The following is a 55,119-nucleotide window of genomic DNA, read 5'->3' as shown; positions in this document are numbered from 1 at the left end:
GGCGTGCGCCCACCCGTGCTCGCGGTGAAACTGCAGGAACTGTTCGGCCTCGCCGAAACGCCGCGCGTCGAGGGCCGCATACCGCTCACCTTGCACCTGCTCTCGCCCGGCGGTCGGCCGCTGCAGGTCACGCAGGATCTCAAGGGCTTCTGGGAACGCACCTATCCCGACGTGCGCAAGGAAATGAAGGGCCGGTATCCGCGTCATCCGTGGCCCGACGATCCGTGGTCGGCGACCGCGACGCATCGCGCCAAGCCGCGCGGCACCTGAACGCGCCGGCCCGCGATCACATACGCTCAACGCAAGGCGCCGGAGACTGCCGAGCCTACGAACCGTTCCACGGGAGCCCGCACGATGAACACCAAGCTGATCGCACTGCCCGAACGCGCGATGGATCTCGCCGGCAAGCTGGGCGGCGAAGTGATGGAGTTCGTGCCACGCGCGGGCCAATGGCTCGATGCCGGCGTCAAGATCGGTGCGGTGAAGACCGGCGGCAAGGTCGCGATGAAGTTCGTGCGCCGCTATCCCATCGTCACGGTCGCCACCGTCGTCGGTGCCGGTGCGCTGTGGTACCTCGCACGTCGCAAGGCGAAGCAGGCGCAGAACGGCGAAGACCGCGAAGCCATCGAGGGCACCGCGCGCCGCGTGCCGGCCAAGCGCGCGACCAAGCGCACTGCGCGCAAGAGCACGCGCGCCACGCAAACCGCGTCGGAATAATCCTTCAGTCGATCACGAGCGCGGCGGGCAGTTCGATCACGAACACCGCTCCGCCGCCGTCGCGATCTTCGTACCAGAGATCGCCGCCGGCACCGACGATGATCTGCCGCGCGAGCGACAAGCCCAGGCCGCTCGACAAACCGTCTTCGCGCCCGCTCAACCGCATGAACGGTTTGAACAGATCGCGACGCTTGTCCGGCGGCACGCCGCCGCCGCGATCGAGTACGCGCAACTGCCAGTAACCGGCGTTGCTCGACTTGGCCACTTCCAGCGCGAGTTCATTGCCCTCGGCGGCGTACTTCATCGCGTTGGTGATCAGGTTTTCCGCCACCTGGCGCAGCACGCGCCGATCGATCGCGACGGTGCCGCAGGGTTCGGGCACCAACACCTTCAGGTGCATGCCGCGGCTTTCGAGTTGCAACTCGTAGCGCTGCGCCAACCATTCGATCGTTTCCTGCAGCGCCGCCGGATGCGTGTGCGCTTCGCCACCGCTGGCGGCCGCGATGCGTTCCTGGCCTTCGAGATAGCGGCGGATGTAACCGATCGCGTCGTGCGCGCTTTCGTGGATCATCTGCAGGTAGCGCGGGATGCGCTCGGGCCGGCAGCCGTCCTGCATGAGGATGTCGCTGGCGAACAACACGCTGCTCAAGGGATTCTTGAGATCGTGCGCGACGAGATTCACCAGCTCCTGGCGTTCGCGCGCCACGCGTTCCAGTCGGTCGCGCGCCTGCTTCAGCGCCACGTGCGCACTCACGCGCGCAAGCAATTCTTCGGGAATGAAGGGCTTGGTGACGTAATCGACCGCGCCGCTGTCGAAGGCGCGCAGCAACAATTCGCGGTCCTGCGCGGCGGTGAGGAAGATCACCGGCATGTCCTGCAACGACGGGTGGTGCCGCATCTGCGCGAGCAACTGGAACCCGTCCATCCCCGGCATGAGCATGTCGAGGAGCACCAGGTCGGGCGTGGCTTCGAGCGCGTGGTCGAGCGCCTCGGGGCCGGTGCCCGCCGGCACGACGTCATAACCGTTGCGCGACAGCAGCGTGCTGACGACGCGCAGGTTGGCGGGCTGGTCGTCGACGACCAGGATCCGGCCAGCGGTTGGGGGAGTCGTCTCTGGCATGCGCATCCTTCAGCCAGGTTCGAACGAGATCCGTCTCGTTGCGGAACCTGAACGGGACAKGGAACTTATCAGAAAGTCTGTGCGGTCGCTCCCAAAACAGCCGCTTTCGAGCTGAACAGTTCAGCCCGCGACTTCCTTCCACGCGCCCGGCTCGAGCCCCTCGACCCGATGGTTTCCGATCCCCACCCTGACCAGACGTAACGTGGGAAGGCCCACGGCTGCGGTCATCCGGCGGACCTGGCGATTGCGGCCTTCGGTGATCGCCAGCTCGATCCAGGCATCGGGCACGGTCTTGCGGAAGCGCACCGGCGGATCGCGTGGCCAGAGCTCGGGCGGCGCGATCGTGCGCACCTGCGCCGGCAGCGTCATGCCATCGTTCAACGCGACGCCCGCACGCAAGCGCGCGAGCGCCGATTCGTCCGGCACGCCTTCGACCTGCGCCCAGTACGTCTTGGCCTGCTTGTGCCGCGGGTCGCTCAGGCGATGCGCGAGTGCGCCGTCGTCGGTCAGCAACAGCAGGCCTTCGGAGTCTGCATCGAGCCGGCCCGCCGCGTAGACATCGGGCGGCAGGCCGAACCCGGCCAACGTCGGCCGCGGCGGCACGCTGCGATCAGTGAATTGCGACAAGACCCCGAAGGGCTTGTTGAACGCGATCAACATCGTGCAGCGCAACCGACCCGCATCAACCCGCGGGCTTCTTGAACCGCAGCGTCATGCGATCGCTTTCGCCGATCGCCTGGTACTTCGCATCGTCGGCCTTGTCGTGCTGGTTGGTCGGCGGCAGCGTCCACACGCCGTTCGGGTGATCGGTCGTGTCCTTCGGATTCGCGTTGACCGCGCTTTCGCCGTCGAGCACGAAGCCCGCGTCCTGCGCGTACTTCTTCACCAATTCCTCGGTGAGATAGCCGGTCTTGATCTGCTTCTGCAGGTCGGTGCCCGGCTTGGCGCGATGGTCTTCGAAGCCCAGCGTGCCGCCCGGCTTGAGCACGGTGTAGAAGGCGCGGAAGTAATCGGCGGCGTTGCCGTCTTCCACCCAGTTGTGGGCATTGCGGAAGGTGAGCACGACGTCGGCCGAGTTCGACGGACCGAAATCAGGCTTCTTCGCGTCGAACAGGCGCACTTCGGTCTTGTCGTACAACGCGGCGTTGCCCGCGATCTTCGCGCGCAACTGCTTGTTGAGGTCGTAGCGGTAGCCCGGCTGGCCGGTGATCTTGTCGTCCCACACGGCCGCGACGTACTTGCCGTTGTCGCGCAGGTAAGGCGCGAGGAGCTCGGTCCACCAACCACCGCCCGGCGTGATTTCGATGACCGTCTGGTCGGGCTTGAGCAGGAAGAAGGACAGCGTTTCCTTCGGATGGCGGTAGGGGTCGCGCGCGACCCACTTCGGCGTGCGCCAATCGCCGGCGATGACGGTGTCGAGTGCGGCGCCGGTGGCGTTGCTCACCATCGAGGACGACGCACTGGCGGAGGCCGAACCGTTGTCGGCCGATGCACTTGCCGAGGCGGCGGCTGCGTCGGCGGTCGCCGCGGCGTTGTCGCCGCTGTTCGTCGACGCACACGCGGCGAGCAGGGAGAGCATCAGGCAGGCAACAAGGGGGCGAACGGCGAGCTTGCGATCCATCGAGGCGACTCCGTCTGAGGGGGCGTCAGGGTAACGCCGCTTGCCTCACGTTTGCGTGGCGCCGTCCTGGGTGGCGATGTAACGGGCCGCCTCGTCGAGCACCCACGCGCGGAACTGCGCGAGCCCGCCATGCGAGCCCGAGCGCGGCGGGAACACCAGGTAGTGGCTGAAATCGGCCTTGAGCCGTTCGTCGAACAATTGGGTGAGGCGGCCGGCGTCCATCAGCGGCCAGGCCAGCGTCAGCCGCCCGAGCACGATGCCCATGCCTTCGACCGCGGCGCGGTGCAGCGTCTCGGAGTCGTCGAAGTTCGCGACATAGCGCTTGGGCACCTGCCCGCCGAACCGCTTGAACCATTCGGTCCAGCGCCCGCCGGGTGCGCCGAGCAGGGGGAAGTCGCCCAGGGTTTCGAGTGTCGGGCAACCGAGGCGTTCGATCAGCGCCGGGCTCGCCATCGGCGTGAGCCAATCGTCGAACAGGTGCACCGCTTCCAGCCCCGGCCAATGCCCGGGGCCGTAGCGCAGCCCCGCATCGAGTTCGGTGTCGCGTTCGAAATCGACGACGTTGATCGTCGACTGCAGGTGGATCTCCAGTTGCGGATGCGCCGCGACGAAACGCGGCAGGCGCGGCACGAGCCAGCTGGTCGCGAACGACGGCATCAACGTGAGCGTGAGTACGTCGTCGCGCCGCATGCCGAAGGGGCGCAGCGCGTGGTCGATGGCATCCAGGTGGCCGGCGACGCGATCGAAGAGCCGCTGCCCGTCGGCCGTCAGCGTCACCCCGCGCGGATTGCGGACGAACAGGCGCTGCCCGAGACGCTCCTCGAGCCCGCGGATCTGGTGGCTCAGCGCGCTGATGGTGAGGTGCATCGACTCGGCCGCGCGCGACAGATTCCCCATGCGCGCGGTGGCGACGAAGCCCTGGAGGGCGTGCAGCGGCGGCTTGCTCACGGTGGCTCCGACTTGAATTAAATCGAAGGCAAGTTGTCGAAACTTGCGATTTTCAGCGCCCGATCATGCGCCTATCTTTCATTCCACTCAATCACGGAGCACGGTCATGGGTCTGCAAACCACCCGCCTGTACAAGGATCTGCTGTCGCTTCAGGGCCATCTGGTCGATGGCCGTATCGAGGACGAAGTCAGTGGCCTGCGCCCGCGCCAGACCGACGCGCTCCGCTCGCGCTGGTTCGAATCGTTCCTGCTGCTCGGCGGCCACGATCCGATCGATCCGCACCAGGCGAACGACGCCCTGGTCTCGCCGGAAAAGATCGGCATCTCCCACTGCTGATCCCGCAAAGCCCCTCTCCCACCGGGAGAGGGGCATATTCCAGAGCGTCAATCAGCGCAGCTGCGAGAGCGCGGCATCCAAGGTCGCGCTCGGCCGCATGGCCTTGGCGAGCTTCGCGAGGTCGGGGTGGTAGTAACCCCCGATGTCGACGGCCTTCCCCTGCACCGCATTGAGCTCTTCGACGATCTTCGCTTCGTTGTCCGTCAGCGCCTTTGCCACGGGTGCGAACTTGGCCTTCAGGCCCGCATCGACGTCCTGCGCCGCCAGCGCCCGCGCCCAGTACATCGCCAGGTAGAAATGGCTGCCGCGGTTGTCGAGCGTGCCGAGCTTGCGGCCCGGCGATTTGTTTTCGTCGAGGAACTTCGCGTTCGCCGCATCCAATGCATCGGCCAGGACCTGCGCCTGCGGATTGGAGTAACGCTCCGCGAGATGTTCCAGCGAGGCGGCCAGCGCGAGGAATTCGCCCAGCGAATCCCAGCGCAGGTAGTCTTCGGCGACGAACTGCTGCACGTGCTTCGGCGCCGAACCGCCCGCACCGGTCTCGAACAGACCACCGCCCGCCATCAGCGGCACGATCGACAGCATCTTCGCCGACGTGCCCAACTCCATGATCGGGAACAGGTCGGTCAGGTAATCGCGCAACACGTTGCCGGTGACGGAGATCGTGTCTTCGCCGCGGCGGATGCGCGCGAGCGAGAACAGCATCGCGTCGACCGGCGCGAGCACGCGGATGTCCAGGCCATCGGTGTCGTGGTCCCTCAGATACACCGCGACCTTCTTCAGCACCTGCGCATCGTGCGCGCGCTTTTCGTCGAGCCAGAACACCGCCGGCGTATGCGACAGGCGCGCACGCGAAACGGCGAGCTTCACCCAGTCGCGGATCGGCGCGTCCTTGGTCTGGCACATGCGCCAGATGTCGCCGGCTTCGACCTTGTGTTCGAGCACGACCTTGCCGTTGCCATCGGTCACGCGCACGACGCCGTCGTGTTCGAGGTGGAAGGTCTTGTCGTGCGAACCATATTCCTCGGCCTTCTGCGCCATCAGGCCGACGTTGGGCACGCTGCCCATCGTGGCCGGATCGAACGCGCCGTTGGCTTTGCAGTCGTCGATGACCACCTGGTAGATGCCCGCGTAGCAGCGATCGGGAATCAGCGCCTTGGTGTCCTGCAACTCGCCCTTCGCGTTCCACATGCGCCCGGAGTCGCGGATCATCGCCGGCATCGATGCGTCGACGATGACGTCGCTCGGCACGTGCAGGTTGGTGATGCCCTTGTCGGAATTCACCATCGCCACACCCGGGCGCGCGGCGTATTCGGCAGCGATGTCGGCCTCGATCGTGGCGCGCAGGTCCTCGGGCATCGACGCCAGATGCGCATACAGATCGCCGATGCCGTTGTTCGCTTCGAAGCCCGCCTGCAGCAGCGCGTCTTCATGGCGCGCCAGCACGTCGCGATAGAACCGCTCGACGACCACGCCGAACATGATGGGGTCGGAGACCTTCATCATCGTGGCCTTCAGGTGCAGCGAGAACAGCACGCCCTGCGCCTTCGCGTCCTCGATCTGCGCATCGACGAAGCGCGACAGCGCCTTCACGTTCATCACCGCGGCATCGACGATCTCGCCGGCCAGCACCTTCACCGACGGCTTGAGCACCTGCGTCGCGCCGTCGTTGCCGATGAATTCGATCTTGAGCGTCGTGGCTTCGGCCATCGTCGCCGACTGCTCGCTGCCGTAGAAATCGCCGCCGTCCATGTGCGCGACGTGCGTCTTCGAATCCTTCGCCCACGCGCCCATGCGATGCGGATGCTTGCGGGCGTACTGCTTGACCGACAGCGGCGCGCGGCGATCGGAATTGCCTTCGCGCAACACCGGGTTCACCGCGCTGCCCTTGGCGCGGTCGTAGCGCGCCTTGATGTCGGTTTCGCGCGCGTCCTTCGGCTCGTCGGGATAGTTCGGCAGCTTGTAACCCTGCTGCTGCAGTTCCTTGATCGCGGCCTTGAGCTGCGGCACCGATGCGCTGATGTTCGGCAGCTTGATGATGTTGGCTTCGGGGGTGGTGGCGAGCTGGCCGAGTTCGGCGAGGTCGTCGGGCATCCGGTGCGCGGCGTCGAGCATGTCGCCGAATTGCGAAACGATGCGCGCGGCCAGCGAGATGTCGCGCGTTTCCACCGCGATGCCGGCCGGCTTGGTGAACGCCTCGACGATGGGCAGGAACGACTGCGTCGCCAGGAACGGCGCTTCGTCGGTGAGGGTGTAGAGGATCTTCGGCGGAGTCGACATGCGCGCGCTCGGAAAAGGAGGAGGCGGCGCGGACGGACGGCGCCGGGGTCGACCATTTTCGCGGTTCCTGCGCGCGGGGGCTACTGCGGGCAAAAAAGAAGGGCGCGACCGCGAGGCCGCGCCCTTTCTCCAAACGCTGCTGCCGCTTACTTCACGTCGAAGTCGCGCGACTGCACGACCTTACCGTCGAGCATCACTTCCACGCGGTACTTGCCGGCCGGCCACGGGTTGCTGTTGGTGATCTCGAAGTCCCAGGTCTGGTCGCCCTTGAGCTGGACGTCGCGGGCTTCTTCGTTGACGGTCTGGCTGCTGTCGACGTGCGTCCACTTCGCGCCGACCTTCGCCGGCACGGTGGCGGCGGCATCGGCGACGTGCGTGGCGACCGCGGCGATGATCTTGTCCTTCGTGCCGAAGGTGCTCATCGGCGCGGTGATCTTCATGTCGGCGCCGGCGGCCTTGCCGAGATCGACCGAAGTCACGCTCGCGGCGGCGACCGACGGCATCGGCGCGGGGGCCGGCGCCGGCATCGTTGCGGCGGGCGGCGGCGTGGACGTCGTCGGTGTTTCGTAGGCTTCTTTCTTCTTGCAGCCGGCCAGCGCGAGCGTGGCGAGCAGGGCGGCGGCGAGCGGAAGCAGGACGCGATTACGGTTCATGGAGAGCTCCTTGCTGGAATGCGGATTCAATACGGCGCGCTCAGTGCGGCGCGTTGGCCTGGCCGTCGCCGTCGGTGTCGATCGCCGGGATCTGGAGGACCTGGCCTGGCTGGATGCGGTCGGGGTCGTCGAGCTGGTCGCGGTTGGCATCGAAGATCGCCTTCCACTTGCTCGCGCGGCCGTAGTGTTCCTTCGCGATGTGCGAAAGCGTGTCGCCCTTTTGCACGGTGTAAGTCGTGCCTTCGGGCGCGAGGCCTTCGCCGCGCACCTTGCCCTGGACGCCGCTGAAATCGGGCTTTTCCGGCACCACGCCTTCGGTGCCGCGGACAGTGCCCTGCACGCCGCTGAAGTCGGGCTTCTTTTCGTTGGTCATGGACAGTGCTCCCCCCGGCGACGGGGGCGGCCGGGGACCACGGCAGGGAAGCACGGCCGTCGTTAAAGCAGCCTCACGGCTTCATTGGCGCAACGCACGCACCGCCGGCGGAGGCGACAAACCCGGCGTGCCGCGCCACGGATTGATGTCCAGGCCGCCGCGGCGCGTGTAGAGCGCTTCGACCGACAAACGTTCCGGGCGGCAACGCCCGATGAGGTCGGTGAAGATGCGTTCGACGCACTGCTCGTGGAATTCGGCGTGGTCGCGGAAGCTGATCAGGTAACGCAGCAGGCCTTCGTCTTCGATGCGCGGGCCGCGGTAGTCGATGCGCACTTCGGCCCAGTCCGGCTGGCCGGTCACCGGGCAATTGGATTTCAGCAGGGCGCAACGCACGCGCGCATCGACGACTTCGCCCATGCATGCCAGATACGCCGCGTTCGGCGGGCCGTAATCGTCGATGTCGACTTCGAGCGTGTCCAGGTCGATCACGTCGTCTTCGTCGCCCACCATCGGCGGCAAGCCGAAGCGCACGTCGACGGGCGCACCCGCGACTTGCGCCAGGTCGGCCGCGATGCGCGCCCGCACGTCCGCGTCGCTGTCGAAGCGCGTTGCGTTGAAGGAATTCAGGTAGAGCTTCAGCGACTTGGATTCGACGAGGTTCGGTGAGTCGGCGGGCACCGTGAACGTCGCCGTCCGCACGATCGGCTTGCCCCGCGCATCGAGCCACGACAGTTCATAGGCATGCCAGCGGTCGTGCCCGGCGAAGGGCAGCGCGCCCGTCTCGGGCAAAGACAACGCAGTGCGGCCCAGCGCGCGCGCGATGGGGAACAGCAGGCCGGGGTCGTAATGGCGCGGGTAGTCGACCGGGCGGCCGAGCGGCAATTCATGGGACGTCATGCGCGCATTCTACGAGGGGGCTCGCGCTCGGCGCGTGTCCTGTGCGACGCTCGGCCGTCACCAGGGGAGTTCCACGATGGACCAGCGTTCGCAGCAACCCGCGCTCGGCGCCGTCCAGGGCGAGGCCGCACTCATCCGCGCCGTCGGCACCTTTGCGCTCACCGCGGCGGTCATCAACGTGATCATCGGCGGCGGCATCTTCCGCATGCCGGCCGCGTTGTCGACGCAAGTGGGCATCGCCGCGCCCATCGCGCTCATCGCCGGCGCACTCGCCATCATCCCGATCGCCCTGTGTTTCGCGGCCGTCGGCAGCCGCGTGTCCGCCACGGGCGGGCCGTATACCTACCTGACCGCGGCCTTCGGCCAATTCGCCGGCTTCATCGCGGGCGCGTTGATGTGGATCAGCAACATCACCTCGAGCGCGGGCGTGGCCGCGGCGCTGTCCGAACAGGTCGCCAACCTCGTGCCCGCACTTGCCGGCCCCGTGCCGCGCGCGTTGCTGATCACGGGTGTGTATGCCGCACTGTTCGCGTTGAATGCCTTCGGCGTGAAGCTCGGCGCGCGCGCGATCGTCGCGCTGGCGACGCTCAAGCTCACGCCCTTGTTCCTGCTGGCCGCGATCGGCATCTGGTTCGTCGACTGGAGCCAGGTGAGTTTCGCCGTCGGTGCCGTGCCGTCGTGGACCCCGTTGGGTGCATCGATGGCGCTGGTGATGTTCGCGTACTCGGGCATGGAAACCGCGCTCGTGCCTTCGGGCGAATTGCGCGATCCCTCGCGCAACGTGCCGCGCGCGACGGTCGCCGCGATCCTGCTCGTCGTGTTGCTGTATCTCGGCCTGCAGATCGTCGGGCAGGGCGTGCTCGGCACGGCGGCGCTGGGCGCGAGCAAGGTGCCCGTCGCCGATACCGCGGGTGCGTTGTGGACGCCGGCGCGCGTCCTGCTGCTGATCACCGCCTGCATTTCGATGACCGGCTTCATGATGGGCAACCTGCTCGGCACCTCGCGCCTGGTGTACGCGCTGGGCCGCGACGGTTACCTGCCGCGCCTCTTCGGCCGCGTCACCGCGACGCACCGCGTGCCGATGAACGCGCTGATCGCGCATGCGGTGCCCGCCTGGATCCTGGCGATCGCAGGCAGCTTCGACACGCTCGCCCTGATTTCCGGCGGCGCGATCTGCCTGGTGTACGGGCTGGTGAGCATTGCGGCATGGTGGGCGCAGCGCAAGGATCTGCGCGAACGCGGCGATACGCCGTTCGTGTTGCCGGGCGGGCCGGTGATTCCGCTGATCGCCATCGCATCGATGGTGCTGGTGGTGTTTACGCTGACGCAGAAGGAACTCACGGCGATCGGTGTCGCGCTCGCGGTGTTGGTGGCCATCTACGCGGGCCTGCACCTCAACCGTCGACGCACCGCCTAGGAGCGATGTTCCTGGGAGAGGTACTCGGACGACTGCATCTCCACCAGTCGCGAGGCCGTGCGTTCGAATGCGGCGACCAGCCGGTCGCCCGCGTACAGCTCCATCGGCAGCGCATCGGCGGTGCAGACCAGGTTGACGTGGCGGTCGTACAACTCGTCGATCAGGTTGACGAAGCGGCGCGCGGCATCGTCGTTCGTCGCCGAGAATTTCGGGATGCCGCCCAGCAGCAGCGTGTGGCACTCGCGCGCGATTTCGATGTAGTCCGACGTTCCGCGCGGTCCTTCGCACAGTGCGGCGAAATCGAACCACCCCATGCCCTCGACACGCCCGCGCGCGGCGATCGTGCGCCCGTCGACGACGAAGGGATCGTCTTCGCGCGGGCAGGCGTGGCTCAGCGTCTCCCAGCGCTCGTGCAACCAGGCGTCCGACGCCGCATCCAGCGGCGCGCGATAGACCGGTGAGCGCGTCAGCGCGCGCAGGCGGTAATCCTGCGGGCTGTCGAGGAACACGACGGCGCAATTGGCTTCGATCAGTTTGATCGCGGGCAGGAAACGCGCGCGCTGCAGGCCGTCCTTGTACAGGTCGACGGGCGCGGCGTTCGAACTGGTCACGAGCACCACGCCTTCGGCGAACAGGCGTTCGAGCAGCCGCGCGAGCAACATCGCATCGCCGATGTCGCTGACGAAGAATTCATCGAGCACGATCACGCGCAGGGTGGCGCGCCATTGCTTCGCGATCGCGGCCAACGGGTCGCGCTCGCCCGTATGCGCGCGCAGGCCTTCGTGGACTTCACGCATGAAGCGATGGAAATGCGTGCGGCGTTTTTCGGCGATCGGCAGCCCGTCGTAGAACAGGTCGATCAGGAAGGTCTTGCCGCGGCCCACGCCGCCCCAGAGGTAGAGGCCGCGCGGCGCTTCCGGTGCGTCGTTCCCGAACAGGCGCGAGAGCAGGCCACCGTTGTTGACGGGTGCGCGCAATGCATCGTGCAAGCGGTCGAGTTCGCGCAGCGCCGCATGCTGTGCCGCATCGTCCTGCCATTCGCCGCGCGCGACGCCGGCGGCGTAGGCCGCCGACGGATTCGGATGCGTGCTCATCCGTTCGCCGGGTCCGGCAGCCACGGGCGCACGGCGGATTTGATCGCGCCGCGCAGGTCCATGAGCTTGCGGTGGAAGAAGTGGCTGGTGTCGGGCATCGAGACGAATTCGGGCTGCGGTTGCAGCGTCGCGACCCAGGCTTTCACCGCCTGCGCGTCGACGATTTCATCCTCTTCGCCCTGGATCACGATCCACGGGCAGTTGGGATGCGGGATATCGTCGAATCGCCAGCTACGGCCCACCGGCGGCGCGATCGACAACAACAGGCCCGGCTGCAGTGCGTGCGCGCACTTGTAGGAGACGTACGCACCGAAGCTGAAGCCGCCGAGCCACAGCGTGTGCGACGGGAATTTTTCGCGCGCGTACGCAACGACGGCCCGCAGGTCGTCGGCTTCGCCCTGGCCTTCGTCGAAGGTGCCCGCCGACTGGCCGGTGCCGCGGAAGTTGAAGCGGATCGTGTTTGCGCCGCATTCGCGCAGCGCGCGCGCCGCCATCGTCACCACCTTGTTGTGCATCGTGCCGCCCTCGGTGGGCAACGGATGACAGAGCACGGCGATGATGGGCAGCTGCAGGGCGCCTTCTTCGGGGTCGTCGCAGGCGGCTTCGATCGCGCCGGCCGGGCCGTCGATGGTGAAGGCGTGGTCGGCGGGGGCGACGCCGGGGGGAATGGGGGCGGTCATGCGCGAATGATGCCGCAGGGCGGGTTGTCGCCGCGGGAAGCCGGAAAGAAAAACGCCGCCCGGAGGCGGCGTTCTGCAGGGTGCTGCGTTCGCAGGACCCGAATTACTTCACGTTCGCGAGCATCCAGTCGACCGTGGCCTTGACCTGGTCGTCGGACAGCGCCGGGTTGCCGCCCTTCGGGGGCATGTGGCCGGCGGTGCCGGTGAAGCCTTCGATCGCGTGCTTGTAGAGCGTGTCCTTGCCCTTGCCGGCGCGCGCGCCGATGCCGGCCGCCGTCAACGTCGGGGCACCGCCGGCGCCGGAGGTGTGGCAGCCGGTGCAGAGGTTGCCGAAGATCGTCGCGCCGTCCTTCGTGCCGCCGTAGGCGACCTGCGAGGCGGCCTTCGTGGCAGCGGCGGCGACGGCAGCGGCCTGCGCCGCGGCACCGGTCTGCCCGGCGTACACCGCGCCGGCGGGCGCGATGCGGGCCAGCGTGCGCTTGGCGACCGCCGGATCCTGCTCCGGCACCAGCGTGCCCTGCAGGTGGTGCGCGAACAGGATCAGGGAGAGGGTGAGCGCGGCCAGGATGCCGAGCACCATCGAGAATTTCTTGAGGAAATCGAGGTCGTAGTTGCGCACGATCCGTCCAGGGGCGCGTTGCCGCGCAAAAGCCAACAAAGAGCCGGGGATTATTCCAGAAGGGCACGGCGGGCGCGAGCAGGCGGGCGCCGACCACCCAGCGGAACGAAAAATTTGGCGCGCCCGGAGGGATTCGAACCCCCGACCAATGGCTTCGGAAGCCACTACTCTATCCGGCTGAGCTACGGGCGCATCGCGATGGAACACCCCACGGGGGCCGCGGGGCGCGCATTCTCGCACACAGGCGGAGGACCATGAGCTACGAACGCGACTACGTGCCGATCCCGCCGCCGGTTCCGGTGTGGCGCGACCGCCTGGGGCAGTACTGGAAGCTGGTGCGCGGCGACCGGCCGATCGGTTGGCTGCTGCTGTTGTGGCCCACGTGGTGGGGGTTGTGGGTCGCCGCCGAGGGGATTCCGCCGTTGTGGACCCTGGTCGTCTTCACCCTGGGCGTGTGGCTCACGCGCTCGGGTGGCTGCGTCATCAACGACTACGCCGACCGCTGGCTCGACCCGCAGGTCGAACGCACGCGCGACCGCCCGCTCGCATCGGGCAAGGTGCGCGGACGCGAAGCGCTGCTCGTGTTCGCCGCCCTGATGCTGGCCGCTTTCGCGCTGGTGCTGACGATGAATCGCCTCACGATCTGGATGAGCGCCGTCGGTGTCGTGCTCGCCGCCAGCTACCCCTACCTCAAGCGTTACACCTACCTGCCGCAGGTCTACCTGGGCCTGGCCTTCGGATGGGGCATCCCGATGGCCTTCGCGGCGGTGCGCGGCGAAGTGCCGCCGATCGCCTGGGTGCTCTACGGCGCGAACATCCTGTGGGCCACGGCCTACGACACCTGGTACGCGATGGTCGACCGCGACGACGACCTGCGCGCGGGCGCGAAGTCGACCGCCATCCTGTTCGGCGAGATGGACCTGATCGCGCAGGGCGTGTTGTACGCAGCGACCTTCTTCGCGCTGTGGCTGGTGGGCCGGCAGGCGGGCCTGGGGATGGCGTACTGGATCGGCCTCGGTGTCGCCGGCGTGTTGGTCGCATATCAATTCGTGATCGCACGCCATCGCGAACGCAACGCCTGCTTCCGCGCCTTCCTGCACAACCAGTGGGTGGGCATGAGCGTGTTCGCCGGGATCGCCGTCGCTTACTGGCAGGCAGCGCACGCGTAAGGCTTCATGGCACACGCGCGCAGACCCACGCATCAACGCGATGCGCACCTGCGCGCAACAGGGCTTCGGCGGCCGCGTGCAGCGTGGCGCCAGTGGTCATGACATCGTCGACCAGAACGACATGCGCTGGAACGGCCGCATCACTGCGCACCGCGAAGGCGCGCCGCACGTTGCGCCGCCGCGCCGCCGCCGCGCGTTCGGTTTGCGGGGCCGTCGCACGCGTGCGCGCCAGGACCCCGGCGAGCAACGGGACCTGCAGCGCGCGCGACAGCGGCCGCGCGAGTTCCAGCGCCTGGTCGTAGCCACGCGAACGCAGGCGCCCCGTATGCAGCGGAACGGCGAGCAGCGCATCGGGCCGGGGCAGCCCGCCGAAGGCTTCCGCCATCAGTTGCGAGAGCAGCCGGCCGGCGGCGAGATCGTCATGGAATTTGAAGCGCGGCAGCAGCCGGTCGACCGGCGCCGCATAGAGGCAGGCCGCGTGGACCTCCTGGAGCGGCGGTGGCCGCCGGCGGCACGCTCCGCACCTGCCCGACACCGGAAGCGGCAGTGCGCACCGCAGGCAAGCGGGCGGCATCCGCGGCAAGGCGCGCTCGCACGCGGCGCACAGGTCCATGCCCGCGATGCCGGGCGCGCGGCAGGCCAGGCAGCGGCTGGGCCAGAGCAGGCGGCTGGCATCGTTGCGGAGCCAGAACCCGAGGCGGGCACGGAGCCCGTCAACCTGCGGCACCGGGAGTTGGTTGACAGCGACTGACATGGTTTCCAGACTGCCCGGCCTGTATCGCCATTGCTGTCGGGAAACTCCCATGCCTGCTGTCAGCCAAGTGCGCACCGATTGGTCCCGCGACGAAGTCCTCGCGCTGTTCGCGCTGCCCTTCACCGAGCTGCTGCATCGCGCCGGCACGGTCCATCGCGAACATTTCGACCCCACCGAAGTCCAGGTCTCCACGCTGTTGTCCGTGAAGACCGGCGGTTGCCCCGAGGATTGCGGCTATTGCCCGCAGGCCGCGCGCTACCACACGGGCGTGGAAGCCACGAAGCTGATGAGCACCGAAGACGTCGTGGCCAAGGCCCGCCAGGCGCGCGACGCCGGCGCTTCGCGCTTCTGCATGGGCGCCGCCTGGCGTTCGCCGAAGGACCGCGACATCCCGAAGGTCGCCGCGATGATCCGTGAGGTGAAGGCGCTCGGCCTGGAAACCTGCGCGACCCTCGGCATGCTCACCGGCGACCAGGCCAACGCCCTGCGCGACGCCGGCCTGGACTACTACAACCACAACATCGACACCGCGCCGGACTTCTACGGTGAAATCATCCACACGCGCGAGCTTCAGGATCGGCTGGACACGCTGTCGCACGTGCGCGATGCGGGCATGAAGACCTGTTGCGGCGGCATCGTCGGCATGGGCGAGTCGCGCGAACAGCGCGCCGGCCTGCTGCACACGCTGGCCACGCTTCCCGCGCACCCGGATTCGGTGCCGATCAACCGCCTCGTGCAGGTCGAAGGCACGCCGCTGGCAGGGACTGCGCTGCTGGATCCGTTCGAATTCGTCCGCACCATCGCGGTCGCGCGCCTGCTGATGCCGCGCTCGATGGTCCGCCTCTCGGCCGGCCGCGAGACGATGAGCGACGAGCTGCAGGCCCTGTGCTTCGCGGCCGGCGCCAACTCGATCTTCTACGGCGAAAAGCTGCTGACCACCGGCAACCCGGATACCGAACACGACCAGCGGTTGTTCGAACGCCTTGGATTGCGACCCATGCACGTTGCGGCCGCCGAAGTGGCGTCAGACTGCAGCACCACCGTCCACGCCGCCATTACCGGGCAGGCCGCCTGACCCATGCGCCCGCGCTTGCACGAACGCGTCGCCGCCGCTCGCGCCCAGCGCGAGGCGCAGGCGCGCACGCGCGTGCGTCGCAGCGTCACCCGGCGCGACGGGGTGCGCTTCGAAGTCGACGGCCACTGGCTCACCGGTTTCTGCAGCAATGATTACCTCGGCCTCGCGCAGCAGTTCGCGGTGGTCAATGCGATGCAGGACGCGGCCGGGCGCGACGGCGCAGGTGGCGTCGCCTCGCATCTGGTCTGCGGCCACCACGCCACGCACGACGCACTCGAACGCGAACTCGCGCAATGGCTGGGCATGCCGCGCGCGTTGCTGTTCGGCAGTGGTTACCTTGCGAACCTCGCCGTCGTGCAGGCCTTCCTGGGCGACGACGACGTCTGCGTGCAAGACCGCCTCAACCACGCGAGCCTGATCGACGCCGCGCGCGTCTCGGGCTGCAAGCTCCGCCGCTATCCGCACCTGGATGCCGAGGGCGCGCTGCGCCAGCTGCGCAGCATGCCCGACGGCGCGGCGATGCTCGCCACCGACGGCGTCTTCAGCATGGACGGCGATGTCGCGCCGATGCGCGAGCTCGCGGTCATCGCACGCGTGCAGCACGCCCTCTTCTATGTCGACGATGCGCACGGCGTCGGCGTGCTCGGCCCCGAAGGCCGCGGCGCGGTGGCGGCAGCGCGCCTGGGTGTCGACGCAGTGCCCCTGCAACTGGTCACGCTCGGCAAGGCGCTCGGCAGTTACGGCGCGGCGGTGGTCGGCGACGCCGACCTGATCGCCCACCTGGAAGAAACCGCGCGGCCCTACATCTACACCACCGCGTTGCCGCCGGCGCAGGCCGCGGCATCGCTCGCCGCGGTGAAGCTCGCGCGCCGCGATCAATGGCGCCGCGAAAAACTGGTCACCTCGATCGCGCGCTTCCGCGCGGGCGCGGCGAAGCACGGCTTCGAACTGTTGCCCTCGCATTCGCCGATCCAGCCTTTGCTGTGCGGCGACGAAGCGCATGCGCTGGCGTTCGCGCAGGCGCTGGAAGCGCAGGGTTTCTGGGTCTCCGCGATCCGACCGCCGACCGTGCCGGATGGCAAGTCGCGCCTGCGCGTCACGCTCTCGGCGCTGCATTCGCCGCAGGAAATCGATGCGTTGCTCGATGCGCTCGCATGGTCGCGCGATGCCGTCGGCCATGGCTTCGGAAGCGACGCGCAACCTCTCGCCGCCAACGCATGACGCACGGCGCGCACGACGGGCGCCGCGCATTCGCGGCCATCGGCGTCGCGTTGCTCTCGGCGCTGTTCTTCACCCTGACCTACGTGCTCAATCGCGCGTCGGCGAGCGGTGGCGGGCATTGGCTGTGGATCGCGTGCCTGCGGTACTTGATCACCCTGCCGCTGATGCTGCCGCTGATGCCGTCGCAGGGCGGCATCGCGCCCGTGTGGCGCGCGATGCGCGCGCATCCGGTGGCGTGGCTGACGTGCAGCATGACCGGCTTCGTCGCGTTCTATCTGTTCCTGTCTTACGCGGCGGCGAGTGGGCCCTCGTGGCTGATCGCGGGCAGCTTCCAGTTCACCGTGGTCGCGGGGATGTTGTGCGCGCCGCTGTTGTATCGCGATGCGCGGCGCAAGGTGCCGATGGCGGCGCTCGGCGTCGGCGGCGTGATCGTCGCCGGCGTCGTGTTGCTGCAACTGGGCTATGCGGAAGGCCGGCTCGATCGCGCGGCGTGGATCGCACTCGCTTGCGTGCTGGTCGCGGCGACGCTGTACCCGATCGGCAACCGCCTGTTACTGCTGCACTTGGAGCGCACGGGCGAACACCTCAACGCGACGCAACGCGTGTTCGGCATGACGCTCGCGAGCCAACCGGCATGGCTGCTCGTCGCCGCGTTCGCGTTCCAGCACGTGGGCGCGCCGACGATTACGCAAGTGTGGCTCGCCGCCGGCGTCGCGCTCGGCGCGGGCATCATCGCGACGATCCTGTTCTTCCAGGCCACCGGCATGGTGCGCGACCAGCCCGCGGCCCTGGGCGCGGCCGAAGCGATGCAGGCGGCGGAACTGTTGTTCGCGATGGTGCTCGGCACCTTGTTCCTCGGCGAGCGATGGCCGCGCGGCATCGCGTCGTGGGGTGCGTGCCTCGTCGTCGCGGGCATCGGCTTGTTCGCGTGGCTCGTCTCGCGCCCGAAGAAGACGCCCATCGTGCTGGCGGAGGAGCCGCACGCATGAGCTTGCATGTCGATGTCGTCGGCAACGGCCCGCCGCTCGTGCTGCTGCACGGATGGGCGATGCATGGCGGCGTGTTCGCGCCGCTCGTGGCGCGGCTGCGTGATCGGTACACGCTGCACGTCGTCGACCTGCCGGGCCACGGCCTGTCGCGCGATTGCGACATTCCGCTTGCGCTGGAGGCCTGCGTGGAGGCCATCGCCGCGCACGTCCCCGCCGCGCCGTGGTGTGGTTGGTCGCTCGGCGGCTTGTTCGCGCTGCATGCGGCCATCGAGCGCCCGCATCAGGCCACCGCTGCCGCGCTGCTCTGCGCCAGCGCGCGTTTCGTGCGCAGCGACGACTGGCGTTACGGCGTCTCGCCCGAAATCTTCCGCGATTTCGCCACCGGCCTGCGCAACGATTACCGCGCCACGCTCGATCGTTTCGTCGCGCTCGAAGCCTTCGGTTCGGATCACGCGAAAGAGGAAGTGCGCGCGCTGCGCGACGAATTGTTCGCGCGCGGCGAGCCGTCCGCGCACGTGCTCGCCGATGGCCTGGACCTGCTGAAGACCGCCGACCTGCGCGCCGCGATGCCGCGTCTGGAATCGCGCAGTCTCTGGCTCGCCGGGCGCCGCGATCGCTTGGTCGACGCGCGTGCGATGCGCGACAGCGCCGCGCTCGCGAAGGGGCCCGCGCACGTCCACGTCGTCGATCACGCCGGCCACGCACCGTTCCTCACGCACGCCGACGTCGTCGCCGCGCATCTTTCGGACTTCCTCGGCGCATGAGCAGCCTGTTCGACAAACGCCACGTCCGCCGCGCGTTTTCGCGATCGGCCCCAAGCTACGACGCCGCCGCGCGCCTGCAGCACGAAGTGGAATCGCGCCTGCTCGAATCGCTGGATTATCTCGACGACCCCAAGCTCGAATTGCCGAAGCCCGAGGTCGTCCTGGATCTCGGTGCCGGCCCGGGCCGCGCGAGCGCCGCGATGCGCAAGCGTTGGCCGAAAGCGCGCATCGTCGCCGTCGACCTCGCCTTGCCGATGTTGCGCGAAGCCGGCAAGCGGAGTGGTTTCTGGCGCCCGTTCGATCGCGTGAACGCGGACGTGCGCGCCCTGCCCTTCGCCGAAGGCAGCGTCGATGTGCTGTTCTCCAACCTGTGCGTGCAGTGGGTCGAGGACCTGCCTGCCGCGTTCGCCGGCTTCCGCCGCGTGTTGAAACCCGGCGGCCTGCTCCTGGTGTCGACCTTCGGTCCGGAGACGCTGCAGGAATTGCGCGATGCGTTCTCGAACGCCGATGCCACGCCGCATGTCTCGCCCTTCGCCACCATCGCGCAGTTCGGCGATGCCCTCGTGCATGCGGGCTTCAAGAACCCGGTGCTCGATCGTGATGTCTACACCACGCGCTACGACGACCTGGCCTCCCTGATGCGCGAGCAACGCGCGATCGGCGCCACCAACGCGCTGCAGACCCGCCGCCACACCCTGACGGGGCGCGCGCGTTTCGCCGCCGCCGCGCAGGCCTACGATGCCTTCCGGCGGGAAGACGGCACCCTTCCGGCCACCTGGGAGGTCATCACGGCGATGGCCTGGGCACCACCACCCGGCGCGCCGATCCGTGAGGGCGGCTTCGAAGTCACCTCCGTCCCGGTCTCCTCGATTCCCGTGCGGCGCCGCCCCCGCTGAGCTGCGCGGTGGTGCCGTTCACGCAACTGCCGTTAATGTTGCGCGCTTCAGGAGCAGGCCCATCATGCGGAAGACGTTGGCGATCATTGGTCTTGCGCTGGTGCTGGGCGGGTGCGGCGGCCGAGGGCCCTCTGCGCCGGTCGCAGTCGCGCCACAGGCAACGCGCAACGTCCCCGCCGAAGCGGCGGACCCGCGCCGCGCGGCGCTGGCCAACATCCTCACCTGTCGCGACCGTGCGTTCCTCGCGCGCTCGCCCGAAGAACAGCGCGCGGCCCTGGTGTCGATCGAGGGCGTCGCATGCGACGCGGCCTCGCCCGGCGCACCCAACCGTTGCGCGATCCTGCCCTCGCTGAAGCTCGGCGGCGCCGACATCGCCTGGTTCGTCATCGGCACGCCGAACGAAGACCTCACGCCGATCGTCCTGCCTGCACCGCCCGAAGCCCTGCGCAACGCGATGCCTGCCGGCAGCGGCGCGTTGTCGCCGGGGACCGACCTTGGCGACACGACGGTCGAGTGCGCGATGCGCGACGGCGCGCTCGCCAAGGGCGCGATCAGCGGCAAGGTCCTGCGCGGCGGCGACGACGACAGCGCGATGCGCGTATGCGCCTTCGAACTCGCCGAAGGCATGCCCATCTGCACGCAGACCGCCCGCGGCCAGCGCGCCTACAAACTCGAGCTGCAGCGCGGCGATTACCTCGTCCTCGCCATCCCCGTCGACCAACACGACACGCGCGTGGGTTACAGCGAGTGCGATGCGCCCTTCGTCGGCGAGAGCCGCGACAGCCGGCACGTCGACGACACGCCGTGCTCGCACGAATTGAAGGTCGTCACCGTGCGCGCGGGCGAAACCACGACCGGCGTGGACCCCGCCGACCTGCGCGAACTCGGGGAAGCCGGCGACTGGCCGCAGCCGCCGCCGGCGGAGTGAAGCCTGCTGACAGCAGGGTGTCAGCAGCCCACGCGCACGCTGTCGGCCCTCCCCGCATGGAGCGCCGCCGTGATCGTCGATCTGCCTGAAGTCGAAGAACGTGAAGTCGCACTGCCTGCACCGCGCATCGAAACCACCTGCTCGCCCGTCGTCGAACTGCGCCAGTACACGCTCCACCCCGGCCAGCGCGATGTGCTGATCGCCCTGTTCGAACGCGAATTCCTCGACACGCAGGAAGCCACCGGGATGCGCGTGCTCGGGCAATTCCGCGATCTCGATGCGCCCGATCGTTTCGTCTGGTTGCGCGGATTTCCGGACATGGCGCAGCGCCGCGCATCGCTGGAGGCTTTCTACAACGGCCCGGCCTGGCACGCGCATCGCGAAGCGGCGAACGCGACGATGATCGATTCGGACGACGTGCTGTTGCTCAAGCCCGTCGCGCCCGCCTCCGGTTTCGCACTCGACGTGTCGATGCCGCACGTATTGCACGCGCCCGACCACGGCGGCCTGATCGTCGCCACGATCTATGCGTTCGATGCGCCGGTCGACATGGACTTCCTCGAATTCTTCGCCGCCGACTTGCATCCGGCGGTGTCCGCCGCGGGCGCGCGCGTGATCGCGAGCTTCGCCACCGAGTCGGCGCCCAACACCTGGCCGCGGTTGCACGTGCGCGAAGGCGAACACGTGTTCGCGTGGTTCGCGCGCTTCGAGGACCCCGCGGCCTACGCGCGTTATCGCGAAGCCCTGGTCGCCGCGCCGGGCTGGCGCGCCATCGCCGTCTCGCTCGCGCGCCGGCTGTTGGGCCCGCCGCAGGTGCTGCGCCTGGCGCCGACCTCGCGTTCCCGCCTCCGCTGAGGCGATCATGCGCGCATGCGTCGCGCCGATCGCCTCTTCCTCCTGGTCAATGCGCTCCGCGGCCGACGTGCCGCGGTGCCCGCGCACGTGCTCGCCGAATCGCTGGGCGTTTCGTTACGCACCGTGTATCGCGACGTCGCCGACCTGCAGCTTTCCGGCGTGCCGATCGAAGGCGAAGCGGGCGTGGGCTACGTGCTGCGCAAAGGCGCGGACATCCCGCCGCTGATGTTCAACGCCGACGAACTCGAAGCGCTGGTGGTCGGGACGCGGTTCGTGCGCGCATTCGGCGGCACGCGCCTGGGTGCTTCGGCCAAAGCCGCGCTGCTGAAGATCGAAGCGGTGCTTCCGCCCGAGTTGCACGCGCGCAGCGAACGCAGCCGCATCTTCGCGCCGGAAGTCGCGCGCATGGAGTCGAGTGGATTGATCGATCGCCTCCACGCGGCGATCGAATCGCGCAACGTGTTGCGTTTGGACTATCGCGACCAGGATGGGCACGCCAGCGCGCGCGAAATCGAACCGCTGTGCCTGGCCTTCTGGGGCGGGAGTTGGACGATCGGTGCGTGGTGCCGCTTGCGCGCGGATTTCCGCAGCTTTCGTCCCGACCGCATCGACGCGATCGTTGAAACGGGCGAGGTCTTCGCGGACGATGCCGCGCGCGGGCTCGAAGCGTATTTGCGCCGCGTGGGCGGCGCTTAAACGTCGCCGTCGTTGAGCCAGCCTTCGCCGGTGCCTTTGTTGAACACGACGTCGCCCTGCTGCACATCGCCCGCCGGGTAGGAGTCTTCCTTCGCAAGGCGCGCGTAGATCGGCGTGAAGTCCGGTCGCGTGGCTTCCATCAACTGCTCGTAACTGTCGATGACGAAGTAGGTCTTCTGGTAGGTGTCGATGCGATAGCGCGTGCGCATGATGCGTTCGAGGTCGAAGCCGATGCGGTTGGGCGCCGCGCTTTCCAGGCAATGGATCGACTCGCCCTTGGAACTGACGATGCCGCTGCCGTAGATCCGCAGCCCATCGTCCTGCTTGATCAGCCCGAACTCCACCGTGTACCAGTACAGGCGCGTGAGGTTGACCAGCGCCTCGGGGCCGATGCCGTGCGCTTTCACGCCGCCGCGGCCGTAGGCTTCCATGTAATCGGCGAACACCGGGTTCATGAGCAGCGGCACGTGGCCGAACAGGTCATGGAACAGGTCGGGCTCGCTGAGGTAATCCAGCTGCTCGGGTTTGCGGATCCACCAGGTCACCGGGAAGCGGCGATTGGCCAGATGCTCGAAGAAGGTGAGCTCGGGCAACAGGCCTTCGACGCCGATCAGTTCCCAACCGGTGGTCTTGCGCAGCACCGCGTTGAGGTCGTCGAACTTCGGGATGCGGTCGGGCGTCATGCCCATCGCGCGCTGGTTGCGCAGGAACTCGTCGCTCGCGCGGCCGACCAGCACTTGTTGCTGGCGTTCGAACAATGTCGCCCACACCGCATGGTCGCTCTCGGTGTAGCTCGACCACGGTTGTTCGACCACGGCCGTCGTGTACACCGGCACGTAGCCCTTTTCGGTGAGCTGGTGTTCGATGCGGTTCGGGCTGGCCGTCGTCGGCGAAGCGGTCGTATTCATGGGCCCCATGCTAGCCCTGCAGCACGCAAGGCGGTTGCGATCTTGGGCCGATCCTCGGGCCGGGAGGATGATCCCGGCGCGAAAATCCCGTGAAGGGGGCCGTCGAACCCCGCGTCAGGCGCTGTCCGGAAGGGCCAGGCCGGCGATGACCAACAGCCAGAAGATCGCCAGCGGCACGATCCACAGCCAATTGACCAGGGTCAGCCGCCGATTGGAGTCGCCGTCGGGTTCGCTGCAGGCCAGGTTGGCCGCGCTCTGGATCTGCCAGAGGAACCACGCGATCACGAGCAGCGAGGCCCAGCCGAAACCCAACACCGCGACATCGGACGTCATCTGGTCGAGGAAACGATCGGCGATGCGATTGGCGATGAGCAGCACCACGATGACCGTGGCGGCGAGCTTCGGCGACCAGTCGTGGCGGATGCCGGCGCGGTGGAGCCGGTGGTCGATTTCCTCGGCAAGCGAGTGGAGGAAGAACACCGGGAAGATCGCACGCGCGACCGGCCACATCGGTGTCTTCGTGGCGCGCCTGAAGCGCGACCAGTGCAGGTAATACATCACCAGCTGGAACAGCCCGAAGGACAGGAAGAACAACAACAGGAACTTGAGCAGGCCGACGACGTAGAACGGCTTGGCCGGCGTTTCCCCCGCATCGGACAGCTCGGCGACCGCGGCGACGGGCGGCGCGTACAGATTCGTTTCCATGGATCCCCTGGTCGATTGCACCGGCTCCCCAGCCGGCAAGCGACTGTAGCCGACGCTGTCCGGTTCGGGAAACTGAACGACGCATTTCACGAAACGGCAGCGAATGCGACGCGATCATCGGCGCATGGCCCCGCTATCGGCACGAAAACCCGTCATCCCCGGCACCGATCAAGCGCATCGCACGGCCGCTGCGCTCATGCGCGAGTTCGCCGAACGCACCGGCGTCATCGGCCACGCGCCGCCGCAGCGCTACTTGTGGACCGATGCGTTCGCCGTCTGCAATTTCCTTGCGCTGGATCAGGTCGATTGCGCGGAGCGCCTGATCGAACAAGTGCATTCGATCCTCGGCCGCCATCGTCCCGACGATGCGCGCACCGGCTGGATCGGTGGCATGGACGAGATGACCGCGACCGAACATCCCACGCGCGGCGGACTGCGCATCGGCAAACCGCTGGGCGAACGCGCGCCGGACGCGTTGCTCGACGCCGAACTGGAGTGGGAACGCGACGGCCAGTACTTCCACTACCTGACGCGCTGGATGCACGCGCTCGATCAATTCTCGCGACGCACCGGCCACGCCGACGCGGGCCGCTGGGCGCGCGAACTCGCGCAGACTGCGCATCGCGCTTTCACCTATGCGCCCGCGGCCGGCGCACCGATGCGCATGTACTGGAAGATGCGCATCGATCTGTCGGCGCCGCTGGTGACCGCGATGGGCCAGCACGATCCACTCGATGGTCTGATCACGGACCTGCAACTGCGCGCGCATCGTCCAGCCGCGCGCGTGGGCCACGGGCCCGACCTGGATGTCGAACTGCGCGAGATGGCCGCGATCGTCGCCGGCACCAACCTGCTCAGCGATGATCCGCTCGGCATCGGTGGCCTGCTCGTCGATGCGTATCGGCTCGCGCAATTGCTGCGCGTGCGGCCCGGCGACAATCCCTTGCTCGGCCTGGTCACCGGCGCCGCGGCGAACGGGCTTTCGCGCTATCTGGCGACGCAACCCTTCGCGCGTCCGCTCGCGCATCGCCTCGCGTTTCGCGAGCTTGGGCTGGCGATCGGCCTGCAGGCGGTCACGCGGCTGTGGAGCGTGTTGGAACGGGATGCGGCATCGCTCGATGCGCAACCGACCTTGCGCAAGGCGCTCGATCAGCTCGTCGCGCAGGTGCCGCTCGCGCGCACGATCTGCGATACCTGGTGCGAAGTCGAACGCAGCGACGATCCGCAGTGGCGCGCGCACGAAGACATCAATGCGGTGATGCTCGCCACCGCGCTGGTGCCGTCGGGTTACATCGAACTCGACGAATCGCCCTCTTCGGGCTCTTCTTCCCAGCTGTAACGCTGTCGCGGCGCAGGCGGATCGGCGTGGCGGAACGCGATCGCCGCGGCGATGCCGCCGATCGCGCCGCCCAGGTGCGATTGCCAGGAAATCGTCGGATCGTGCGGGAGCACGGTCACGAGCATGCCGCCGGAGAACACGAACGCGATCATCGCCGCGGCGACGGACGCACGATCGCGCCGCAACAGGCCGAGCGTCGCGACCAGGTAGGCCAGGCCCTGCAACACGCCACTCGCACCGAGATGATGCGAACCGGTTTCGCCCAGGCACCACGCCGCCACGCCCGAGCCGATCCACGCCAGCGGCACCGCGCGCACCGTCGCGCGTGGATACACGCTGCCCGCGAGGGCGCCGAGGAGCAGCAGCGCCGCCACGTTCGACAACAGGTGATCGGGCGAACCATGCAGCAGGGGCGCGGTGATCACGCCGAGCCAGCCGGCCGCGGTGCCCGGCGTCACCGCGAGCGCGTCGACGGGCAGGACGCCCTGGCAGGCATAGATCACGCAGAGCGTGAGCGCCGCGGCCAGCGTCCACTGCACCGCGCGCTGGATGCGGCGCTTGTCGCGCAGCCGTTGGGCGTGAAGATCGTCGGGCAGCGCGTCGGTGGGCAGGTGCATGGAACGAGGGATGGCGTCGAATCCAGCCGGGACAAGGGCGCGGCGCGTAAAATGCGCCGGATGGACGCACTCGCCCCCACTACCGTCCGCCTGCGCAACGCCTGGCGGTCCTCGCATCCCTGGATTTTCCAGAAACTCGTCGAAAAACCCGCGGTCCGGCCCAAGCCGGGCAGCATCGTCGACGTGGTCGGCGTGGAAGGCGACTGGATCGGCCGCGGCTTCTACAACGGCCACTCGCGCATCGCCGTGCGCATCCTCGAATCGAATCCCGATATCCAGGTCGACGCGGCCTGGTTCACGCGCAAGATCGGCGAAGCGGTGCACCTGCGCCGCGAGGTCCTGCAGCTCGACAAGGTGAGCGACGCCTGGCGCGTCGTGCATTCGGAAGGCGACGGCCTCAGCGGGCTGGTGGTCGACCGTTACGCCGACCTGCTCGTCGTCGAATTCTTCAGCGCCGGCATGTTTCGCCATCGCGAGTGGATCTACGACGCGTTGCGGGAGCATTTCCCCGGCTGTCGTTTCCACGCGTCCGCCGACGAGCACGTGCAGAAGCAGGAGTCCTTCGACTTCCGCGGCTCGGAACCGGCGAAGCCCGCGATCATCACCGAACATGGCATCAAGTTCCGCGCCGATCCCGCGGGCGCGCACAAGACCGGCTTCTTCGCCGACCAGCGCGACAACCGCGAGTGGCTCTCGCACCTGTGCGAAGGCCAGCGCGTGCTCGATTTGTGCTGCAACACCGGCGGCTTCGCGGTGTACGCGGCGGCGCGCGGCGCGGCGGAAGTGGTCGGCATCGACATCGACAACGACGTCATCGAAATCGCCAAGGGCAACGCGAAACTGAACAATGTGCGCCCGCGCTTCGTGCAGGCCGACATCTTCCCGTGGCTGCGCGATGCGTCGAACAACGGCGAGCGCTACGACGTGGTGATCCTCGACCCGGCCAAGATGACGCGCGACCGGGAGCAGGTGATCCCCGCGCTCAAGAAATACCTCGACATGAACAAGCTCGCGCTGGGCGTGGTGAAGCCGGGTGGGTTGTTCGCCACCTTCTCGTGCACCGGCCTGGTGAGCGAAGAACAGTTCCTCGACATGCTGCGCCGCGCGGCGTTCTACGCGGGGCGCACCGTGCAGGTGTTGAAGATCTCCGGCGCGGGTCCCGATCATCCGTTCCTTGCGCAGGCGCAGGAATCGCGCTATTTGAAGGCCGTCTTTTGCCGCGTGCTGGATTGAGTCGTCGCAGGCGCTGAGAACCAAGCAGCGCATACACTGCACACGCCCGACCGGAGAACGCCCATGACCGCCACCCTGATCCTGAGCTGCGTCCTGGCGCTGGCGGCGGGGCTCGCGATCGGATTCGCGCTGCGCCGGAAGGAAATCGAAGCCTTTCGCGAACGCAGCCGCGAGGACGCGATCGCCGTCGAGCGCGCCCGCGCCGAAGCCGACGAAGCCCGCCGCGCACGCGCGGAAACCGAAGGCTTCGTCCGCGCCGCGCAGGAACAACTCTCCGCGCGCTTCACCGAACTGGCCGGCAAGGCCTTCCAGGAACGCGGCCAGCAGTTCGAACACAACGTGCGCCAGGCCACGGGCCAGTCGAAGTCGGACATCGAGTTGCTGCTCAAGCCCTTCGCCGACCAGCTGGGCGAATTCCGCAAGCGCGTGGACACCGTCTACGGCGACGAAGCGAAGGAACGCGCCTCGCTGCTCGGCGCCGTGCAGGAACTCAAGACGCTCAACCAGGACATGGCCGCGAAGGCCGATTCGCTGACCCGCGCGCTGAAGGGCAATTCGAAGATCCGCGGCGACTGGGGCGAGCTCATGCTCGAAAACGTGCTGCGTTCTTCCGGCCTGGAAGAAGGCGTGCACTTCGATCGCCAGCAATCGAGCACCGACGCCGAGGGCCGCCGCCTGCGCCCCGATGTGATCGTGCGCCTGCCCGACGATCGCCGCATCGTCGTCGACAGCAAGGTCAACCTGGTCGCGTGGCAGGAAGCGGTCAACGCCGACGTGCCGGAAGTGCAGCAGGAGGCGATGCGTCGCCACGCCACCGCGCTGCGCCAGCACGTGCGCGACCTGGCCGAGCGCAACTATCCGGCGGCCGTGGGCGACACGGCGCTGGCCGTCACCATCGCGTTCGTGCCGATCGAAGGCGCGCTCTCCGCCGCGCTGGGCTTCGACGACCGCCTGCAGACCGATGCCTTCGAAAAGGGCGTCGTGTTCGCTTCGCCCAACACGCTGATGGCGATGCTCCGCGTCGCCGACCGGTTGTGGACGCGCGACAAGTTGCAGAAGCAGGCGATGAAGATCAGCGAGACCGGCGGGCACCTGCTGGATTCGGTGATCGCCTTCCTGGCCGACTTCACCTCGGTGGGCGCGGAACTGGAGAACGCGCAGAAGGCTTACCGCGCCGCGCGCAACCGCCTCGAGGAATCGCCGCAGGCCGTGATTCCGCGCGCGCGCCGGCTCGCGGAAATGGGTGTCAAGGGAAAGAAGAAACTACCGGCCGACCTGGAGCCGGAGGACCTCGAAGACGAGGCCCTCAGCCGCCACCCATCGGCGTGACCGGGATGGCGTCCATCGGCACGGTCGGGTTGTTGTCCTCGCGCAGGTAATCGGGCAGCGAGTCGTCGTCGTCGATGTTGCGGTCGCCGAAGATCTGGTAATCGCGGCGCTGCAGCCACGCATCGCGCACGAGCGCGTAGTCGTCGGCGGCGCCTTCGCGCATCGCATCCACCGCGAGCAACTGCGTGCGCACGTCCACCAGCTGCAACCCCTGCACGAAGATGCGGAGCTTGTCGTCTTCCACGCCGTGCAGCAGGCCGAACGGCGCATCGCCCGCCATGCCGAAGATGTCGCGCACCGTACGCGGCCCGAACAAGGGCAGCTCGACGTAACGCGATTGCTTCCATCCCCACACGCCGAGCGTCTGGCCGAAGTCCTCGCTGATGCGCGGGAGCTTCGCGTCCGAGGCCGGGTCGAAGATGCCGCCCAGGCCCAGCGTGACGTTCAGCGCGAAGCGGCCCATCGCCTGGCCCGCCTGCTTGGGCTTGCCCTGCAACAGGCTGTTGAGCGCGCTGAGGGGCTGGTAGAGATTGGAGAAGAAATTGCTGACGCCCAGGCGCACGGGGCGCGGCACCACTTTGACGTACGCCTTCGCCAACGGCTTCGCGATGACGCGGTCGATCGCGTTGTTGAAGGTGTGCATCTTGCGGTTGAAGGGCTCCCACGGGTCGTAGGCCTTCGGAATGTCCGCGGCCGTGGGCAGCGCGCCGTCGCCGTAGATCGACACGAAGTCTTCTTCGGCGGCAGTGGGGGCTTCGGTGCTTTGGGGATCGGCGCCCGTCGATGCGGCGGGCAAATCGACGGCGACGGGTTCGGCGGACGTCGATGCGGCAGGGACTTCGACGGCGACCGGCGCTGCAGTCGTCGTCGGCACGGCCACGTCGACGGGCGCTGCCGTCGTTGCCGGCATGGGGACGTCGACCGGCGCGGAGCGCGTCTCGGCTGGCGCCGGCAGAACGGCGTCCTGGGCGAACGCCAGCGGCGCGCCGAGCGCGAGCAGGGCGCCGGCGAGCAGCGCGGAAATCGAAACGAGGGGGCGATCCATGCCGGAAAGTGTAAATGGGGAAAGCGCGCGGCGTTCGGGACGATGCGTCCTGAATGCGGATCAGGCGCTGGTGAAGCCCAGCGATTCGTCCAGCCGGTAGGCGGCGCGGAGCTCGCCCAGGCCCGGCGGGCTGCCTTCGATGGACACGCCATTCCCCGCACGCGCGGCGAGTTCGGCGAGCAGCGCCACGCCGGCGCTGTCGACGAGGGTCACGCCACGCAGGTCGATGCGGCGCACGCCCGCGATCGCCTTGTGCACCTGCGACCACGCCGCCGCCACCGATGCGCGGACCAGCGCGCCGGTGAAGACGAGCGCATCGCCGTCGCGGGCGACGGCGAGCGGGGACGAAGGATCGCGGCGGGCGTCGTTCATCGGCTTACTGCGAGGCCTGCGCCTGCATCTTGCCGGCGCGCAGGTCGGCGGCGACCTGCTTGATGCCCTTGGCCTGCAGCGGACCGTCGAACTGCGTGCGGAAGGTCTGCACGAACGACACGCCTTCGACCATCACGTCGAAGACCTGCCAGTTCGCGCCGTTCTTGTGCATCAGGTAATCGACCGGCGTGGCCTGGCCGTTGGCACGGACGAACTCGCTGGACACGCGCACCATCGCACCGCCGCGCAGCGGCGTTTCGCTCTTCACGCGGATCTTCAGGCCCTTGTCGAAGGCCAGCAGCGCCGAGCCGTAGCGCGCCATCAGGCTGTCGGACAGCGCGTCGGAGAACAGCTTGACGTCGGCATCCGACGCACCGCGGCCGTGGCGGCCCAGCACCAGGCGACCGGCGTAATCGCGGTCGAACATCTGGGTGAATTCGGTGCTGACGAACTTGTCGAGCGCGGCGCGATCCTTCGTGAACTCGTCGCGGCGCTTCTCGAGCGTGGCCACGATGCGCGTGGCGTTGGTGAGCACCAGCTGGCTCGGCTGGCCCTGCGTGGCGGGCGCGGCGGCCGGCTTTGCGGCGGCCTGCGCGTGCACGATCGACGGCCCCGCCGCGGCGAGCGCGATGGCGAGAGCGGAGGCGGCGAGCGCCTGGCGGAGCAGGCCGCGCTGGGACACGCGGACGGCAGTCTGGGTTCGCTTCATGGGGTGGTTTCCGTGGGGGTTGCGGAAGTGGAGGCCGCGGCGGGTGCCGCACCACCGGCGGGCTTGTCGCCGCCGGAGAACATGTATTTGCCGACCAACTGCATGAGGTCGACGGCCGACTGCGTCAAGGCGATCTCGTCGCCGGGCTTCAGGGTTTCGACATCGCCGCCGGGCGACAGGCCCACGTAGGCCTCGCCCAGAAGGCCGCTGGTGAAGATGCCCGCGGACGTATCGGCCGGCAGATCCTTGTAGCGGCCGTCGATTGACAGCGTCACGACCGAATCGAAGCGCTGCGGGTCCAGCCCGATGTCCGACACCGAACCGACGACCACGCCGCCGATCTTCACGGGCGCTGCGACGCGCAGCTGGCCGATCGTGGCGAAACGCGCCTTCAGCGGATACGAATCCCCGCCGAAGCCCCACTTGTTGTTGGTGGAGGCGATCGCGAGGACCAGCAGGCTCGCGAGGGCAAGCAGCAGGAACGCGCCGACCGCGAATTCGAGACGGGGACCACGCATGGTCTTCAACTCCTGAACAGCAGGGCGGAAAGGACGAAATTGAACATCAGCACCAGCAGCGAGGCGTTGACCACCGCGCGCGTGGTGGCCACCGACGTGCCTTCGATGGTCGGCTCGGCGTGGAAACCCACGTACGAGGCCACCAGCGCGGACACGCCGCCGAAAATCGCGGCCTTGATGAAAGCGACGAGGAAGTCGTCGTGGAAATCCACGCTGTCCTTCATCGTTTGCCAGAACGTGCCGCCGTCGATGCCGATCACGTGGACGGCTTCGAAGTAACCGGCCGTGATCGCCAGGCTGATGAAGAAGCCGGTAAGCAGCGGCACGCAGAGCACCGCGGCCCAGAAACGCGGGGCGACGGTCTTGGCCACCGGATCGATCGCCATCAGGCCCAGCGCGGTGATCTGGTCGGTCGCGCGCATCAGGCCCAGTTCGGCGGCGATCGACGAACCCGCGCGCCCGACGAACAACAAGGCCGTCAGCACCGGGCCCAATTCACGATACAGGCCCAACCCCAACAGCGCGCTCACCTGGCCGGTCGCGCCGTAGGTTTCCAGCGCGCGATAGCCGAGCAGGGTCACCGACAGGCCCACGAACGCACCGCCCGCCGCCACGATCGGCAACGAGCGCGCGCCGATCTTGTAGATCTCTTTCGTGAGCTCGGCGAAGAAATCGCGGGTCGGTTTCGAAGCGCGCAGGACCGACAGGGAAAACAGGCCCGCGGCGCCCAGGGCGCGCGTGGCGGCGACGAAGGGCATCAGGCGGCCTCCGGCGCGCGCGCCGTGGTGTCGAAGGGAATGGGGCCGTCGGGCTGCCCTTCCAGGAACTGGCGCACGAGCGGATCGCGCGAGGCGTCGAGTTCGGCCGGCGTGCCGGAAAACACGATGCCGCCGTTGGCGATCACGATCGCGTGGTCGGCGATCGGCATCGTCTCGTGCACGTGGTGCGTGACGACGATGCTGGTCAGGCCGAGCGTGTCGTTCAGGCGGCGGACCAGGCTCATGACCACGCCGCTCGCGATGGGATCCAGGCCCGTCAGCGGTTCGTCGTAGACCATCAGCGGCGGATCGAGCGCGAGCGCACGGGCCAGGGCCACGCGGCGCGCCATGCCGCCGGAGAGTTCGCGCGGGAAGAGATCGGCCGCGGCGCGCAGGCCCACGCCATGCAGCTTCATCTCGACCAGGCGGCGGATCACTGCATCGGGCAGATCGGTGTGCGTGCGCAGGGGCAGTGCGACGTTTTCGGCGACCGTGAGATCGGTCAGCAGGCCATTGCCCTGCAGCAACACGCCGACGCGCTTGCGCATCTTCAGCAGGGCTTTCTGCGCACGCGGGACTTCTTCGCCGAACACCTCGACGCGGCCGGCGGCCGGCACGAGTTCACCGGTGAGCGCGGCCAGCAGCGTGGACTTGCCGCTGCCCGACGGCCCGAGCACGGCCGTGACGCTGCCGCGCGGGACCGCGAGGTCGATCTCGCGCAGCACCACCCGCCCGCCGCGTTCGAGGCGGAGGCCGGACATGCGCACGGCGGGCTGGTCTGGGGTCGTGTTCACGCGGGCGGGTGTCTTTCTAAATGGGCGAAAGGCGGCGCAGCTTCGCTACCGGGCGCTGAATGGCGGCCCAGCGGGCGTGCGCATGCATCGGTCACGGCCGCGCATTGTGTCAAAGCTGGCGCCGGGCGGCAGTGCCGATCGTTCAATCTCGGCGTTTGCGACGCCCTCCGGCATCATGGCGTCTCATGCAAGGACGCCCCGACTTCCGCCTCTACCACGGCAACGCGCTCGACGTGCTCGCCGGGGTGCTTGCCGTGGAAGTCGCGCGCGTGCCGGCCGACGGCGACTGGCTGCGGCCCGACATCGTCCTGGTCCCGCAATTTTCCATGCGCCGCTGGTTGCAGCAGGCGCTGGCCGAACAGACCGGGATCTGCGCGAACCTGCGCTTCCTCACCCCCGGCGAATACGTCGACCTCGCGCTCGACGCCAACCTCGGCCCCGCGCCCGATGCCGACCGCCTGGAGCCCGACGCCCTGCGCTGGCACGCCCTGCGCGAACTGCAACGCCATCCGCCGCCGGCATTGGAACGCTTCCTCGCGCACGCCGATCCGCGCAAGACCTGGTCGCTGGCCAACGCGCTCGCCGAAACCTTCGAGAAGTACCAGGCCTGGCGCCGCGACTGGTTGCTCGCCTGGGAACGCCGCGCGCCGAAGGACGATTGGGAAGCGACGCTGTGGCGCGCGATCGCCCGCGACAAGGCGCATCGCGCGCGGCGCATCGGCGACTTCCTCGCGCGCTTCGGCCCCGAGGGCCCCGAAGCGCCGCAGGGCTTGCCGCCGCGTCTATTTGTCTTCGCGTGCCAGAACGTATCGCCCGATGTATTGCAAGTGATCGCCAGCCAGGCGCGCGCGGGCACACAACACTTCTTCCTGCATTCGCCCGCGCGCGGATTCTGGGGCGACCTGCAACGCTGGTCCGCGTACACGCCGACAACCGACGAGGCCTACCTCGGCGCGAACGACACGCCGCCCAATCCGCTGCTCGCCGCGTGGGGACAGGCCGGCCGCGACTTCGTCGCGATGCTCGTCGGCGGCGAGATCGCCACGCCGTCGTTCGACCTTGCACCTTTCGTCGAACCCCCGCGCGACACGCTGCTCGGCCGCATGCAGGCCGACCTGCTCGACAACCGCGCGCCGCTGCACGACAGCGACGAAGCCGCATGGCCGCGCCCGCGCGTCGACGTGCGCGACGCCAGCCTCCAATTCCACGCCTGCCACACGCGCCTGCGCGAAGTGCAGGTGCTGCACGACCAACTGCGCGCGCTGCTCGAAGAACAAACGGACCTGCAGCCGCGCGACATCGCGGTGCTCGCGCCGGATGTCGACGCCTACGCGCCGCATATTGAAGCAGTCTTCGGTGGCGCGCTCGGCACGCCGCGCGAGTTGCCCTACACGATAGCCGACACCAGCCCGCTGGCGACCGCGCCCGTGGCCGAAGCCTTCCTGCGATTGCTGGAGCTTCCGCTGCACGCACCGTCGCTCGCCGATCTGCTCGACCTGCTCGCGGTGCCCGCGATCGCCGCGCGCTTCGGCCTGGAAGACGCCGACCGCATGCGCGTGCAGGATTGGCTCGAGAACGCCGGCGCGCGCTGGGGCCTCGACGCTGCCGATCGCGCGCGCCACGGCGCCGACGGCGACGCGTTCACCATCGAATTCGCGATCGACCGCTTGCTGTTGGGTTACGCGAGCGGCGAAGACGAAGACATCGCCGGCGTCGCGCCGTGGCCGGAGCTCGAAGGCCAGGCCGCCGAAGCGCTCGACGCGCTGCTGCGCTGCGTTGCGATGCTGCGCGAGATGCGGACCCGACTTGCCGGCCCGCACCCGCCCGCGGGCTGGGCCACGGTGTTGCACCGCTTGCTCGACGAGGCGTTCGCGCCGGCGCGCGACAGCAGCGATGCGGCCATCCTGCGTCGCCTGCGCGACGCCATCGGCCGCTTCGCCGACGGCGCGGCGCGTGCGCACTACGAAACGCCGGTCGAACACGTCGTGGTCCTCGAACAACTGCGCGACGAACTCGGCCAGGCCGATGCGCGCGCGCCCTTCCTCTCCGGCGGCATCTGCTTCGGCCGCATGGTGCCGATGCGCCTGATCCCCTTCCGCGTCACCTGCCTGCTGGGCATGGATGCGGAGGCCTTCCCCGCGCGCGAAGGCCGCGACCCGATCAATCGCATCGCCAACGCGCTCGGCACGGCCGATCGCCGCAAGGGCGATCCCTCGCGGCGCGACGCCGACCGCTATCTGTTCCTGCAGTTGTTCGCATCGGCCGGCCGCGTGTTGTCGCTCAGTTGGTGCGGCATGGATCCGCGCGACAACAGTCGGCGCGAACCGTCGACGCTCGTCGCCGAATTGCTCGATGCCGCGGCCGCGTACCACGCAGGCGAGGCCGAACATGAGCGCGAATCCCTCGTCGTTCGCCACGCGCTGCAACCTTTTGCGCCTGCGGCCTTCGGCGCTGCGCACGCCGGCGGTGCGGCGGAACCGCGGCGTTTCAGTTACGACGCACGCTGGCGCGCCGCTTCCGAAGAGACCGCAGGCGTCGACGACACGCCGGTGTTCGCACCGCCCACCTTGTGGTTGCCGCCATCGGAGAACGAACGCGGCGCGCTGTCGCTCGATCGCCTGCGCCGTTCGATGATGCGTCCGCACGCGGTGTACCTGCAGGAAGGGTTGCAGTTGCGCCTCCCCGAGGACGAAGCGCCGCTGGCGGAGCACGAACCGCTCGGCGCGCCCGATGCGCTCGGCCAATACGCGCTGCGGCATGCGGTGTTCGATGCATGGATGCGTGCGAGCGGCCGGCCCGACGCACACGCCCTGCACGCGCGCCTGCTTGCGCGCGCGCTGATCGCGCCCGGTGCGGACGGCCGCGGGCAAGTCGCCGATCTGCTCGAAGAGATCGCACCCTTTGCGCACCTGGCGCTCGACAAGGGCTTCGGCGATCGCGCGACGCGCGTGCCCTTCGCACATGAATCGACAGCCGGTGCATTGCGCGGCACGTTCGACGGCGTGCATCGGCCGGGCGTGTTGCGCGTGGTGTTGCGGCCCGACGGCCTGCATGGCGGACATGCCGTGCGGCACGGGCTGGAGCGTCTGTGCGCCGCGGTCGCCGGCATCAAGTTCTTCGAACTCGCGCGCGAGAACAAGGAATCGCCGCCGGCCTGGATCGAGCGCAAGGCGCCGACACCCAAACGCGCCGCCGCGGCGCTCGACTCGTTCTTCGGCTGGCACGACGCCGCATTGCGCGCGCCCCAAGTGTTCCTGCCGAAGAGCGGCCACTGCTTCGTCCGCAAACTCGATGGCCGGTACGACGAAGCGGCGATCGCGGCCGCGACCAAGTCCGCGCGCGAAACCTGGACCGGCACGCAGTTCGATGGCGCGGGCCGCGCGGAAGCGTCGCCCGCGACGCGCATGGCCTTGCGGGGTCGCGATCCGTTCTTCGATGAAGACGAGCAGTCGCTGACCCGCTTCAAGTTGCTGTCCGTCTCGCTCTTCGGCGCACTCGGCGACGCGACGCCCCTCGACCCGGAGGCGTACGCATGAGCGCGACCGTCTTCGACACACCGCTCGATGCACGCAGTCTCGTCGAAGCCAGCGCGGGCACCGGCAAGACGTATGCGCTCGCGGGGCTGTTCGCGCGCGCGGTGATCGCGCAGCGCCTGCAGGTGCCGCAGATCCTCGCGGTCACCTATACCGTCGCCGCGACCCAGGAGTTGCACGAACGCGTGCGCCTGCGCCTGCAGCGTGCCGCGCAACTCGCGCTCGAATGGCGCGAGGATGCCGACACCGCCGGCGACGACGCAGAAACCAGCCTCCTGCGCCAACTGTTGCGCGATGCCCTGTGCGACGAACCGCTGCCCGCACTCCGCCTGCGCCTCCAACGCGCCGTGCGCGACCTCGACCTCGCCGCGATCACCACCATCCACGGCTTCTGCCAGCGCCTGCTCGCCGAACACGCGCTGCTCGCCGGGCAACCGCTCCTGCGTACCGACATCGAGCCGGGCAACGCCGCGCAACGCGATCGCCTGGCCGTCGTGCTCTGGCGCACGCATTCGCGGACCGCCGAAGGCGCGGACTTCCTGCAGCGCACGTTTGGTGATGTCGACGATCTCGCCAAGGCGTTGCGCGATCTGTTGCCGCTGGAGCCGCTGCTCCCGCCGCCGCCGTCGGGTGATGCGATCGCGCGGCGCGACGCCGCATGGCGCCACTTGCGCGAACAATTCCGCATGCATGGCGACCAGGATCTCGAAACCCTGCGCATGGCCGCGACCAAGCGCATCCTCAAGTCGGGCAAAGAAGCCTTGCCGTTCGAAGCGATCTGGGAATGGTTCGCCGCGCAATCCGACGCCGCGCCGCAACCGCACGAAGACCTCGCCTCGCTCACACCCACGGGCCTGGTGAAGTGTTGCCCGCCGACCAAGCAGGCGATGGCGCCGCAGCTGTCCATCGGCAATGCGGTGCAGGCCTTCGTCTGCGCGAGTGAGGGCGTCGACCTGTTCCTGCTCCACGCCCTGCGCGCCGACGCACGCCGCCAGGATCAGAAGATCAAGCGCGACGCGAACGTGCGCGACTTCGACGACCTCGTCGATGCGGTGTTCGCCGCGCTGGAAACCCCGGACGTCGCAACGGCCTTGATCGATGCCCTGCGCACACAGTTCCCCCTCGTGCTCGTCGACGAATTCCAGGACACCGACGCGCGCCAGTGGACGATTTTCTCGCGCCTGTTCGGGGAAGGCGGCCTGCTGCTCGTCGGTGATCCGAAGCAGGCGATCTACCGCTTCCGCGGCGGCGATGTGCAGACCTACCTGGACGCGCGCTCGACGGCAGCGCTTGCCGCGCCGCTCGATCGCAATTTCCGTTCGCGCCCCTGCGTGCTCGAAGCGGTGAACGCGGTGTTCGACGCTGCGCCGGATGATTTGCTCGGCGACGGCATCGCCTTCGCGCCGACGCAACCCGGCGGTCGCGCGCAGGATTCCGACTTCCTGGCCGATGGCGCACCCGCGCCGGCCATCGTCGTGCAGGAACTTCCCGCGAAGGTCGGCGGCAAGTGGACTGCGCAGGAATCGATCGAAGGCGCCGCACGCAGTTGCGCGCGTGCGATTCGCGACCTGCTCGTGCGCGCCCGCGAAGGCAAGGCCACACGCCGCGATGGCGATGCGCAACGCCCGATCGAACCGCGCGACTGCGCCGTCCTCGTGCGCAGCCATCGCGAAGGCATCGCGATCCGCGATGCACTGACGCACCTCGGCGTGCCCGCCGTCAGCGCCGGCCGCGGCAGTCTCTACGAAACCGAGGAAGCGCAGCAGTTGCTCGCGTTGTTGCTTGCTCTTTCCACGCCCGGCGACGAGCGGCGCCTGCGCGCCGTGCTCGCGACGCCGTTGTTCGGTTACGACGCCGCCGCCTTGCAGGCGCGCGAGGCCGATGGCGACGCGCGTCGCCGCTGGCAGCAGGACCTCGCCGATTGGCGCCTGCGCTGGGAATCGCATGGTCCGCAGCCGATGCTGGCCGACGTCGTCGCGCGCGAAGCGGCGCGCATGCTCGCCTTCGCCGATGGCGAACGCCGCATCACGCATCTGTTGCAGCTGTCCGAGCAATTGCAGGAAATCCGCGCGCATCGCCTCGGTCCGCAAGGCCAGGTCGATTGGCTGCGCGCCGCCATCGCGCACGCCGACCGCGAAGACGAAACGCAGTGGCCGAACCTGGAGTCCGATGCGAGCCGCGTGCAGATCCTCACGCTGCACAAGAGCAAGGGACTGGAATTCCCGCTGGTCTTCCTGCCCTTCGCCGGCATCGGCCGCGCGAATGGCGGCAAGGCGCGCGTCGTGCAGTATCACGATGACAGCGGCCAACGCGTGCGCCAGTGGAAGACCCGCGAACGCCATTCCGGCGCACCGGCGTGGGACGACGCGTGCCAGGCCGCCAAGCGCGAAGACGCCGCCGAAGACATGCGCCTGTTGTACGTCGGCCTGACGCGCGCACGCGATGCGATGTGGCTCGCGACCGGGCCGCTCGCGTCGAATGCGCAATCGTCCCTGCATCGCCTGTTCGGCGGCATGCTGCCGCGGGACGAGCTGCGTGGCGGCAACATCCGGATGCGCGCGCCCGAAGACACGACCGACGACACACGCCTGCTCCCCGCCGTGCCCGACGCGATCCCCGCGCCGCGCACGCCGCATCGCCGCCTGCGCCGCGACTGGTGGATCCACAGCTTCTCGCAATTGCATCGCCAACACGCGCACGGCGCACAAGCACTCGCCGAAGAAGCGCCGGCCGACGACGAACGCCCGCTCGCCGTGTTCGAGACCGTCGATCCCGCGCTGCTGCGCTTCTCCGGCACGCGTTTCGGCAACGCCTTGCACCATGCGCTCGAGCACGTGGACTTCGCCGCCTGGACCGATCCGGACGGCATGCCCGCCGATCAACGCGCCTTCCTTTGCGATGCCTTGCGTTCGCAGGATTACCCGGAGAGCGATTTAGATGCCGGTGTGCGCGAGCTCGCGCCGCTGGTCGCGCGCACGCTCACCGTACCGCTGCCCGAGGGCGTGCGCCTGTGCGACGTGCCGGCCGCCGCGCGCATCGCCGAACTCGAATTCCATTTCACCCTCGCCGACGCGGACGCACCCGCATTGCTGTCCTTGTTGCAGCAGCACGGAATCGCCGTTGGCCGTCGCGATTTCGGCGCGTGGCCGAAGCTCAGTGGCCTGATGACCGGCAAGATCGACTTGACCTACCGCGTCGACGGCCGCGTGTATGTCATCGACTACAAGTCCAATCGCCTGCCCGGATGGGATGCGGCGACGCTGGCGCAAGCCATGGCCTCGAGCGAATACGACCTGCAGGCCTTGCTGTATGCGGTGGCCGTGCATCGCTGGTTGCGCATGCGCCTGGGCAGTCGCGAAGCAGCGACGGCAGCCTTCGGTGGCGTGCGTTATCTGTTCTGCCGCGGGCTCGATGCCAACGATCCGCAGCGTGGCATCGCCGTTCCCGATCTGTCGCCCGCGCTGATCCACGCCGTCGACGACTTGCTCGGAGGCACCGCATGAGCGCGCAACGCGACGATCTGCCGCGCGCCTTCGATCTCGCCTTCGCGCACACCCTGGCGCGACGCGAGCCCGACGCCGATCCGCGCGTGATCGATGCCGCCGCGCGCGCTGCGTTCGCGATCGCGCAGGGGCATGCCGCACTCGACCTCGAAGGCGATGCGGGCTTGCGCGATGCGCTCTCCGTGTCGCGTTGGGTCGCGCGCCCCGCTGCCGATGCCGTGACCGATCCGGGTATGCCACTGGTCCTCGAAGGCGACCTGCTTTACCTGCGCCGTTATCGCGAATACGAACGCCGACTCGCCGATGGCTTGCGCCGCATCGCCGCGGCGACGATCGACGCCGGCGGCATTGCTGCACTCGCGCCGGTCTTCGAGCGCCTGTTCCCCGCCGACGCACGCGACGCGCACCAGGCACGCGCGGCTGCACTCGCGTTGCGCCACCCGTTGCTGCTCGTCACCGGCGGCCCGGGCACGGGAAAGACGACGACGATCGCGCGCATGCTCTTGCTCGCCGTTGCGCAGGCGCAGCGCGAGGGCCGCACGATGCGCATCGCATTGGCCGCGCCGACCGGGCGCGCCGCCGACCGCATGGCGCAGAGCCTTCGCTTCGCCGTCGACGCCTTGCGCGAGGCCGGCCTCGACCCCGCGTTGTGCGATGCCCTGCCCGCCGATGCTTCGACACTGCATCGGCTGCTCGGCGCGATTCCCGACCGCCCGCAGTTCCGCCACGGCCGCGACTTGCCGTTGCCGCACGAGATCATCGTCGTCGACGAAGCCTCGATGGTCGACCTGCCGCTGATGTGCAAACTCGTCGAAGCCGTGCCCGAGGGCGCGCGCCTGGTGCTGCTCGGCGATCGCGATCAATTGCCGTCGGTGGAAGCCGGCGACGTGCTCGCCGCGATCGCCGATGCCGCAACCACCGTCGAGGCTGCGAGCGACACCACGCTCGAAACGCTTTCCGCACCGATCGCCACGCCGCGCCACTTCCATGGCTTGCGCGTCGCGCTGCAGCGCACGTATCGACAGGCCGATGCGTTCGACCTCGCGCCGCTCGCCGCCGCGGTGCGCGATGGCGATGCGGATCGAACCCTCGCATTGCTGCGCGGCGGCACCTTGCGCAACGTCCACTTCCACGAATCGGCGATCGATCCGCTCGCGCCGCAGTTGCGCGATACGTTGTTGGCACCGTGGCGTGCGCTCGGCGCCGTCGACGCGGACGCGCCGTCCGAAATCGAACACGCGCTCGGCATCGCCCAGCGCGCGCGCCTGCTCACCGCCTTGCGCAACGGCGCGCAGGGTGCGATCGCACTGAATGCGCGCATCGAGGAAGCGCTGGCCGGCGCGCAGCGCGATCCGTATTTCCACGGGCGGCTGGTGGCGGTGACGGAAAACAGTTACCGGCATGGGCTGTTCAACGGCGACCTGGGCCTGTGCCTGCGCGGCGAAGACGGGAGCGTCGTGTGGTTCCGCACCGCGGCAGGCTTGCGACCGTTCCATCCGGCGGCACTGCCCGCGCATGCCGGTGCCTTCGCGATGACGGTGCACAAGGCCCAAGGGTCGGAGTTCGACACGGTCTGGTTGCAATTGCCGCGTCAGTTCGCGCGGACGCTCTCGCGCGAACTCGTTTACACCGCGATCACGCGTGCGCGGGACGCGTTGCACCTGTGCGCGTCGGAAACCGTCTTGCGCGAAGCGCTGTCGGTGCGCGCGCAACGCGTGTCGGGATTGGCGCGGCGATTGCGCGACGCGTGACGATTTCGTTGCGCGAGAATTTCTGAACACGCCAGCGCGCGTGCGTTGCCTTGCGTTCAACAAAACAGGCATTGCCTTCACTGTCGCTGCACCACCCAGTTCCTAACTTGCGCACCTCGCGATTCAAAGCGCGAGCGTCCCCCACGAGTCAGGAGCAAAAGCACAATGAGCGACATCAAAAAGGATCACAGCATCGGTGAAGGCACGGGTGCAGTGACGGGCGCCGTCACGGGTGCGGCCGTGGGTTCGGCGGCAGGCCCGGTCGGTACCGTCGTCGGCGCGATCGCCGGTGGCGTGCTCGGTGCGAAGGCCGGCGGTTCGATCGCCGAAGCCGTCAACCCGACCGCTTACAACGATCATTGGAAGACCTCTTACCGCGACACCGCGTATTACAACAAGAGCGGCGACTGGTCGGATTACGAGCCGGCTTACAAGTACGGCTACGACACCTACGGCCAGTACCGCGGGCAGAAGTTCGACGACGTCGAACCCGACCTGCAGCGCGGCTGGGAATCGGGCAAGGCGAATTCGCGCCTGGCCTGGGCTGAAGCGAAGGGTGCGGTGCGCGACGGTTGGCATTACGTCGAACGCGCCATGCCGGGCGACGCCGACCGCGACGGTCGCTGATCGCATCGCAAGGACTCGCGGTGCGAACGCGCCGCAAGACGAGCCGGGGGAACCCGGACGCAAAGGCCGCCTCGCGCGGCCTTTGCTTTTTTGATGACTTCACCAGCCTTGAACGCATTCGCGCCTAGCTTTTGAAGCTCGACACATGGAGCGGCCCATGAGCATTCTCCGAAAGGACCACGTGGTCGGAACCTCCGGCGCAGCCCTCGCGGGCGGTGCGGCGGGCGCGGCGCTGGGCGCCGTGGTCGCGGGCCCGCCGGGCATGGCGGTCGGCGGCATCGTCGGCGTGGCCCTGGGCGCAACCGCGGGCGACCGCATCGCCGAGGCGCGCGACCGGCGCGAGAACCTGGGCCACTTCGAACAGATCTACCAGTCGATGCCGTATTACCGCGCCGGATATACCTGGCACGACTACGCCCCGGCCTACCGCTACGGCCTGGAAACCTACGAACGCTACGGCGAAGAGACCTTCCAGGAATCCGAATCGATCCTCCAGGGCGCCTGGGAGTCCAATGCGCACTTCGGTTCCCGCATGGCATGGCTCGAGGCGCGCCCGGCCGTCGAACACGCGTGGCGCTCGATGCAGGAAGCGCTCGGCAAGGCCGAGCACATGCCGCCGCCCCGCTAGCCGGTACCATGGCGGCCCCCGCAGGACAGCAGGGCCGCCCCCCGATGAGCGACGAACGCAATTCCGTTTCCCGCGCGCAGGCCGAAGACGCCGTGCGCACCCTGTTGCGCTGGTCCGGCGACGACCCGGCGCGCGAAGGCCTGCTCGACACGCCCAAGCGCGTGGTCCGGGCCTACGAGGACTGGTTCAGCGGTTACGCGCTGGATCCCGACGACTATCTCGGCCGCACCTTCGAGGAAGTCGAGGGTTACGACGAACTCATCGTGTTGCGCGACATCCAGTTCGAGAGCCACTGCGAACACCACATGGCGCCGATCATCGGCCGCGCGCACGTGGGCTACCTGCCCTCGGGCAAGGTCGTGGGCATCAGCAAGCTCGCGCGCGTGGTCGAAGCCTATGCGCGCCGCTTCCAGGTGCAGGAAAAGATGACGGCGCAGATCGCCGGCTGCATCCAGCGCGCGCTGCATCCGCTGGGCGTCGGCGTGGTGGTCGAGGCCGCGCACGAATGCATGACCACGCGCGGCGTCCACAAGCGCGGTGTCAGCATGGTCACCTCGACCATGCTCGGGACCTTCCGTGAAGACGCACGCACCCGCGGCGAGTTCCTCCAGTTCATCTCCGTCGGCAGCGGCCACCGCTGAGGCGCCGGCGCTCGACTGCCTGATCGTCGGTGCCGGCCCCGCCGGCCTGGTGGCGGCGACCTACCTGGCGCGCTTCCATCGGCGCGCGATCGTGGTCGATGCCGGCAAGAGCCGCGCGCGCTGGATCCCGAAAAGCCACAACTGCCCCGGATTCCCTTTCGGCGTCTCGGGCGCCGAGCTGCTGACCAAGCTGCGCGCGCAGGCGACCGGTTACGGCGCCGACATCGTCGATGGCTGCATCGCGCGGCTCGAGCGCGACCGCGATGCCTTCCTCGCCACTGCGCAGGACGGTCGGCGCTGGCGCGCGACCTACGTGCTGATCGCCACCGGCATCGTCGATGCGATGCCTGCGATGCCAGGGCTCGAGGATGCGATCGCCCGTAACGTCGTGCGCATGTGCGCGGTCTGCGATGCCTACGAAGCCAGCGACGATCACATCGCGGTGTACGCGCCGGTCGACGCGGCGATCGCGCACGCGGTTTTCCTGCGCACGTTCTCGCGCAACGTCGTCGCGGTGCGCTCCGAGCCCGGCGAGCCCAGCGCGGAAAGTGCGGCGCTCGCGCGCGAGGCACGCGTGACTGTCCTGCCGGTGGCCAAGTCGCTCGAACACGATGGCCGCTGTTGCGTCTTCCGACTCGAAGACGACAGCGTGCATCGCTTCGACACCGTGTATCCGATCCTCGGCGCCAGGGCGCAATCGGAGCTGGCGACCGCGCTGGGCGCAGCGGTCGACGACAACGGCGAATTGCACGTGGACCCGCGGCAACAAACCAACGTCGACGGCCTTTACGCCATCGGCGACATCGTCAGCGTGTTGAACCAGATCAGCGTCGCGGTCGGCCATGCCGCCATCGCGGCCACCGCGATCCACAACCGCCTGCCGCCCAACTTCCGCGAAGATCCCGAAGCACAACCGGCGACGGCAGCGGACCTGCCGTCGCCGTGAACCTCAGGCGTGCTGGATGCGCGGCACCGCCATCCTGGGATCGTTGGAGATCATCGGATCGCAGGGAATGACCGAACCGTTGGTGCTGTCGAGCACCAGGACGCAATAGTCGGCGTTCAACGCCGCGGTGTTCAGATCGGTGACCGCCGCGTTGTCCGTCGTGTAGGAACTGCTCAATTGCGGTGGCGTGATGTCGCCGGTGAAGGTCACGCCGTTGACGCTGTAGCGGTCGTTGCCGTTGAGGCTGACGTTGATCGTCGCGGTGCCGGCGCCGACGCTCGTCTTCAGGCCCCCGTTGTCCTGGTTCCCGCCGGTGTACTTGAAGCTGTACTGCATCTGCGTGTTCGGTGCGGTGACCGTGACCCAGCCGTTGCCGTTGTTGCTGCCGGGTTGCACCTTGAGGTTCACGTTTTCGCTGGACATGTCGCTGCTCCGTCGGGTGGGGTCAAACGTGGCGGGGATCGTTGGAAATCATCGGGTCGCAATCGATCAGGAACCCATCGTCGCGGCGCACCACGACGATGTAATAGGCCTGCATGGCGTATTCGTTCTGGTTGGAGATGGTCGCGTGGTCGCCGTCGCTGTCCTGCCGCACCCATTCCAACTGCGCGTTGGAATCGCCGGAGAAGGAGACGCTTTCGATCTCGTACTTGGCTTTGGATTGCGAGCGGTCGGACTGCTTCAATTTCACCGTATAGACCTGTGCGCCGTCGCCCACCTGCGCGTTGAGGTGCCCGCGGCCTTTCTTGCCGCCATCGAAGCGATAGGCGTACGGTTCCTTCGCGTCCTTGTGGATCGCCGTCGTGGCACGCCAATCGCCGTCGGGTGGATCGCCACGCATCACTTCCAATTTCGCTTCCTGTCTGCCTTTCATCGCACGGCCACCGTCGGTTTGGAGAGTTGGGACTGCAGGGTGCGCGTCTTGCCCAACCAGGTGACGACGCGCTCGTTCTTCGGTTCGACGGCGACGATGGCCGCGAACATGCGCTCGGCTTCCGAGGCGATGGGCATCGCGTCGCGCGGCTTGGTCACGCCGACCAGTTGCGCGCGCCAGTAACGTCCGATGCCCTGTTGGCTGAGCCACAGGCGATTGGTCGGGTCTTGCTTCACCAGCGCGTCCGATTCGCGATTGGCCGCTTCGGTCGCCACGCGCGCACCGGCGAAATCGCCGCGCTTGAAGCGCACCTGGGCCAGCAGCAACTGCGCGTCCACCCAATCCTTCCGCCACGCGGCGTTCTTCGGATCCTGCTTGCGCAGGATCTCGATGTTCGACAACAGCGTCGCGTACCAGGTCTCCGCCTCTTCGAAGCGTTTCTGCCGCTCGGCGTTGGTGCCCAGCCAGGACAAGACGATGCCTTCCTCGGCGCGCGTCTGCGTATCGTTCGGGCGTTGCTTCACCCACCCGCGGAACAACTCGAGTTCGCGCTTCATCGCGTGCTCGGCCGCTTCGTGCTGGTTGCGTTGCTCCAGCAGCACGGCGAGGTTGTGGTAGCCGTACGCGGCTTCCTTCTGCCAATCGAAATTCTTGCGATCCATCGCCGACAACTGCAGCGCGCTGTCGCGATATCGGGTGAGCCAGCGTTGCGCTTCGTCGAGATTGCCCTGCACGTAGGCCACGTTGCCGATCCAGTATTCGGCCTGCGCGCGGTCGAACAGGCGCTGCCCGTTGGAGGTGTCGCGCGCGACGAGCGCTGTCGTGCGCGCATACGCCTGGCGGAAGGCGCGCATCGCTTCGGCGTGGTTGCCCTCCGTCAGACGCACCTGTCCGATGCCCGTGAGCGAACGCGCCTGTTCTTCGAGTGCGCGATCGTTGAGGTCGCGCGGATCGAGTTCGGCGAAATAGGTCGTCGCCTTGTCGTCGACGGTGCGCATCAAATCCAGGCGGCCGACGGTGGTGAGTTTCTTGCGCAGGTCGCCGAGCATGAAGCCCAGCAAATCCTCGGCCTGCGCTTGCCGCCGCTGTGCATCGTTGCGCGCGACGTGCGCGGTGATCGCAAGCCCCGAGGTGATCGCCATCCCCGCCAGTGCGGCGGCCGTGACGAAGGCCAAACGACGGTTGCGCCGCTGCGCCTCGCGCTGCACCAGCGCGTCGTAACCCACGCCCAGGATGCCCGCGACGAGCTTGAGGAACGCGCGATCCTTGCCATCGCCCTCGGGCCGCGCATCGGCCGCGAGCGGAATGCGCCCTTCCTCGATCGTCGCGGGCGGGAAACAGTTGTCGACGGCCGGGTCGCCTTCGACGATGAAACAGAAGATGCGATCGCTCCGCTCCTGCGCCATGAATGCGCGCACTTCCGCATCCACCCATTGCGATCGCGCCGCCGCCGGCGAGCAGATCACCACCAGCGCATCGGATTCGGACAGGGCTTCGCGGATCGTACTGCTGAGATCGCCCGCGGTCGGCAACTCGTCGCGATCGCGGAATACCGCGCCCAATTTCGCCGGAATCGCACCCGCACGCCCATGCGTTCCCACCAGCCGCCCGGGCACGCGATACGACTCCAGCCGATGCAACAACCAGCGCGCCCAGTGGGCGTCGTTGTGGCTGTAGCTGAGGAACGCGCGGTAGCGCACGTGTGTTGCCCCGCAGGGCGGTTGGGGGACGTTGTGGGAACGCCCCGCCTCGTGAATCCCGGACACCCATGCGACAAACGGTCACTGATCAGGCAAGGGCGTGTCGGGCTAGACTGCACGCCGTCGTACCGCCAGCGAACCCCCCAGTGACCGCAACCGACGCTCCCGGCGCGCGCAAGGCCGCGCTCGCTTTCATCTTCGTCACCGTCCTGATCGACATCCTCGCCTTCGGCCTCATCATCCCGGTGCTGCCGCACCTGTTGATGGACTTCGTCGGCGGCGACACCGTGCATGCGGCGTATTGGGTCGGCGTGTTCGGATTCCTGTTCGCCGCGATCCAGTTCGTCTCGGCGCCCGTGCAGGGTGCGATGTCGGATCGCTTTGGCCGACGACCGGTGATCCTGCTGTCGTGCCTCGGGCTCGGCGTGGATTTCATCTTCATGGCCGTCGCGCAGACGCTGCCCTGGTTGCTCGTGGGTCGCGTGGTGTCGGCGATGTTCTCGGCGAGCTTCACCACCGCGAACGCCTACATCGCCGACGTCACCGAACCGGCGAAACGCGCGCAGGCCTACGGCATGATCGGCGCGGCCTTCGGCCTGGGTTTCATCATCGGCCCGGCGATCGGCGGACACCTGGGCGAAGTGAACGTGCGCCTGCCCTTCTGGTTCGCCGCAGGCCTGGCGCTGTTGAACTTCGTCTACGGCCTGTTCGTGCTGCCCGAATCGCTGCCGGTCGAGCGTCGTACCAAGCGCATCGACTGGTCGCACGCCAACCCGGTCGGCTCGCTCAGGCTGTTGCGGCAATACCGCGGGATCTGGGGCCTGGCGATGGTCGTGTTCCTCATCAACTTCGCGCACTACGTGTATCCGAGCGTGTTCGTGCTGTTCGCCGATTTCGCATACGGCTGGGGCTCGGGCGACGTGGGTTGGGTGCTCGGCGCGGTCGGCGTGCTGAGCGTGATCGTCAATGCAGTGCTGGTGAAGAAAGTCGTCGGTGCGATCGGTGAGCGACGGGCCTTGTTGCTCGGCCTGTCCTGCGGCGTGGTGGGCTTCTCCATCTATGGCTTCGCGCCGACCGGCGCGGTGTTCCTGATGGGTTTGCCGATCATGTCGCTGTGGGCCCTGGCGATGCCATCCACGCAGGCGATGGTGACGCGCGAAGTCGGGCCCGAAGTGCAGGGGCGCGTGCAGGGTGCGTTGACGAGCCTGGCGAGCCTGGCCGGCATCGTCGCGCCGGTGATCTATACGTCGGTGTTCGCGTGGTTCATCGGGCCGCATGCACCGGCGAAACTGCCGGGCGCGCCGTTCCTGCTGGCCGGTGTGTTGCTCGCATGCGCGGGACTGGTGGCCTGGCGTTACGCGAAGACGCACGCGGTACCGCGCGCTGCGCCCGACGAAGTCAATCCCGAAGCGGCGACCTGACGCGGGCGATCAGCGTTCGAGGATCGCGACGACGCCCATGCCGCCGGCGGTGCAGATCGATATCAGGCACCGCCCGCCGCCGCGTTCCTTCAATTCCTTCGCGGCCGTGGCGACGATGCGTGCACCGGTCGCCGCGAAGGGATGCCCTGCGGCAAGCGACGAGCCATTCGGATTGATCTTCGCGGGGTCGATGCGCCCCATCGGTGCGTCGAGGCCCAGGCGCGTGCGGCAATACTCTTCGCTTTCCCACGCCCGCAATGTGCACAGCACCTGCGCGGCGAAGGCTTCGTGGATTTCGTAGAAGTCGAAGTCCTGCAGCGTCAGGCCATTGCGCTTGAGCATCTCCGGCACGGCGATGGTCGGCGCCATCAGCAGGCCTTCGCCATGCACGAAGTCGACCGCGGCCACGTGCGCATCGCGCAGATGGCACAGCACTTCGAGGTTGTGTGCGGCGGCCCATTCGTCGCTGGCCACCAGGCACGCGGCGGCGCCATCGGTGAGCGGCGTCGAATTACCGGCGGTCAGCGTGCCGCGGCCCGAGGTCTTGTCGAACGCGGGCTTGAGCGTGGCGAGCTTTTCGATCGACGTGTCGGGCCGCAGGATGTTGTCGCGCGACACGCCGCGGAAACTCACGACCAGGTCATCGAAGAACCCGCGTTCGTACGCCGCGGCGAGCTTGTGGTGCGAAGCCACCGCGAGCTCGTCCTGCGAGTCGCGCGAGATGTTCCATTGCTTGGCCATGTCCTCGGTGTGGTCGCCCATCGTCTTGCCGGTGCGCGGTTCGGCGACGCCGGGGAAATCGGGCTTGAGCTCGCGGAAGTGGAAGCCCTTGAAGGCGGCCAGCTTTTCCTTCGGCGTCTTGGCCATCGCGGCGGCGAGGATGCGACGACGCAGCCGCTGCCCGTAGACGATCGGCACGTCGGAGGTCGTATCCGAACCGCCGCCGATGCCCACTTCGATCTGGCCCGTGGAAATCTTGTTGGCGATGTGCACGATCGTGTCGAGCGAGGTCCCGCACGCGCGCTGCAGCGTGATGCCTGGCGTCAGCGGCGAGAGGCCCGAGGACAGCGCGGCTTCGCGGCCGAGGTTCCAGTCGCTGGAATGCTTGATGACCGCGCCGAGCGCGACTTCACCCAATTGCTGTCCGTGAAGGCCGAACTTCTCGACCAGGGCGCCGAGCGTTCGCACGGACATGCCGAGGTTGCCGACATCGGCATACGCCGTGTTCTGCTTGCAGAAGGGGATGCGGACGCCGCCGAGGATGGCGACGGGACGGCCGTGCAGCATCGGATGACCTCGTCGATCACAGCCCGCCGCGAGAACCGCCCGGGCATAATGCGATGCAGTGTAAACCCCGCCACCAGCGGGGCCAATCCACGTTCCCGGCCGACAGATGAACAACGCAACGCCCGACCTCCAATTGCTCGGCGCCCTCGCGCTGGAACTCGCGCCCGGCTCGCATGCGCAGCGCACCGCGCTGCCCCAGGCCGACGCCGGTGCGCTCGCGCAGAAAATGGCGCAGGACCTGTCGGGCTTCGCCGACGGCGCCGATGCCCTGCAATTGGTGACCGTGGGTGCGCACTACGACGTGGTCGAGTTGCTGCGGCCCGGTTGGCCCCTGCATCGCGAACTCGACCAACTCGCCGCGCGCGCGCCCGGCGATGCGGCCGGCCGCGTGGTCGCGTTCGGTGCGCATGCCGACACCCTGCCCGGCGCGCTGACGCCGCAGGCCGAATACGCCGGTGGCCCGCTGCGCCTGGTGCCTTTCGTCCTGGGAGGCGATGCGGACATCGCCACGCGCGTCGGCGATCTGTTCGAACGCGACCTGATGGAGCGCGGCATGGCGGGCGCTGCGACCGCGTTGCTCGCGCAGGACGCCTTCGGCCTGAAAGTCGAACACGCGCGCTACCTCACGCTGCACGACCTCGCGGCGATGATGGCGATGCAATACGAACACGCGGGCCTGGCGCCGCTGTGGCCGATCCTCGAAGCCGCGCTGCTCGCGCCCGATGCGGAAGAATGGCTCGACAGCAATCCCGAACCTGTCGTGCATTACACCGAGCGCGAAGCACGCATCGCGATGTTCACGCCGCAAGCCTGGCGCGAACGCTATGCGCCCGAAGCCGCCCATGCGACCGAAGGCCAGTGCGACAAGCTCGAACGCGCTTTCGAATTCTTCCAGGCGCGGCAGCGCCAGTTCGCGGCCGTCCTTCAAGCGCACGGCATCCCGGTGACGTTCGTGCACTGCGACGCGCAACACGACGCGCACGAAGAACTCTGACGCCTTACGTGCCGCCGTCGGTGCGCGCGAAATACAAACGGTAGCCTTCGTCCACCATGCCCAGCGCTTCGTACGTGCGCTGGGCATTTTCGTTGTCGCGCTCGACGAACAAGCGTAGCCCGACGACGCCCTGCGTCTGCTTCGCCAAGCCTTCGACGTGGCGATACAGCGCCGAAAACACGCCTTTTCGGCGGTGTTGCGTCGGCACGTAGACGCTCTGGATCCACCACCAATCGCCGTTGCGCCAATCGCTCCATTCGGTGGTGAGCATCAGGGTGCCGACGGGAACGCCGATGGTTTCCGCGCCCGCGAACGTCGCATCTTCCATCGCGACGAAGTACCGCGACTTGCGCGGATCGGCGATGCCCGCGGCGACGCCGGCACGCACCGTCGCCGCATCGAACTGCTTGCCTTCGGTTTCCATCGCCATCGCCGTATTCCACTCGGCGATCAGCTCGGCGTCCGCCGGATGCGCGGGACGAATGCGGAAGGCGTGCGTCATTGCACGATCTTGATGACCGCGCACGCGACGCGCGCGCCGGCATTGCCCGCCGGTTGCGAGGTGTAATCGTCCGCCGCCGCATGCACGACGAGCGCACGATCGGCGATGTCGTTCGCCGCGGCGCCGCCGAGCGTCACGCCCGCCAGATGGATGTCGAGATTCACCTGGCCCTGCGCATTCGCGGCGATGTTGTCCATGTCGCCCGCGTGGTGCGTCGGCGTGTTGGCGCGGCCATGGGGTTGTCCCATCGGATTGAAGTGCCCGCCCGCCGAACTGGCATCGGCCGCGGTGCAATCGCCTTTCTCGTGCACGTGGATCGCGTGGACGCTGTTCGGCAGGAATCCGCCGACGGTGCCGGTGAGATGCACGCCGTCGCCCATCGGGACAATGGTGACGCGGCCACTGACGAGGCTGCCGGAGGCCGGAGCGAGATTGGCGCGGCCTTCCTTCGCCGTGCTGGCCGAAGGCGGAGGTGTCGGCGCGGGTTTCGGCGCGCTCGCGCAGGCAGCGAGCGTGAGCGTGGCGACGATGGCGATGGCGTGGCGCATACGAAGTCCTCCTTGGTCAGTGCCGCTTGCGGCCGGGGCCGAGCTTGCGGGTGAGCGTGTTACGTCCGAGTCCAAGCCGTTGGGCCGCTTCGCCGCGATGGCCTTGCGTATGTTCGAGCGCGGCGTCGAACAGGATGCGCTCGAAGCGTTCGCGCGCATCGGCGTGGAGATCGGCCGCGCCCGATGTCAGCCGTTCGCGCGCCCAGCGTGCGAGCGCTGCTTCCCAATCCTCGTCGTGCGCCGTCTCCGGCACCGCGTGCGCGAAGGCCATGTCGAGCTCTGCCGTACCGATCGTATCGCCGGGCGCGAGCGCGGCCAGGCGCCAGCACACGTTCTCGAGCTCGCGCACGTTGCCGGGCCAATCGTACTTGCGCAGGCGGTCGAGCGCCGGCTTCGCGAAACGCTTCGCCGGCGCGCCAAGTTTGCGCGCGGCCGCGGCGAGGAAACGCTCGGCGAGTGCCGGCACGTCTTCGCGGCGATCGCGCAGGGGCGGCAGATGCAGGCGCACGACATCGAGGCGATGCAACAGGTCCGCGCGGAACTTCCCTTCGGCGACGAGACGTTCGAGTTGCTGGTGCGTGGCGGCGATCACGCGCACGTCGACGCGGATCAATTCGCGCCCGCCCACGCGGAAGAACTCCCCTTCGGCGAGCACGCGCAACAGGCGCGTCTGCAACGGCAGCGGCATGTCGCCGATTTCATCGAGGAACAGCGTGCCGCCGTCGGCTTGCTCGAAACGGCCGACATGGCGCTTCTGCGCGCCGGTGAAGGCGCCGGCTTCATGACCGAACAGTTCGCTCTCCAGCAGCTCGGAGGGAATCGCGGCAGTGTTCAAGGCAACGAAGGGCCGATACGCGCGCGGCGATTCGCGATGCAACGCGCGCGCGACGAGTTCCTTGCCCGTGCCCGTCTCGCCCGTGATCAGCACCGACAACGGGGCTTGCGCCAGGCGCCCGATGCTGCGGAACAACGCGCGCATCGCGGGCGTATCGCCGATGAGTTCCTGGTTGGGCGGGCTCGTCGGTGCGAGCGTCGTCGCATGCACGTTCGCCGCCGGCAGCGCGCGGGCTGCGATTTCAACAGCCGCATCCAGGTCGAAAGGCTTGGACAGGAATTCGTAGGCGCCGCCGCGGAAGGCGCCCGCGGTGCTCGCGATGTCGGTGTAGGCGCTCATCACGATGACCGGCAATTGCGGCGCGGCGATCTTCAACTTCTCGAGCAACGCAAGCCCATCTTCGCCCGGCATGCGGACGTCGGTGAACAACAGGTCGGGTGCGCCACGCGAACGCAACGCATCGAGCGCATCGCGCGCGTTCTCGAATCCATCGACTGCATGCCCGGCTTCGCGCAAGGCGGTGGCCAGGACGAAGCGCACCGCGCGATCGTCATCGACGATCCATACACGCGCGGCGTTGCGTGCCTCAGTCGACATGACCGCCCTCCTCCGCTTCGTCTTCCAGCCACAAGGGCAACAACAGGGTGAACACCGTGTGCCCCGGCCGCGAGCGATAGGCGAGCGAACCGCGATGTTCGCGCGCGACTTGTTGCGCGAGCGCGAGCCCCAGGCCGCTGCCCGCCGCGTGCCCGCTCACCAGCGGCAGGAAAATGCGTTCGGCGAGTTCTTCCGGCACGCCGCGGCCGTCGTCGACGATTTCCAGCCGCATCGCGAGCGCATGCGGCACGTCGCCGATGCGCACGCTGTGTTCGGCGCGCGTGCGCAGGGTGATGTTGGCGGCGCCGGCGTCGATCGCATTGCGCACCAGGTTCCACACCGCCTGCGTGAGGCGATCGCCGTCGCCGAGCACGTCGGGCAGCGACGGGTCGTAATCGCGCACCAGGCGCAGGGCCCAGCCCGCGTCGCTTTCGGCCAGGCGCAGCACGCGTTCGAGCACCGCGTGGATGTTCACCGGTTCGAACGGGCGCGGCGGCGCGGGTGACAACAGCCGATCGAGCAGGCCGGTCAGGCGGTCGACTTCCGATTCGATCAGCGAAACGAGCTCGCGGCCCGTGTCGTCGTTCGCGACCCGACGCGACAACAATTGCGCGGCGCCCTTCAAACCGGCGAGGGGATTGCGCAGTTCGTGCGCGAGCCCCTTCAACGCAGCGGACAGGGCACTGGGCAACAGTTGCGCGGGATCGTCGCCGGGAAACTCGTCGACCGGATGCGCCTCGATCCACCAGCCCCCGCCATCGCGCGCAGTCAGGGTGACATCGGCGAAGCGCGGCACCTCGGTGCCGGGGAAGGCCAGGGGGATCCGGCGCAGGCGCGCGCCCTCGCCTTGCCCCGAAATGGCGCGAGCGAACGCATCGCCTTCGAACTCCAGCGCGGCCAGCGGCACCCCCGCCAAACGCTTGGCGCTGACCCCGAGCCACCGCGCGCAGGCCGCGTTCGCGCCTGCGATCCGGCCGTCGGCGCCGGTCCAGGCGACCGGTGTGCTGAGGAGATCGAGGTCGGGCGGGGCGGCCAACATTGCACCAATGTAGTGCGGAACGTGGCTTGGGGCTAGGGATCGCTGGTCGGCACCAGGGCTTCGTCGGAACGCTGCGCGGGCAGGCAAGCGCCCGCAATGGCGTCGTTCTTGAACAACAGGAACGCGGCGATCGCCAGCTTCGCGAACACGACCGCGAACTCGATGCGGATCCGGACGTCGTCACCGTCGCCGACCGAGGAATTGTCGATCGCGACCCAGCGGACCGCGTCGGGGAGGGCCGTCGCCAGCAGACCCAGGCCGATGAGCGATGCACCCGTGCGCAGCAATCCGCGCGCGTCGAGCGAAGCGGGCGACGAGCCGACGGGTTCGGGAACCAGCCACTTTGCGATCTGGAAGGACGCCCCCCACAGCCCGAGGAACACCAGGCCCTCCACCATGACGACGACCGCAACGAACCCGAGGGACCAGGTCTCGGGGTTCAACGCGTAAACCGCGGTCAATGTCTTGAATGCGACCAGCACGCTCCACAATGCAAACAGCCGCAACGCAGCTCCAACCAAACCCCTGACGGTCATTCGGCAACTCCCCTGTGAATGGCGCGAGCCTAGGGGATCGCGCGCTGCCGGCCAAGCAGGTCGGCCTCGATCTGCAGGTTCTCAAGGTCGCGCCCGACGGACGCCGCGGCCACCAGCGCTCCGCCACGGAAGTAACGCGCAGTGAAATCCTGCGCCTCCAGCGCGCCATCGATCTCCACGCGGTCCCATTTGCCCGCGTAACCGCAGTAGCGCACTTCGACGCCCTGGTGGTGGGTCCAGAAGAAGGGCACGTCATCGAAGACGCGGCCTTCGCCGAGGATGTTCGCCGCCGCGCGCTGGCCCATGCGTTGCGCGTGCACCCAATGTTCGACGCGTGCGTGCTGGTCGCCGATCGGAAAGCGCGCGACATCGCCCGCGGCATAGTGATCGGCCAGGGAGGTTTGCAGGTGGGCGTCGACGACGATGCCATCGTCCACCGCCAGGCCTGCTTCTTCGGCGAGCGAGGTGCGGGGCACGACGCCGACGCCGACGATCAGGACCTCGCACGCGACGCGCAAACCGCTTTCGCAAATCAGCGCGGTCCCATCGAAGCTGGCGGGCTTCTCGCGCAAGTGGAATTGCACGCCCTTGTCCGCATGCAGCGATTGAATCCACGCGCCGAGCTCCGCGCCGAGCGCGTGTTCCATCGGCACGGCATCCGGCGCGACGACATGGACGTCGAGCCCGCGCGCGCGCAACGCGCCCGCCGCTTCCATGCCGATGAAAC

Annotated in this window: 56 protein-coding genes and 1 tRNA gene (2 of these 57 running past the window's edge); 25 read left to right on the top strand and 32 right to left on the bottom strand. The window is 68.3% G+C overall.

Features of this window, described 5'->3' with window-relative positions; all coding sequences use genetic code 11:
- Together hrpB and AC1DOM_RS00775 are read left to right on the top strand one after the other, a co-directional pair.
- Positions 1–270 carry the 3' portion of an ATP-dependent helicase HrpB gene (gene hrpB, locus AC1DOM_RS00780; RefSeq protein ID WP_498959329.1) on the top strand. Its footprint begins 2,217 nt before the window's first position, so the window shows 270 of its 2,487 coding nt (coding positions 2,218–2,487); the start codon falls outside the window, past its left edge; its stop codon occupies positions 268–270.
- An 84-nt stretch (positions 271–354) separates the two neighbouring features.
- Entirely contained in the window at positions 355–717 is a 363-nt protein-coding gene (locus tag AC1DOM_RS00775; protein WP_498959328.1) for a hypothetical protein, read from the top strand.
- A 4-nt stretch (positions 718–721) separates the two neighbouring features.
- On the opposite strand, the gene AC1DOM_RS00770 is transcribed toward AC1DOM_RS00775, so the two are convergent.
- The 4 genes from AC1DOM_RS00770 to AC1DOM_RS00755 all read right to left on the bottom strand — a co-directional run bounded on the left by AC1DOM_RS00770 (position 722) and on the right by AC1DOM_RS00755 (position 4,406).
- Complete coding sequence (locus AC1DOM_RS00770) at positions 722–1,837, bottom strand: hybrid sensor histidine kinase/response regulator (protein ID WP_498959327.1); 1,116 nt, start codon at positions 1,835–1,837, stop codon at positions 722–724.
- A 120-nt stretch (positions 1,838–1,957) separates the two neighbouring features.
- Entirely contained in the window at positions 1,958–2,497 is a 540-nt protein-coding gene (locus AC1DOM_RS00765) for a pseudouridine synthase (protein ID WP_498959326.1), read from the bottom strand.
- A gap of 22 nt (positions 2,498–2,519) precedes the next feature.
- Positions 2,520–3,458, bottom strand: a complete 939-nt coding sequence (locus AC1DOM_RS00760) for a class I SAM-dependent methyltransferase (protein WP_498959325.1) — start codon at positions 3,456–3,458, stop codon at positions 2,520–2,522.
- Between the two features lie 45 nt (positions 3,459–3,503).
- Complete coding sequence (locus tag AC1DOM_RS00755; protein WP_498959324.1) at positions 3,504–4,406, bottom strand: LysR substrate-binding domain-containing protein; 903 nt, start codon at positions 4,404–4,406, stop codon at positions 3,504–3,506.
- A 106-nt stretch (positions 4,407–4,512) separates the two neighbouring features.
- Here AC1DOM_RS00755 and AC1DOM_RS00750 point away from each other — a divergent pair, with 106 nt between their 5' ends.
- Complete coding sequence (locus AC1DOM_RS00750; protein ID WP_498959323.1) at positions 4,513–4,743, top strand: hypothetical protein; 231 nt, start codon at positions 4,513–4,515, stop codon at positions 4,741–4,743.
- Between the two features lie 51 nt (positions 4,744–4,794).
- Here the strand turns inward: AC1DOM_RS00750 and AC1DOM_RS00745 are convergent, their stop codons facing one another.
- From AC1DOM_RS00745 to queF, 4 genes are all read right to left on the bottom strand, one after another.
- A complete protein-coding gene (locus tag AC1DOM_RS00745; RefSeq protein WP_498959322.1) occupies positions 4,795–7,023 on the bottom strand; it encodes an NADP-dependent isocitrate dehydrogenase in 2,229 nt (742 codons plus the stop codon).
- Positions 7,024–7,169: 146 nt separating this feature from the next.
- A complete protein-coding gene (locus AC1DOM_RS00740) occupies positions 7,170–7,676 on the bottom strand; it encodes a hypothetical protein (RefSeq protein ID WP_498959321.1) in 507 nt (168 codons plus the stop codon).
- A 40-nt stretch (positions 7,677–7,716) separates the two neighbouring features.
- Complete coding sequence (locus AC1DOM_RS00735) at positions 7,717–8,049, bottom strand: LysM peptidoglycan-binding domain-containing protein (protein WP_498959320.1); 333 nt, start codon at positions 8,047–8,049, stop codon at positions 7,717–7,719.
- Between the two features lie 81 nt (positions 8,050–8,130).
- On the bottom strand, positions 8,131–8,946 hold the full coding sequence (gene queF / locus AC1DOM_RS00730) for an NADPH-dependent 7-cyano-7-deazaguanine reductase QueF (protein ID WP_498959319.1): 816 nt from the start codon (positions 8,944–8,946) through the stop codon (positions 8,131–8,133).
- Between the two features lie 76 nt (positions 8,947–9,022).
- Between queF and AC1DOM_RS00725 the strand changes: the two genes are divergently transcribed.
- Positions 9,023–10,363 carry an APC family permease gene (locus tag AC1DOM_RS00725; protein WP_498959318.1) on the top strand — a complete coding sequence of 447 codons (1,341 nt, stop codon included), beginning with the start codon at positions 9,023–9,025 and terminating at the stop codon, positions 10,361–10,363.
- Here AC1DOM_RS00725 and zapE read toward each other — a convergent pair.
- The 4 genes from zapE to AC1DOM_RS00705 form a co-directional block, all read right to left on the bottom strand.
- On the bottom strand, positions 10,360–11,457 hold the full coding sequence (gene zapE / locus AC1DOM_RS00720) for a cell division protein ZapE (RefSeq protein ID WP_498959317.1): 1,098 nt from the start codon (positions 11,455–11,457) through the stop codon (positions 10,360–10,362). The genes AC1DOM_RS00725 and zapE overlap by 4 nt on opposite strands.
- Complete coding sequence (locus AC1DOM_RS00715; protein WP_498959316.1) at positions 11,454–12,137, bottom strand: alpha/beta hydrolase; 684 nt, start codon at positions 12,135–12,137, stop codon at positions 11,454–11,456. The genes zapE and AC1DOM_RS00715 overlap by 4 nt, the downstream gene beginning before the upstream one ends.
- A gap of 103 nt (positions 12,138–12,240) precedes the next feature.
- Entirely contained in the window at positions 12,241–12,756 is a 516-nt protein-coding gene (locus AC1DOM_RS00710; RefSeq protein ID WP_498959315.1) for a c-type cytochrome, read from the bottom strand.
- A 115-nt stretch (positions 12,757–12,871) separates the two neighbouring features.
- Positions 12,872–12,948, bottom strand: a tRNA-Arg gene (locus tag AC1DOM_RS00705).
- Between the two features lie 62 nt (positions 12,949–13,010).
- Between AC1DOM_RS00705 and ubiA the strand changes: the two genes are divergently transcribed.
- Positions 13,011–13,925: a 4-hydroxybenzoate octaprenyltransferase gene (gene ubiA, locus AC1DOM_RS00700; RefSeq protein WP_498959314.1), complete on the top strand. Its 915-nt coding sequence runs from the start codon at positions 13,011–13,013 to the stop codon at positions 13,923–13,925.
- Positions 13,926–13,929: 4 nt separating this feature from the next.
- On the opposite strand, the gene AC1DOM_RS00695 is transcribed toward ubiA, so the two are convergent.
- Complete coding sequence (locus tag AC1DOM_RS00695) at positions 13,930–14,652, bottom strand: ComF family protein (protein ID WP_498959313.1); 723 nt, start codon at positions 14,650–14,652, stop codon at positions 13,930–13,932.
- Positions 14,653–14,728: 76 nt separating this feature from the next.
- On the opposite strand from AC1DOM_RS00695, the gene bioB reads away from it, so the two are divergent.
- From bioB to AC1DOM_RS00655, 8 genes are all read left to right on the top strand, one after another.
- A complete protein-coding gene (bioB, locus tag AC1DOM_RS00690) occupies positions 14,729–15,754 on the top strand; it encodes a biotin synthase BioB (RefSeq protein ID WP_498959312.1) in 1,026 nt (341 codons plus the stop codon).
- 3 nt (positions 15,755–15,757) lie between these two features.
- Positions 15,758–16,975, top strand: a complete 1,218-nt coding sequence (gene bioF, locus AC1DOM_RS00685) for an 8-amino-7-oxononanoate synthase (protein WP_498959311.1) — start codon at positions 15,758–15,760, stop codon at positions 16,973–16,975.
- Positions 16,972–17,964 carry a multidrug resistance efflux transporter family protein gene (locus AC1DOM_RS00680; RefSeq protein WP_498959310.1) on the top strand — a complete coding sequence of 331 codons (993 nt, stop codon included), beginning with the start codon at positions 16,972–16,974 and terminating at the stop codon, positions 17,962–17,964. Before bioF ends, AC1DOM_RS00680 begins: the two co-directional genes overlap by 4 nt.
- Before the next feature lie 2 nt (positions 17,965–17,966).
- Positions 17,967–18,728 (top strand): pimeloyl-ACP methyl ester esterase BioH, encoded by a 762-nt coding sequence (gene bioH / locus AC1DOM_RS00675; RefSeq protein WP_498960181.1) that lies wholly within the window; start codon positions 17,967–17,969, stop codon positions 18,726–18,728.
- A complete protein-coding gene (gene bioC, locus AC1DOM_RS00670; protein WP_498959309.1) occupies positions 18,725–19,624 on the top strand; it encodes a malonyl-ACP O-methyltransferase BioC in 900 nt (299 codons plus the stop codon). Before bioH ends, bioC begins: the two co-directional genes overlap by 4 nt.
- Before the next feature lie 64 nt (positions 19,625–19,688).
- Positions 19,689–20,552 (top strand): hypothetical protein, encoded by an 864-nt coding sequence (locus tag AC1DOM_RS00665; RefSeq protein ID WP_498959308.1) that lies wholly within the window; start codon positions 19,689–19,691, stop codon positions 20,550–20,552.
- 69 nt (positions 20,553–20,621) lie between these two features.
- A complete protein-coding gene (locus tag AC1DOM_RS00660) occupies positions 20,622–21,407 on the top strand; it encodes an NIPSNAP family protein (protein WP_498959307.1) in 786 nt (261 codons plus the stop codon).
- 15 nt (positions 21,408–21,422) lie between these two features.
- Positions 21,423–22,103: a helix-turn-helix transcriptional regulator gene (locus AC1DOM_RS00655; protein ID WP_498959306.1), complete on the top strand. Its 681-nt coding sequence runs from the start codon at positions 21,423–21,425 to the stop codon at positions 22,101–22,103.
- Here the strand turns inward: AC1DOM_RS00655 and phhA are convergent.
- Positions 22,100–23,011 carry a phenylalanine 4-monooxygenase gene (gene phhA / locus AC1DOM_RS00650; protein ID WP_498959305.1) on the bottom strand — a complete coding sequence of 304 codons (912 nt, stop codon included), beginning with the start codon at positions 23,009–23,011 and terminating at the stop codon, positions 22,100–22,102. The two genes, AC1DOM_RS00655 and phhA, sit on opposite strands and share 4 nt — an antisense overlap.
- Positions 23,012–23,125: 114 nt before the next feature.
- Positions 23,126–23,716 carry a hypothetical protein gene (locus AC1DOM_RS00645; protein WP_498959304.1) on the bottom strand — a complete coding sequence of 197 codons (591 nt, stop codon included), beginning with the start codon at positions 23,714–23,716 and terminating at the stop codon, positions 23,126–23,128.
- Positions 23,717–23,840: 124 nt separating this feature from the next.
- On the opposite strand from AC1DOM_RS00645, the gene AC1DOM_RS00640 reads away from it, so the two are divergent.
- Positions 23,841–25,055, top strand: coding sequence for a hypothetical protein (locus tag AC1DOM_RS00640; RefSeq protein WP_498959303.1), 1,215 nt, complete (start codon positions 23,841–23,843; stop codon positions 25,053–25,055).
- On the opposite strand, the gene AC1DOM_RS00635 is transcribed toward AC1DOM_RS00640, so the two are convergent.
- Entirely contained in the window at positions 25,004–25,672 is a 669-nt protein-coding gene (locus tag AC1DOM_RS00635; RefSeq protein WP_498959302.1) for a rhomboid family intramembrane serine protease, read from the bottom strand. The two genes, AC1DOM_RS00640 and AC1DOM_RS00635, sit on opposite strands and share 52 nt — an antisense overlap.
- 60 nt (positions 25,673–25,732) lie before the next feature.
- Between AC1DOM_RS00635 and AC1DOM_RS00630 the strand changes: the two genes are divergently transcribed.
- Positions 25,733–26,905 (top strand): class I SAM-dependent rRNA methyltransferase, encoded by a 1,173-nt coding sequence (locus AC1DOM_RS00630; protein ID WP_498959301.1) that lies wholly within the window; start codon positions 25,733–25,735, stop codon positions 26,903–26,905.
- Between the two features lie 63 nt (positions 26,906–26,968).
- On the top strand, positions 26,969–28,234 hold the full coding sequence (locus AC1DOM_RS00625; protein WP_498959300.1) for a DNA recombination protein RmuC: 1,266 nt from the start codon (positions 26,969–26,971) through the stop codon (positions 28,232–28,234).
- On the opposite strand, the gene AC1DOM_RS00620 is transcribed toward AC1DOM_RS00625, so the two are convergent.
- The 6 genes from AC1DOM_RS00620 to AC1DOM_RS00595 are packed head-to-tail and all read right to left on the bottom strand — an operon-like array spanning position 28,212 to position 32,397.
- Complete coding sequence (locus tag AC1DOM_RS00620; protein ID WP_498959299.1) at positions 28,212–29,279, bottom strand: MlaA family lipoprotein; 1,068 nt, start codon at positions 29,277–29,279, stop codon at positions 28,212–28,214. The two genes, AC1DOM_RS00625 and AC1DOM_RS00620, sit on opposite strands and share 23 nt — an antisense overlap.
- A gap of 60 nt (positions 29,280–29,339) precedes the next feature.
- Entirely contained in the window at positions 29,340–29,651 is a 312-nt protein-coding gene (locus tag AC1DOM_RS00615; RefSeq protein ID WP_498959298.1) for an STAS domain-containing protein, read from the bottom strand.
- A 4-nt stretch (positions 29,652–29,655) separates the two neighbouring features.
- Positions 29,656–30,360, bottom strand: coding sequence for an MlaC/ttg2D family ABC transporter substrate-binding protein (locus AC1DOM_RS00610; protein ID WP_498959297.1), 705 nt, complete (start codon positions 30,358–30,360; stop codon positions 29,656–29,658).
- The gene (gene mlaD, locus AC1DOM_RS00605) at positions 30,357–30,878 is read right to left on the bottom strand and encodes an outer membrane lipid asymmetry maintenance protein MlaD (protein WP_498959296.1); all 522 of its coding nucleotides are present in this window, start codon (positions 30,876–30,878) and stop codon (positions 30,357–30,359) included. The genes AC1DOM_RS00610 and mlaD overlap by 4 nt, the downstream gene beginning before the upstream one ends.
- Positions 30,879–30,883: 5 nt before the next feature.
- Positions 30,884–31,636 carry an MlaE family lipid ABC transporter permease subunit gene (locus AC1DOM_RS00600; RefSeq protein ID WP_498959295.1) on the bottom strand — a complete coding sequence of 251 codons (753 nt, stop codon included), beginning with the start codon at positions 31,634–31,636 and terminating at the stop codon, positions 30,884–30,886.
- Positions 31,636–32,397: an ABC transporter ATP-binding protein gene (locus AC1DOM_RS00595; protein WP_498960179.1), complete on the bottom strand. Its 762-nt coding sequence runs from the start codon at positions 32,395–32,397 to the stop codon at positions 31,636–31,638. The genes AC1DOM_RS00600 and AC1DOM_RS00595 overlap by 1 nt, the downstream gene beginning before the upstream one ends.
- 218 nt (positions 32,398–32,615) lie before the next feature.
- Between AC1DOM_RS00595 and recC the strand changes: the two genes are divergently transcribed.
- The 7 genes from recC to AC1DOM_RS00560 all read left to right on the top strand — a co-directional run bounded on the left by recC (position 32,616) and on the right by AC1DOM_RS00560 (position 44,059).
- A complete protein-coding gene (recC, locus tag AC1DOM_RS00590) occupies positions 32,616–35,966 on the top strand; it encodes an exodeoxyribonuclease V subunit gamma (RefSeq protein ID WP_498959294.1) in 3,351 nt (1,116 codons plus the stop codon).
- Complete coding sequence (locus tag AC1DOM_RS00585) at positions 35,963–39,466, top strand: UvrD-helicase domain-containing protein (RefSeq protein WP_498959293.1); 3,504 nt, start codon at positions 35,963–35,965, stop codon at positions 39,464–39,466. The genes recC and AC1DOM_RS00585 overlap by 4 nt, the downstream gene beginning before the upstream one ends.
- The gene (recD, locus tag AC1DOM_RS00580) at positions 39,463–41,217 is read left to right on the top strand and encodes an exodeoxyribonuclease V subunit alpha (RefSeq protein WP_498959292.1); all 1,755 of its coding nucleotides are present in this window, start codon (positions 39,463–39,465) and stop codon (positions 41,215–41,217) included. Before AC1DOM_RS00585 ends, recD begins: the two co-directional genes overlap by 4 nt.
- A 165-nt stretch (positions 41,218–41,382) precedes the next feature.
- Entirely contained in the window at positions 41,383–41,844 is a 462-nt protein-coding gene (locus AC1DOM_RS00575; protein ID WP_498959291.1) for a hypothetical protein, read from the top strand.
- Positions 41,845–42,001: 157 nt separating this feature from the next.
- Positions 42,002–42,472 carry a hypothetical protein gene (locus tag AC1DOM_RS00570; protein WP_498959290.1) on the top strand — a complete coding sequence of 157 codons (471 nt, stop codon included), beginning with the start codon at positions 42,002–42,004 and terminating at the stop codon, positions 42,470–42,472.
- 44 nt (positions 42,473–42,516) lie between these two features.
- Entirely contained in the window at positions 42,517–43,113 is a 597-nt protein-coding gene (folE, locus tag AC1DOM_RS00565) for a GTP cyclohydrolase I FolE (protein WP_498959289.1), read from the top strand.
- On the top strand, positions 43,049–44,059 hold the full coding sequence (locus AC1DOM_RS00560) for an NAD(P)/FAD-dependent oxidoreductase (RefSeq protein ID WP_498959288.1): 1,011 nt from the start codon (positions 43,049–43,051) through the stop codon (positions 44,057–44,059). The genes folE and AC1DOM_RS00560 overlap by 65 nt, the downstream gene beginning before the upstream one ends.
- A 3-nt stretch (positions 44,060–44,062) precedes the next feature.
- On the opposite strand, the gene AC1DOM_RS00555 is transcribed toward AC1DOM_RS00560, so the two are convergent.
- From AC1DOM_RS00555 to AC1DOM_RS00545, 3 genes are read right to left on the bottom strand one after another with little or no spacing between them, the layout of a single operon-like run.
- The gene (locus AC1DOM_RS00555) at positions 44,063–44,482 is read right to left on the bottom strand and encodes a hypothetical protein (protein ID WP_498959287.1); all 420 of its coding nucleotides are present in this window, start codon (positions 44,480–44,482) and stop codon (positions 44,063–44,065) included.
- A gap of 22 nt (positions 44,483–44,504) precedes the next feature.
- Positions 44,505–44,933 (bottom strand): hypothetical protein, encoded by a 429-nt coding sequence (locus AC1DOM_RS00550; RefSeq protein WP_498959286.1) that lies wholly within the window; start codon positions 44,931–44,933, stop codon positions 44,505–44,507.
- The gene (locus AC1DOM_RS00545) at positions 44,930–46,633 is read right to left on the bottom strand and encodes a toll/interleukin-1 receptor domain-containing protein (RefSeq protein WP_498959285.1); all 1,704 of its coding nucleotides are present in this window, start codon (positions 46,631–46,633) and stop codon (positions 44,930–44,932) included. The genes AC1DOM_RS00550 and AC1DOM_RS00545 overlap by 4 nt, the downstream gene beginning before the upstream one ends.
- Before the next feature lie 146 nt (positions 46,634–46,779).
- On the opposite strand from AC1DOM_RS00545, the gene AC1DOM_RS00540 reads away from it, so the two are divergent.
- On the top strand, positions 46,780–48,054 hold the full coding sequence (locus AC1DOM_RS00540) for a TCR/Tet family MFS transporter (protein WP_498959284.1): 1,275 nt from the start codon (positions 46,780–46,782) through the stop codon (positions 48,052–48,054).
- Positions 48,055–48,063: 9 nt separating this feature from the next.
- On the opposite strand, the gene AC1DOM_RS00535 is transcribed toward AC1DOM_RS00540, so the two are convergent.
- Entirely contained in the window at positions 48,064–49,341 is a 1,278-nt protein-coding gene (locus tag AC1DOM_RS00535; protein WP_498959283.1) for an acetyl-CoA C-acetyltransferase, read from the bottom strand.
- 106 nt (positions 49,342–49,447) lie between these two features.
- On the opposite strand from AC1DOM_RS00535, the gene AC1DOM_RS00530 reads away from it, so the two are divergent.
- Positions 49,448–50,335: a hypothetical protein gene (locus tag AC1DOM_RS00530; protein WP_498959282.1), complete on the top strand. Its 888-nt coding sequence runs from the start codon at positions 49,448–49,450 to the stop codon at positions 50,333–50,335.
- A 4-nt stretch (positions 50,336–50,339) separates the two neighbouring features.
- Here the strand turns inward: AC1DOM_RS00530 and AC1DOM_RS00525 are convergent, their stop codons facing one another.
- The 6 genes in view from AC1DOM_RS00525 to AC1DOM_RS00500 are tightly spaced (at most 59 nt apart) and all read right to left on the bottom strand, a layout consistent with a single transcriptional unit that may run on beyond the window.
- Positions 50,340–50,837 carry a GNAT family N-acetyltransferase gene (locus tag AC1DOM_RS00525; RefSeq protein WP_498959281.1) on the bottom strand — a complete coding sequence of 166 codons (498 nt, stop codon included), beginning with the start codon at positions 50,835–50,837 and terminating at the stop codon, positions 50,340–50,342.
- Entirely contained in the window at positions 50,834–51,385 is a 552-nt protein-coding gene (locus AC1DOM_RS00520; RefSeq protein WP_498959280.1) for a superoxide dismutase family protein, read from the bottom strand. The genes AC1DOM_RS00525 and AC1DOM_RS00520 overlap by 4 nt, the downstream gene beginning before the upstream one ends.
- 16 nt (positions 51,386–51,401) lie before the next feature.
- Positions 51,402–52,817 carry a nitrogen regulation protein NR(I) gene (gene ntrC / locus AC1DOM_RS00515; RefSeq protein WP_498959279.1) on the bottom strand — a complete coding sequence of 472 codons (1,416 nt, stop codon included), beginning with the start codon at positions 52,815–52,817 and terminating at the stop codon, positions 51,402–51,404.
- The gene (locus AC1DOM_RS00510) at positions 52,807–53,856 is read right to left on the bottom strand and encodes a two-component system sensor histidine kinase NtrB (RefSeq protein WP_498959278.1); all 1,050 of its coding nucleotides are present in this window, start codon (positions 53,854–53,856) and stop codon (positions 52,807–52,809) included. The genes ntrC and AC1DOM_RS00510 overlap by 11 nt, the downstream gene beginning before the upstream one ends.
- Positions 53,857–53,888: 32 nt before the next feature.
- The gene (locus tag AC1DOM_RS00505; RefSeq protein WP_498959277.1) at positions 53,889–54,362 is read right to left on the bottom strand and encodes a hypothetical protein; all 474 of its coding nucleotides are present in this window, start codon (positions 54,360–54,362) and stop codon (positions 53,889–53,891) included.
- 59 nt (positions 54,363–54,421) lie between these two features.
- A protein-coding gene (locus tag AC1DOM_RS00500; protein WP_498959276.1) for an FAD-dependent oxidoreductase crosses the window boundary here: on the bottom strand, positions 54,422–55,119 show its final stretch. The gene runs 829 nt beyond the window's last position; only the last 698 of its 1,527 coding nucleotides appear in the window; the start codon falls outside the window, past its right edge; its stop codon occupies positions 54,422–54,424.

The organism is Lysobacter sp. P5_B12, from assembly GCF_056400425.1.
Note: the sequence above shows the minus strand (reverse complement) of the source record. Positions and strands in the feature narration are given on the sequence as shown.

Bases quoted from the DNA above. Each gene is read 5' to 3' on its own strand.
- AC1DOM_RS00765 (WP_498959326.1), bottom strand. From the start codon at position 2,497: ATGTTGATCGCGTTCAACAAGCCCTTCGGGGTCTTGTCGCAATTCACT.
- AC1DOM_RS00570 (WP_498959290.1), top strand. From the start codon at position 42,002: ATGAGCATTCTCCGAAAGGACCACGTGGTCGGAACCTCCGGCGCAGCC.
- AC1DOM_RS00575 (WP_498959291.1), top strand. From the start codon at position 41,383: ATGAGCGACATCAAAAAGGATCACAGCATCGGTGAAGGCACGGGTGCA.
- AC1DOM_RS00770 (WP_498959327.1), bottom strand. From the start codon at position 1,837: ATGCCAGAGACGACTCCCCCAACCGCTGGCCGGATCCTGGTCGTCGAC.
- AC1DOM_RS00530 (WP_498959282.1), top strand. From the start codon at position 49,448: ATGAACAACGCAACGCCCGACCTCCAATTGCTCGGCGCCCTCGCGCTG.
- AC1DOM_RS00740 (WP_498959321.1), bottom strand. From the start codon at position 7,676: ATGAACCGTAATCGCGTCCTGCTTCCGCTCGCCGCCGCCCTGCTCGCC.
- AC1DOM_RS00725 (WP_498959318.1), top strand. From the start codon at position 9,023: ATGGACCAGCGTTCGCAGCAACCCGCGCTCGGCGCCGTCCAGGGCGAG.
- AC1DOM_RS00525 (WP_498959281.1), bottom strand. From the start codon at position 50,837: ATGACGCACGCCTTCCGCATTCGTCCCGCGCATCCGGCGGACGCCGAG.
- AC1DOM_RS00550 (WP_498959286.1), bottom strand. From the start codon at position 44,933: ATGAAAGGCAGACAGGAAGCGAAATTGGAAGTGATGCGTGGCGATCCA.
- bioF (WP_498959311.1), top strand. From the start codon at position 15,758: ATGCGCCCGCGCTTGCACGAACGCGTCGCCGCCGCTCGCGCCCAGCGC.
- AC1DOM_RS00665 (WP_498959308.1), top strand. From the start codon at position 19,689: ATGCGGAAGACGTTGGCGATCATTGGTCTTGCGCTGGTGCTGGGCGGG.
- AC1DOM_RS00775 (WP_498959328.1), top strand. From the start codon at position 355: ATGAACACCAAGCTGATCGCACTGCCCGAACGCGCGATGGATCTCGCC.
- AC1DOM_RS00610 (WP_498959297.1), bottom strand. From the start codon at position 30,360: ATGAAGCGAACCCAGACTGCCGTCCGCGTGTCCCAGCGCGGCCTGCTC.
- ntrC (WP_498959279.1), bottom strand. From the start codon at position 52,817: ATGTCGACTGAGGCACGCAACGCCGCGCGTGTATGGATCGTCGATGAC.
- AC1DOM_RS00615 (WP_498959298.1), bottom strand. From the start codon at position 29,651: ATGAACGACGCCCGCCGCGATCCTTCGTCCCCGCTCGCCGTCGCCCGC.
- AC1DOM_RS00735 (WP_498959320.1), bottom strand. From the start codon at position 8,049: ATGACCAACGAAAAGAAGCCCGACTTCAGCGGCGTGCAGGGCACTGTC.
- AC1DOM_RS00680 (WP_498959310.1), top strand. From the start codon at position 16,972: ATGACGCACGGCGCGCACGACGGGCGCCGCGCATTCGCGGCCATCGGC.
- AC1DOM_RS00630 (WP_498959301.1), top strand. From the start codon at position 25,733: ATGGACGCACTCGCCCCCACTACCGTCCGCCTGCGCAACGCCTGGCGG.
- AC1DOM_RS00635 (WP_498959302.1), bottom strand. From the start codon at position 25,672: ATGCACCTGCCCACCGACGCGCTGCCCGACGATCTTCACGCCCAACGG.
- AC1DOM_RS00595 (WP_498960179.1), bottom strand. From the start codon at position 32,397: ATGTCCGGCCTCCGCCTCGAACGCGGCGGGCGGGTGGTGCTGCGCGAG.
- phhA (WP_498959305.1), bottom strand. From the start codon at position 23,011: ATGAATACGACCGCTTCGCCGACGACGGCCAGCCCGAACCGCATCGAA.
- AC1DOM_RS00745 (WP_498959322.1), bottom strand. From the start codon at position 7,023: ATGTCGACTCCGCCGAAGATCCTCTACACCCTCACCGACGAAGCGCCG.
- AC1DOM_RS00535 (WP_498959283.1), bottom strand. From the start codon at position 49,341: ATGCTGCACGGCCGTCCCGTCGCCATCCTCGGCGGCGTCCGCATCCCC.
- recC (WP_498959294.1), top strand. From the start codon at position 32,616: ATGCAAGGACGCCCCGACTTCCGCCTCTACCACGGCAACGCGCTCGAC.
- AC1DOM_RS00600 (WP_498959295.1), bottom strand. From the start codon at position 31,636: ATGCCCTTCGTCGCCGCCACGCGCGCCCTGGGCGCCGCGGGCCTGTTT.
- AC1DOM_RS00510 (WP_498959278.1), bottom strand. From the start codon at position 53,856: ATGTTGGCCGCCCCGCCCGACCTCGATCTCCTCAGCACACCGGTCGCC.
- queF (WP_498959319.1), bottom strand. From the start codon at position 8,946: ATGACGTCCCATGAATTGCCGCTCGGCCGCCCGGTCGACTACCCGCGC.
- AC1DOM_RS00750 (WP_498959323.1), top strand. From the start codon at position 4,513: ATGGGTCTGCAAACCACCCGCCTGTACAAGGATCTGCTGTCGCTTCAG.
- bioB (WP_498959312.1), top strand. From the start codon at position 14,729: ATGCCTGCTGTCAGCCAAGTGCGCACCGATTGGTCCCGCGACGAAGTC.
- AC1DOM_RS00760 (WP_498959325.1), bottom strand. From the start codon at position 3,458: ATGGATCGCAAGCTCGCCGTTCGCCCCCTTGTTGCCTGCCTGATGCTC.
- AC1DOM_RS00555 (WP_498959287.1), bottom strand. From the start codon at position 44,482: ATGTCCAGCGAAAACGTGAACCTCAAGGTGCAACCCGGCAGCAACAAC.
- AC1DOM_RS00520 (WP_498959280.1), bottom strand. From the start codon at position 51,385: ATGCGCCACGCCATCGCCATCGTCGCCACGCTCACGCTCGCTGCCTGC.
- bioC (WP_498959309.1), top strand. From the start codon at position 18,725: ATGAGCAGCCTGTTCGACAAACGCCACGTCCGCCGCGCGTTTTCGCGA.
- AC1DOM_RS00715 (WP_498959316.1), bottom strand. From the start codon at position 12,137: ATGACCGCCCCCATTCCCCCCGGCGTCGCCCCCGCCGACCACGCCTTC.
- AC1DOM_RS00655 (WP_498959306.1), top strand. From the start codon at position 21,423: ATGCGTCGCGCCGATCGCCTCTTCCTCCTGGTCAATGCGCTCCGCGGC.
- AC1DOM_RS00585 (WP_498959293.1), top strand. From the start codon at position 35,963: ATGAGCGCGACCGTCTTCGACACACCGCTCGATGCACGCAGTCTCGTC.
- ubiA (WP_498959314.1), top strand. From the start codon at position 13,011: ATGAGCTACGAACGCGACTACGTGCCGATCCCGCCGCCGGTTCCGGTG.
- AC1DOM_RS00645 (WP_498959304.1), bottom strand. From the start codon at position 23,716: ATGGAAACGAATCTGTACGCGCCGCCCGTCGCCGCGGTCGCCGAGCTG.
- AC1DOM_RS00640 (WP_498959303.1), top strand. From the start codon at position 23,841: ATGGCCCCGCTATCGGCACGAAAACCCGTCATCCCCGGCACCGATCAA.
- AC1DOM_RS00620 (WP_498959299.1), bottom strand. From the start codon at position 29,279: ATGGATCGCCCCCTCGTTTCGATTTCCGCGCTGCTCGCCGGCGCCCTG.
- AC1DOM_RS00625 (WP_498959300.1), top strand. From the start codon at position 26,969: ATGACCGCCACCCTGATCCTGAGCTGCGTCCTGGCGCTGGCGGCGGGG.
- zapE (WP_498959317.1), bottom strand. From the start codon at position 11,457: ATGAGCACGCATCCGAATCCGTCGGCGGCCTACGCCGCCGGCGTCGCG.
- mlaD (WP_498959296.1), bottom strand. From the start codon at position 30,878: ATGCGTGGTCCCCGTCTCGAATTCGCGGTCGGCGCGTTCCTGCTGCTT.
- recD (WP_498959292.1), top strand. From the start codon at position 39,463: ATGAGCGCGCAACGCGACGATCTGCCGCGCGCCTTCGATCTCGCCTTC.
- folE (WP_498959289.1), top strand. From the start codon at position 42,517: ATGAGCGACGAACGCAATTCCGTTTCCCGCGCGCAGGCCGAAGACGCC.